The organism is Brevibacterium luteolum (genome assembly GCF_025147615.1).
Taxonomy (GTDB): domain Bacteria; phylum Actinomycetota; class Actinomycetes; order Actinomycetales; family Brevibacteriaceae; genus Brevibacterium; species Brevibacterium luteolum.
In genome coordinates, this window is sequence record NZ_JALXPM010000022.1 from 1 (window position 1) to 47,524 (window position 47,524).

Consider the following 47,524-nt stretch of genomic DNA (forward strand, 5'->3'; position numbering starts at 1 on the left):
GTCTCCTCCGCCTCGGTGGTGGCTGGCGGCTGAGATGCCCCGGCACCCGGAGCGGGCTGAGATGCGGAAGTCTCAGAGTCTGCGGCTGTGTGCAGAAGGGTCCGGAGGTCGACTCCGGTGGTTTCATCGACGACCTGCAGCACTTTGGCGAGGTTGACGCCGATGTTCTCGCTGAGCTTCCCTTCCCCATCGGAGGAGATGATCGAGAGCCTGTCGATGCTGCCGTAGGGCTCAGCCAGTCGGCCGGCCATCTCCGGAAGCACCTTGAGGATCTCAGCCAGGCGCGCGGCATCGTTGTAGGAGGCGTACGCCTCGGCGGCGGCCTCGATCGCCCGTGCCTCGGCCTCACCGCGAGCGGCCACCGCAGCGGCCTCGGCCCGACCGCGCGTCTCAGCGGCCGCAGCGTCGTTCTGCGCTTCGACCAGTGCCGCTGCCGAGGCGCGCTCGCGCCGGTAGTGATCGGCATCGGCGTCGCGTTCGGCGGCGTACTTCTTGGCATCGGCTGGCTTCTGCACCTCACCGATGAGTTCGCGCTCACGCAGCTCGTTGTTGCGGTCGGCGATCTTCTGCTTCTCATCCAGGATGCGCTGCTCCTGCTCCGCACGGGCCAGCTCCTCAGCGGCAGCCGCCTGCGCCTTCTCGGCAGCGGTCTCACGCTGGATCGCGGCCTGGCGCAGCTCGAGGTCCTTCTGGGACTCGGCCACCCGCTGGGCATCGGCGTTCGAGGCCTCGGTCGCCTTGCGGCGCGACTCCGATTCGGCGATCGCGGCGCGCTCGGCGACGAGTGCCGCCTCGGGCCGGCCGAGATCCTTGAGATAGCCGTCATCGTCTTCGATCGAGATGATCTGGAAGGTGTCGATGACCAGGCCCTGGTTGTTCATCGAATCCGCGGCATCGGCCCGCACCTGCGCGGCGAACTCGGCGCGGTCGCGCAGCACCTGCTCGACCGTCAGCGTGCCGATGACCGCGCGCAGCGTACCGGAGAGGATCTCCTGGCAGTAGTTGTCGATGGCCTTCTGCTGATCGAGGAACCGCTGGGCTGCCTTGCGGATGTCGGCAACCGATTCGCCGACTTTGATCTGGGCGACACCGCGCAGCCGGAGGAAGATGTTGTTCGACGAGTAGCCCTCGATCTCGATGCTGATCTGGCGCGAGGACAGCGAGATCGTGTGCGCGCGGTCGAACAGCGGCCTGACGATCGCGCGACCGCCGACGACGACGCGGGTGCCGCTTTCGAGGTCGACGTCCCCGCCCTTGCTGCGGGTGGGTGCGCGGCCGGTGATGACGAGCGCCTCATTGGGCGCAGCGACGCGGTAGGCGCGGCGGAACATGATGAAACCGATGATGCCGATGATGAAGACGACGGCGAGGATCGCGCCGATACCGGTCACCAGTGTGGGATCGAACATGGGGATTCTCCTGAAAGTGACAGCGCGGGGCTGCTGGCAGTGCCGAATAGGTCACTGGCAGACTATCCGAAGAATCTGAGGCGCGGCACCGTCAGCTCGCAGCGAGCCGGCACCTGCGGCTGCCGGCCCGCTGCGAAACCAGGGACAGGGTCGTCGTCCTAGGTCAGAAGGCTGCACCAGTGGCCGCAGGAACTTCCTCGGCGGCGCGAACGCGCACTGCGTCACGGGCGGCGATGAGGTTCTCCAATGCCGGACGGACCTCCTCGTACCGGCGGGTTTTGAGTCCGCAGTCAGGATTCACCCACAGGCGATGGCGCGGCACGTGGGTCAGGGCTGCCTCCAGCAGGCCAACGAGCTCATCGACCGAGGGCACCCGCGGGGAGTGGATATCGTAAACGCCTGGGCCGACGCTGCGGTCGAACTCGGCGGGGTCGAGGCTGTCGAGCAGCTCCATCCGCGAACGGGCGGCTTCGATGCTCGTGACATCGGCATCGAGGGCATCGATGGCGTCGATGACCTGCTCGAACTCCGAATAGCACAGATGCGTGTGGATCTGGGTGCCCGGCTCCACGCCGATGCTGGCCAACCGGAAGGCATCGACCGCCCAGTCCAGATAGGCGTTCCGGGCATCGGCGCGCAGCGGCAGCAGCTCACGCAGAGCCGGCTCATCGATCTGGATGATCCGGATGCCGGCGGCCTCCAGTTCGGCAACTTCGTCGGAGAGCGCCAGGCCGATCTGCTCAGCAGCAGTCGACAGCGGCACGTCATCGCGTACGAAGGACCACGACAGGATCGTCACCGGGCCGGTGAGCATTCCCTTGACCGGTGTGTCGGTCAGGCTGGCGGCAAAGGTCGACCACGGCACCGTGATCGGAGCCGGCCGGTGCACGTCGCCGAACAGGATCGGCGGGCGGGTGCAGCGGGTGCCGTAGGACTGCACCCAGCCGTGATCGGTGACCGCGAAACCGGCCAGGTGCTCGGCGAAGTACTGCACCATGTCGTTGCGCTCGGGCTCACCGTGGACGATGACATCGAAGCCGAGCTCCTCCTGCAGGCGCACCACCTCGGCGATCTCGGCCCGCATCGTCGCCTGGTACTGCACCTCGGTGATGCGCTCATCGCGCAGCGCGGCTCGGGCGCGGCGCACCTCGGGCGTCTGCGGGAACGAGCCGATCGTCGTCGTCGGCAGCACCGGCAGGCTGAGCGCCTCCTGGGCCCGCCGGCGCTCTTCGAGGCTGCCAGCGCGCACCCGACGCTCACCGATGGCAGCGGTGCGGGCACGCACCTCGGGGTTGAGTACGCGGTCGGACTCTGCGCGGGTGCGCACCGCCCGGGCCGACCGGTCGAAGACGGGCTTACGGACACCGGCCGGGTCGGCAGCACCGCTGCCGCGGGCCCCCAGTGCCGCCGCGAGCGCCTCGACCTCGGTGAGCTTCTCAGCGGCGAAGGACAGCCAGCCGGCCACATCAACCGGCAGCCGGGTCTCGGCGGCCACTGTGTAGGGGACATGCAGCAGCGAGGTCGAGGTGGAGACCGAGACGTCGCGGCCACGGTCCTGCAGCCCGGTGAGCACCTCGAGCTCGGCAGCCAGGTCGGCAGCCCAGATGTTTCGGCCGTCGACCACCCCTGCCACCAGCCGGGTGGCGCCGAAGTCCGCTGTCTGCAGGCGGGCCAGCCAACCAGGGTCCACGGCTCGGGTGGCGGGCGAGACATCGACGCCCAGCGCCTCGGGCCCGGCGGCCAGCAGGGTCTCAAGTCCTGCCCGCAGCGCACCATATGGCGCGGTGATGAGCACCTGCGGGCGCTCACCGGCTGACAGCAGACGGGCGTGCGCGTCACCGGCGCAGGCGGCCAGGTCGGCATCGCTGATCGCGTCGAGGTCGGTCACCAGGATCGGCTCATCGAGCTGCACCCACTCGACTCCGGCGGCATGGAGGGCAGCCAGAAGTTCGGCGTAGACCTCGACGAGCTCATCGAGCCGCTCCAGCGGCGCGTGCTCTGCTCCGGCCGCCGGCTTCGACAGCGCCAGCAGGGTCACCGGACCCACCAGCACCGGACGGATCCGATGCCCGGCCTGCCGCGCCTCGGCGACGAGGTCGAGGAGACGCTGCGGGCGGGCGGTGAAGGTGCGCTCATCGGCGACTTCAGGCACCAGGTAGTGGTAGTTCGTGTCGAACCACTTCGTCATCTCCAGCGGCGGACGCTCTGCGGTGCCGCGGGCCAGAGCGAAGTACTCACCCAGGGCGGTGCCGGACGGATCCTCGCCGACGATGCCGGTGGTGATGGCAGCGTCGAGGACCTGGTCGTAGGCGGAGAAGTCGCCGGGGATCGCGTAGTCGGCGGCCAGGCCGAGCTCGCGCTGCCGCTCATAGGCGGTCACTCGCAGACTGTGGGCGGCATCGGCATAAGAGGCTTCGTCGATGGTGCCGGCCCACAGTGCTTCGAGGGCGCGCTTGAGTTCGCGGCGCGGGCCGATGCGCGGCAGCCCGGTGACGGTTGCAGGCGGGAACGCACACTTCTGTGAGGCGGTCAAAGGAAGTCCTTTCGGTCGGCGATCAGCCGGGCGAGGGTGGCTGGTCGCAGGCGGGAGAGCAGTTCGGTGATGGTCGTCGGGTCGTTGAAGGTGTAGAAGTGCAGGCCCGGCACCCCGGCGGCGATGAGCTCGTCGACGAAACCGGCGGTGAGGTCCAGGCCGATGTCGTACTCCTCGGCTGGGCTGCGGGCTGCGGCCAGCGTCTGGGAGATGCGCGGCGGTGGCGTGAGCCCGGAGAGTCGACACATCCGCTGCAGGCGCGCGGTGCCGGTGATCGGCATGATCCCCGGGATGATCGGCAGGGTGACGCCGGCCAGCCGAGCACGCTCGGCAACAGCGGTGATGAGGGCGGAGTCGAAGAACAGCTGTGTGATGGCGAAGTCGGCGCCGTTGCGCTGCTTGGCGGCCAGCACGTCGATGTCCTCCGCCGGATGCCGTGACTCGGGATGCCCGCTCGGGTAGGCCGCCACCCCGATCGCCAGCCTGCCGCCGCACAGCCGGGCGACATGGCCCTGCTCGACCTCGCGCAGCAGTGCTACGAGCGCATCGGCGTGCGCGAGGTGCCCGCGCGGGGGAGCCGACTGCCCGGCTGCCAGATCCCCGCGGACGGCGAGGAATCCGCGCACCCCGGCGTCGATGAACCGCTCGATCCACTCGATCAGCTCGCTGCGCGGGGCTGCGGTGCACGTCAGGTGGGCCAGCGGCCGCAGCCGGGTGGTCGCGGCCAGCTGCTCGATGAAGGCCGCCGTCCCCGCCGACCAGCCGGTGCCCACCGCTGAGGTGACGGCGAGGTAGTCGGGGTCGTAGGAGGCCAGCAGCTCCAGCAGCGCACCGGAGCGCTGCTGCTGGGCGGCACTGCGCGGGGGCATGACTTCGAAGGACAGCGCCAAACGGGTCCCGGACGTCCCTGCGGCCACGCCGGCCTCCGGTGCGGCGGCCGGCGACCAGGCATCGAGGGGTGCTGAGGCGGAGATCGTGCTCACTGGGCTTCCGGCGAGGCAGTCAGCAGATCGGGGTGGTGGAGTGCGGCGACGTCGGGGTGGGAGCGCAGCCGAGAGGCCAGCGCGTTCTCCCCGTAGACAGCGTGCAGCGTGTCGCGCTCATCAGCGCTCACCCCGCGCGCTGATGGGGCCAGTTCAGCAGGCAGGGTCACCTCGGGCAGGCTGGCGCGCAGGGCGGGGTTGTAGAAGAACGGCACCGAGATCCGGTCCGCACCCGGTGCGGTCGGCAGCACGCGGTGGACGGTGGCGCGCAGGTAGCCGCCCGTGGCGACTTCGAGCAGCTTGCCGATGTTGACGACGAAGGTGTTCTCGATCGGTTCGACATCGGTCCACCGGTCCTCATGCAGCACCTGCAGCCCGGTGGTCCCCGGCTGCGGGTACAGCAGGGTGAGCACCCCGCCGTCGCGGTGCGCGCCGACGCCCTGGGTGATGTCCTCGGTGGCCGTGCCCGAGGCGGTGGCAGGCTCGGGTGCCGGGTAGCGGATGATCTTGATGAAGGACTCGGGGTCTTCGGCGAAGGCCGGTGCGAAGAAGTCAGCCGGCTGGCCGAGGCTCACCGCCCATTCGGACAGCAGCCGGGCTGCGACCGCACTCAGCTGGGTGTGCCAGGCGTCGGTGACGGCCCTGAGCTCCGGCAGGGCCTCCGGGTAGAGGTTCGGGCCGGTGAGCCGGTCGTAGGCGTGCAGCGGTTCGGCGACCGGTGCGCGGTGTGGGCCGATGTCGATCTGCTCGCGCCAGTCGACCAGGCCCTGGGTGCGCTCGCCGCCGGTGCGGGTGTAGCCGCGGAAGTGCGGGGAGCGGGTGTTCTCGATGGCGAGCTTGTCCTCCTCGGGCAGGGCGAAGAAGCGCTCAGCGGTCTCAAGCAGGGCGGTGAAGTCTGCGGCGGGGATGCCGTGGCCGGTGAGGTAGAAGAATCCGATCGAGTGGGTGACCTCGCGCAGCTGGCGGTGGAAGTCAGCGGCCAGCTGCGGATCGTCGGCACGCGACAGGTCGAGGATGGGCAAGCGGATCAGCGGCATGATGGCTCCTAGGTCTGTGGGAGGACTGATGCGGAACTCACGCTAGGTCCGGGCGGCGGCCGGAGCCGGTGGGGATGTCACGGCACGCCTCATAGCGTCATAAACATGCCATGCAGCGTCATGAATGCGACTTCTCGCGTCATCTGCCGACGCGCAGCCGGTCAGTCGCGCACTATGCGCTGCTCGCGAGCGGCAGCGATCGCTGCGGTGCGGTTGGAGACGCCGAGCTTGGAGTAGATGTGGTTGAGGTGAGTCTTGACGGTCGCCTCAGAGATGAACAGCACGCTGGCGATCTCCCGGTTCGATGTCCCGGTGGCCAGCAGCTGCAGGATCTCGATCTCCCGGTTCGACAGCGAGATGCCCGGGCTGCGCATCCGGTCGAAGAGCCGGGCGGCGATCTCCGGGGCCAGGGCGGTGCGCCCGGCGGCGGCTTCGGTGACGGCCTGCCGGATCTTCTCCGGGTCGGCGTCCTTGAGCATGTAGCCCGAGGCACCGGCTTCGATTGCTGCGACGATGTCGGAGTCGGAGTCGTAGGTGGTGAGGATGAGCACCGGCAGGTCCGGGCGGGACTCCTTGAGTCTGCGGGTCGCACTCACCCCGTCCATCCCGGCCATCTGCAGGTCCATGAGCACGACGTCGACCGGTTCGCCCAACGTCTCGGCCCGCTCGACGGCCTTGATGGCCTGCATGCCGTCGGAGGCCTCGGCGGCGACCTCGAACTCAGCGAAGCCGTTGAGCATGGCGATGAGACCGGTGCGCACGACCGGATGGTCATCGACGATGAGCAGGCGGATCTCAGTCATACCGTTCCCTCCAGTGGCTGGGGCGGGCGGTCCTCGACCGGGGTCAGCGGCAGGCTGACACCGACGACGGTGCCCTGGCCGGGAGCTGATTCGACGGTGACCTCCCCGCCGGCCTGGCCGATGCGCTCACGCAGCAGGCGCAGCCCGTAGCCGGAGTCGCGACCGCCCCGGTCGGCCGGGTCCGCCTGCAGCACGCGGCCGGGATCGAAACCGCGGCCGTTGTCGAAGACGTCGATGGTGACGATGTCGTCGAAGAACGCCAAGGTCACCCGTGCTGCCGAGGCGTGTGCGTGGGCGGCGACGTTCGACAGCAGCGACTGCACAGACCGCACGAGTGCCGCCTCGGTCGCGGCTGAAACCGGGACCGGGTCACCCTCGAGAGCGAACGTGCACGTCAGGTCCTGCCCGGCGGCCTGGGCGCGCTCCTGCGTGTCGGCGCACAGCTGCGGCAGGCGCTCGAGCAGCCGGGTGGTGCGCTGCTTCTGCGGGGCCTGCCCGGCAGCCAGATCGCGGACGAAGGCGCGGGCCTCGGCGAGATTCTCAGAGGCGGTGCGCTCGATGATGTCGATGTAGTCATCGGCAGCCTCGGGCTTGCCGCCGGCCTGCGCATCACGGGCGGCGCGGGAGACGAGCACGATGCTCGACAGGCCCTGGGCGAGGGTGTCGTGGATCTCCTGGGCGAGGCGTTCGCGTTCGGCCAGCTGCCCGGCCTCGTGCTGGGCGGCGGCGAGTTCGCTGCGAGTGCGGATGAGCTCTTCGACCGCGCGGCGCTGATGTTCGCTCTCGGTGTAGAGGGCCTGGTAGACCAGCGACATGATGATCGCCACCCCGGCGCCGAGCAGCGGGCCGACGATGAGCGCTGGCTGCAGCTGACCGGTGTGCGCCCACTGGATGGCACCGACCGAGCAGGCGAGTGCGAGCACGGCGAAGATCGCATGCCGGGTGCGCAGGATGTGCAGGTGCAGGAAGAACAGCGGGAAGGCCAGCCAGGTGAAGTGCTCGCTCAGCGAGACGAGGCACAGCCACTGCACGGTGACCGCGGCCAGCCACATCATCGCCATGCGCTGCGGCAGACCGGCGAGCCGGCCGTCGACGCCGACGTGCTCGCTGTGGTGCTTCTCGCGCACCGTGCCGTAGACGTAGGTCGCGGCCAGCAGGACCGAGAGCACCAGGATGATCCAGCCGATGCCGTGCAGCCCGATCTCGGTCAGCGCGCGGATGAGCCCGATGCCCATGAGGAGCGCGAACCCGACATGCAGGGTCACCCGCATGGCGCGCAGCACCAGCGGAACACGGCTGTCAGGCTCGGGCATAGTCCAACTCTAGCCGTGCCGCTGCGCTGTGAGAATCAATCGAATGGTTGAGGCGAAGTCCCACCGTTCTCCCGATGTGCGCACGCGCGGAAGGCGAGATCGTGGAGATATGTTCCTAGCATTTCGTGAGATCAAGTTCGCCAAGGGCCGCTTCGCCCTCATGGCCGCAGTCGTCGCGCTCATCAGCGTGCTGCTCATCATGCTCTCCGGGCTCACCGCCGGCCTGGCCCGCCAGTCCACCTCGGCGATCGCCGAGCTGCCGGCCTCGATGGTGGCCTTCGGCAGCGGCAGCGAGGATGAGGAGGTCGACGACCCGTCCTATACCCAGTCCCGCGTCACCACCGATCAGGTTGAGACCTGGCAGTCGACGGCTGGTGTCTCCGATGCCGAACCGCTGGGCATCGTGCAGTCCCGCCTCGAACTCGACACCTCCACCCAGGCTGCCGGCTTCGCCGCCGAACCCGGTTCGGGCATCGCCCCGGAAGCGCTGCGCGCTGAGACCATCGTGCTGAGCGAGGAGCTCGCGACCGAGCTGTCAGCCAAGACCGGTGACATCGTCACCTTCGGCGGCACCGAGCTCGAGGTCGCCGGCACGATCCCCGACCAGTGGTACTCCCACACCCCGGTCGCCTGGATCGACCTGGCGACGTGGAAGTCCATCACCCATATCTCCGACCCCGAGGTGGCAGGCACCGTCGTGCTCGCCAACGTCACCGACACCTCGGTCGCGGCAGCTGGCAGCCAAACCGCCGGCACCGACGTCGACGACGTCCGGGCTGAGGCCGACGACAGGGCCGGCACCGTGTCGATGACGCCGAAGGAGAGCTTCTCCGCGCTCGCCTCATACAGCTCGGAGAACGGCTCGCTGACCCTCATTCAGGCGTTCCTCTACGGCATCTCCGCCCTTGTCGTCGCTGCGTTCCTCAGCGTGTGGACGATCCAGCGGACTCGTGAGATCGCCGTGGTCAAGGCACTCGGCGGCTCCACCCGCTATGTGCTCGGCGACGCCCTCGGCCAGGCGCTCATCGTGCTCGGCATCGGCGTCATCGCCGGCGGCATCATCGGCATCGCAGCGGGTCTGGCTCTGTCCTCGGTCGCACCGTTCACCGTCAGCCCGGCGACCACGCTGCTGCCGATGGCAGGCGTGGTCGGCATCGGCCTCATCGCCGCCGCCTTCGCCGTCCGCCGTGTCACCCGCGTCGACCCGCTTCTCGCATTGGGAGGAAACTGATGACCACCATCCTGCAGACCACGAACACCCAGAGCACCGCCGCCGCCAGCGCTCCTGCGCTAGAGCTGGAGCGCATCACGCTGACCTACCCGGACGGCACCGGCACCGTCACCGCCCTCGATGACGTGAACCTGACCCTGACCCCGGGCACTGTCACCGCGATCGTCGGCCCGTCCGGCTCGGGCAAGTCCAGCCTGCTCGCGGTCGGCTCGACACTGGTGACCCCGACCTCCGGCGTGGTGCGCATCGACGGCACCGACGTCGGACGCCTCAAGGAGTCCGAGCGCAGCCGGCTGCGCCGCGAGAAGATCGGCATCGTCTTCCAGCAGCCGAACCTGCTGGAGTCGCTGACCGCCGTCGAGCAGCTCATCATCACCGACAAGCTGCGCGGCAAGGGCGGCGGGGATGACACCCGCAAGCGGGCTGAGGCACTGCTCGAACGCGTCGGCTTAGCCGATGCCGCCAGGCGCCGGCCCCACCAGCTCTCCGGTGGTCAGCGGCAGCGCGTCAACATCGCCCGCGCCCTCATGGGCGATCCGAACGTCCTGCTCGTCGATGAGCCGACCGCCGCTCTCGACCACGACCGCTCTGAGGCGATCATGGACCTGCTGTGCGAGGTGACGAAGGAGTTCAACGTCGCCACCGTCATCGTCACCCATGACACCGAGTTCCTGCCGAAGACCGATGCCGTTGCCACGATGCGCGACGGCCGGCTCTCCTACGCGGAGAACTCCGCCGCTGTGGCGAGCTGATCCTCCCAGCACAGCGAAGCGCCTCTGGTTCACACAGAACCAGAGGCGCTTTGCTCATCTACTACCGGTCAGGTCACCGGCGGCGTCGTGCGGCGATGACGACTGCCGCTCCGCCTCCTATCAGCAGGGCTGCGCCGAACAGCGCGCTGCCGACACCGGCACCAGTCCGCGGCAGGTAGCGTCCGTCACGATCGCGGTCACGACCGTTGTCGTCCCTGCCGTCGTCGTCGCGGCCGTTGTCGTCGCCGTTGTCATCACCTGGCGGCGTCGGTCGCGGCTCATCAGTCGGCTTGTCAGTCGCGGTGGGCTCATCGGTCGCGGTCGGATCGTCCGTTGCGGTGGGCTCATCGGTCGGGGTGGGCTCAAGGCAGCCGCGGCGTTCGAGGACCTCTTCGGGGTACTCGCCGGTGAACTTGCCGTCGATGGCGAATCCCGTGGTGTTGATGTCGGTGCCCTCGTTCGGAGTGGCTGTGGCCGTGAACATGATGTGGCTGTCAGCCGGCATCTCCGGCAGTGTCACTACCAGCTTGCCGTCAACGAGTTCGTAGGTCGGCATCTCGGTCGGCACATTGTTGAAGCGCGGGTTCTCGTTGGTGCCGGGGTCGTGGAAGAGGAAGTCGGACCCGGTTCCTCCGTAGAAGCGGTGGAACAGGTACATCTGCGGTGAGCTGCCGGCCCATTCGACACCGGTCTGCTCTTCGACGGTGGAAGGATCGTTGAAGGTCCAGTTGTCACCGGGTTCGAGGACGAGCTTCGCTCCTGCCTTGATCGGCTCAGTCGTGCCGATCGGAATGCGCCAGCGCAGGGTCTCACCGATGAAGAAGTGCTGGATTTCCGACAGGCCACGACCTCGATCCCATCGCGCCAAGCCTGATCCCGCTCGGCCAGCCAGTCCTTGAACGCCTTCTTCGACCGACCTTCGACCACGTCCAGCAGGCGTGAGGGCCCGGTGCCGTCCCGGACCGGGGTGAGGTCGATGATCACGGTGACGTACTTGTCACCGCGCCGGGTGTGCCGCCACACGTGCTCATCGACCCCGACGACCTTGACACCGTCCAGGCGGGTTGGGTCCTCGATGAGCAGACGCCGGCCCTCAGCCAGGACCGCGTCGTTGGCGGTGTTCCACGCCACGCCCAGTCCTTCGGCAACTCGGGCCATCGACAGGTGGCCGACGACGATCCCGACCAGACCCCACCGCAGGCCGGCGCGGGAGATCTTGGCCCGCGGCGGCGCCGCAGCGGTGGTGTCCTGACGCCACACGTGCGAGCACTCCTTGCAGCGGTAGCGGCGCACGGTGAGCGCCAGCGTGGTAGGGCGCCACCCGAACGGCTCGTGCGCCAACTCCCTGCTCACCGTGTCACGGGGCACGCCCTGGCAGCCGCACCGCCTGCACCAGTCGTCCGGCTCCACGACCCGGCACGCCAGCACGGACCGGTCAGGCTCGAGCAGCTGGCCGGTGACCTCCAGACCGAGGCCGTCGAGGCGGGTGAAGGTAGTCAGGTCAGGGCGCGTGAAGGTAGCGTCAGGCACGTCGAGGTCTTCCGGACGGGTTGTGTGAGAACTCCCATCATCGGAAGACCTCGACCCTCACCCCGACACCGACGCGCCGCCCCAGGTCGCACCACAGCTACACCCTCATCTGTGAAGAGCCGGTAGTAGTTGCACCCACGGAGTGACCGCACTAACATGGACATAGTCTGATACGTCCGACGCCACCATATCGGGAAGGAATCGAGACATCGACGTCGACGGTCAGCTGCTGACCATCCGCGCCCAGCGCACTGCACCCCGCACCGAGGGAGCCAAGTGGCTCGTTCAGGAGCGACCCGCGGGCACCTACCTCCGCCAGTTCAGCATCGGCGAGGGTGTCGACTCAGCCAACGTCTCCGCCTCCTACGACGACGGCGTGCTCAGCCTGGTCATCCCAGTAAGCGAAAAGGCAAAACCCCGCAAGATTCATGTCCTGAGTCAGCACTCGACTCAGGAGTAACGCCCGGCCGGAGACCCATCGACGAGCCAAAGTTAGCAAGACGACAAGCCCCACACCGACATAGAACATGCCGCGGATGAAGGACACGGAACAACCCAACTCCATGCTTCTCGTTCGCGGCACGCGCCGAAAGCAAACAAGGGCGACCTTTCCCTGATGCCGAACGGCGCAACACCCGTCCTTGCAAGACCGGAAGACGGGCATGCACCCAGCCTTCTGGTCTTAGCACGGTGGTTCATCCAGTTTTCACTGAAGGAGTACGCCCATGACCAGCCCCGAGACCCCTCGCAACAACCCTCCGGAGCAGGAGGCTAATGAGTTCTCGTTCACCAATGACCCCCGCTGGAAGCAAACGATCGCGCAGTTCTCTGACTACGCCAGTGCGCAGGCAGCGGTTGACCGTCTTTCCGACGCCGGCTTCGCTGTGGAACGAGTGACGATCGTGGGGCTCGACATTCGTGTTGTCGAGCAGGTACTCGGTCGCTTGACAGGAGGAAAGGCTGCGCTACGGGGCGCAGCCGTTGGAGCATGGTTCGGTGTTCTGCTAGGTCTGCTGTTCGGGCTGTTCGCCCCCGGATTCGGTTGGCTGGCCATCGTGATCATCTCGGTCGCCTCTGGCGCAGTTTGGGGCGCTTTGCTTTACTTCCTTGGACACCTGGCTACGGGCGGCCGACGGGACTTCGACTCACTGAAGACCCTTGAGGCCGGCCACTACGAGGTCCAAGTGGAAGCACCATACGCTGCGGAGGCCGCTCGTCTCCTCGCGGACCAGACCGCCCACCCCGGAGACTGAAAAGGCGTGAAGTGAAGCGCCCTGAGTCTGGGGTAGCCGTGTAGGCGCTGGGTGTCGTGCCAGTGCACCCATCCGAGGGTCGCGAGCCCGAGGTCCTCGACCGTCCGCCACGGTCCGGGACGGGCGGGGCCGCGGACGAGTTCGGTCTTGTAGTAGCCGTTCACGGTCTCAGCGAGGGCGTTGTCATAACTGTCGCCGACGGTCCCAATAGATGGCGTCGCGCCTATCTCGGCGAGACGTTCGCCGTAGCGAATGGACGTGAACTGGGACCCTGCGTCGCTGTGGCAGCGGAGATCGTCGTGGTGAGCGCTGCGGGACCAGCACCCCATCTCGATCGCGTCGAGGATCATCTCGGTGCGCATGTGTGACGCGCACCGCCACCCGACGATCATCCGGGAGAACGCGTCGACGACGAAGCAGACGTAAGCGACGCCCGCCCAGGCCGGGACGAACGTCAGATCTGTGACCCGGAGCCGATTCGGCGCGGTCGCAGTGAACTCCCGCTTCACCAGGTCCGGGTGCCGTGCCGCGGTCGGATCTGGCCGGGTCGTCTTCACCCGCTTCGACCTGGTCGCGCCCTCAATCCCTGCGGCGCGCATGAGCCGGCCCGTCTGATCTCGGCCGATGCCGATCCCGGCGCGACGCGCGGTCTTCCAGAGCTTTCGGACCCCGTAGACGCAGTAGTTGTCCTGCCAGAGCGGCACCAGCTCCGGGGTCAACGCAGCGTCGCTCACCGCACGAGCGGACGGGGCACGGTCGGGACTGCCGCACCGTTAGGTGACAGTTGGGGTGTTAGGCCGCGAGGCTCACGGCCGGGTCCATGATGGTCTCGTATTCGATGGGGGTCAATCGACCCAGGCGTGCCTGTCGACGGCGGCGGTGATACTTGCGTTCGATCCAGGTGACGATCGCGATCCGGAGCTCGTCGCGGGTCCGCCACCGCTTCCGGTCCAGGACGTTCTTCTGGAGCAGTGCGAAGAAGGACTCCATCGCCGCATTGTCGCCGGCGGCGCCGACCTTTCCCATTGAGCCGATGAGGTGGTGACGGTTCAGCGCGTGCACGAACTTCCGCGACCGGAACTGCGATCCTCGGTCCGAATGCACGATGCAGCCAGCGACGTCACCGCGGCGGGAAGTGGCGTTGTCCAGGGCGTTCACCGCCAGTCGCGCTTTCATTCGGTCGCTGATCGAGTAGCCGACGATCCGGCCGGAGAACACGTCCTTGATGGCGCAGAGGTAGAGCTTGCCCTCGCTGGTCCAGTGCTCGGTGTAGGGTCGGCCAGCAGCGCCCTGCCAGTCTTTGAACTGATGGGTTTCTGCTGGCCGCCCTCCGAACCGGACGTGCCCATTCCTGAGCATCCGGCTCTCCATGTGATCATGCCAAGGCGTTCGTCCATGGTGTGGGAATGCGGGTTCCTCGATACCGGTAGCGGGCCACGGTGACCTGCTGGCATCGGAAGAACTCGATTCCTTGGTCGCGGATCTGCCAGCCGGGCAGATGCCGACGTACCAGGGTGCGCATGTTCAGTTTCGGGTGTCGTTTCTTCAACCAGCCGACGATCCGCCAGAAGGCGAAGTGGTCGATGTAGCTGAAGAGGTGTTTCACGACGCCGTGTTGAAAGTATGTGCACCAACCCCGCAATGCCGGGTTTAACCGGCGTAGCAGGTCGGCGAGTGTTCGATGAGATGCCCGGCGGGTCAGCGTCCGCACCTTGTCCTTGATGGAAGCCAGGGACTTCCGTGACGGGTAGGTGTAGATCGCGGTTTTCCCGCCATGACCTCTGATTCGGCGGCGCTGGATGTGCCACCCGAGGAAGTCGAACCCGGCGTCTATGTGCGTGGCCATCGTCTTCTCGACCGACAGGCGTAAACCCATCGGCGCGAGCACTGCAGCGACTTCGTCCCAGAGCGCTTCGGCATCAGCGTGGGTGCCACGGACGAGGACAACGAAGTCGTCCGCGTAGCGGACCATCTTCATCGTCGCGCCCCCAGCGCGTTGATACTTCGTGCGCGACCATTGCGGTCCGAGCGCATCCCACTTGCGTTGGAAATGCTCGTCCACCACGGACAGGGCGATATTTGCCAGCAACGGCGACAGAATCCCGCCTTGCGGGGTACCGGTGAACGTGTTCCTGTTCACACCGTCCTCTCTGAGGACTCCCGCTTTCAGGAAACCGCGGGTCAGACGCAATACGCGTTTGTCGGTGATGCGACCGTGGACACGCTGCATGAGCGCGTCGTGGTCGATCTCGTCGAAACACGCGGTGATGTCCGCTTCAAATACCTCCACGTAGCCACGTGAGGCGTAGTAGTGGATCTCCGCGATCGCGTCCTGCGCCCGACGGTGCGGCCGAAACCCATACGAGGACGGCACAAAGTCCGCCTCGAAAATCGGTTCCAGCACCAGTTTCAGGGAGGCCTGAACGATCCGGTCCGTCATCGTCGGAATCCCCAAGCTACGGACCTTGCCGTTGCCCTTCGGGATCGACTTCTGACGCACCCGTTCCGGGACGAACTCGCCGTTCTTGACGCTCTCGCGCAGATCGGCGAGCATCCCCGACACTCGGTCCGGGGTGACGGATCGCGGCGCGATCCCATCGACTCCAGCAGTGCGGCCTCCCTTGTTTCCCGCCACCCGATTCCACGCCGCGGCGAGGAACGCGGGGTCATAGACCAGATTGAACACATCATCGAAACGACGAGCAGGATCGCCCGTCGCCCATCGGTGCAGTTTCGTCTGCATAGTCAGTACCCGCGCCCACGCCTCCGATGTGTCGGCAGGCCACGGAACATCCGCATTCACGGCTGTGCCTCCTTTTCTGCTTCTGTCACTGCGATCACACTGGACCCCTTCGCCATGTGACCGGCTTTCCCGGCCTCGGACTACTACAGGCCCTCCGCCCCACCCCGGCCCGATCAGCAGACCGTGCACTCAGCCGAGGAAATCGTCGCTGGCTGCGACGGTGCCCCGGCGGAACCGGGATGGTTCCCACGTTCACTTCCGAACCTTTCGACGGGATCGGCACCCAGTTATGCCCCAGCATCCTCGCCACGACTACGCCGCAGTCATTCACCGTGGCCTCCCGACCGGCGACATCACCCAGCCCAGGAGTTCTCCCCACCACCGAAGCGGCGAGGGTGCGCGATGCAACCCGACCCACATCCACCAGGTTGGAGTCGGTGGTCTTCAATTGAGGGGCTTTCAGCCACTGGTTCCTATCCGTATGCCTCTCCGTCTCGCTAGCCGAGCCCGCACCATCTGGCAGTACTGATACGACTCGTCGTTGTCGAGGACTGCTCCACCCGCCGCATTCACGCCAACACGGCAGATCGTCCTCCAGCTATCACACGCCTGCTGCGACAGACGCGAAGCGGTGTCCTTTCACCACCGCAAGGTCCAGAAGCGCCTCGTGGCGCTCGATGTCGGTCAGCCACAGTTCGTTGACGTCATCGGCGGAGAAGTCCCGCTTCACGAGATCATCATGGACTGGTGGCCCGGGACGCTTCCCGTTCTTGCCGCGCTTCTTCCCGAACACGGACCACCACTGGTTGTCCCGGCAGATCCTCCATGCCGTGCGCTCACACATCACCTCGCCGGCCTCTGCGGCTTCGCCGACCAGGAACCGGTACCCGTACTCGGGGTCGTCGACGTGGGCGTCCAGCAGCGCGTTGGCGCGGTATGCCTCGATCAGCTCGGCCTGGGTGACCTGCTGTTTCCGCCAGCGGTAGTAGGGCTGACGGGAGAGCTTGAGGACCCGCAGGGACACCGCGACGGGGATGCCGTCGGCGGCGATCTCGCTCACGAGCGGGTAGGACCTTTTCCCGGCAGGTTCGCCTGGCAGAGGTAGGCAGCGGCGCGGCGGAGGACCTCGTTCTCCTGCTGAAGCAGTCGGATCTGTTTGCGCGCCTCACGCAGCTCGGCCGATTCCTCCCGGCTCTTGCCGGGGCGGTTGCCGTCGTCGATGTCGGCTTGGCGAATCTACGTATGGAGCGTCATTTCGTGGACGCCGAAGTCCTTCGCGATCTGCGCGATGGTGATGCCGTCCTCGCGGGACCGGGCCACTCGCACGACGTCTTCGCGGAACTCCTGGGGGTAGGGAGCGGGCATGGTGCACATCCTTCCAGGCCGCCCTGCGGGCAAGCCCAGTGAGGTTACCCTCGATTAGTGGTGAGGTTACCCTCGATTAGTGGACACCCGAGTTAGCGGGATTTGCTGTCCTGCTGGAAGGATGTTCAGTATGTCAGATCAGAAGCGCCAGCGGCGTTCTTATACTCAGGAGTATCGGGTCGAGGTTGCGGGTCTTGTCATTGACACTGGCAGGTCTATTGCTGCGGTGGCCAGGGAAATCGGAGTCGGTGAGCAGACCCTGGGCACCTGGGTGAAAGCAGAGAAGGGCCGGCGTCGCGTCGATGGGGAGTCCACGGGCGCGTTGAACGAGGATGAGCGGGCTGAATTGGCACGGTTGAGGCGGGAGAATTTCGATCTGAAACAGGACAATGAGTTCCTGGGAAAAGCAGCCGCCTTCTTCGCGTCGAAGCCTCGAAACAAGAGAGATTCGAACTGATGGATTCGGAGAAGGCACGTTACGCGATCTGCCGGATGGCCAGACTCCTTGATGTGACGAGATCCGGGTACTACGCATGGAAGAAGCGCCGGCAGGCCGGAGCTTCGAAGCGCAGCAGAGCGCAACGTAATCTTGACGGGCAGGTCGCAGCGGTCCATGCGGAGTCTGATGGTGTCTACGGGGCACCGCGGGTGGCAGCGCAATTGGCTCGACAAGGCGTGTGCGTGGATGAGAAGACAGTCGCGGCATCGCTGCGCAGGCAGGGCCTTGAAGGGATCAGCCCGCGCAGGTTCAAGCCGGTGACGACTCTGCCGGGTGTGGCGACTCATCACATTCCGGACCTCGTGAAACGGGTCTGGGACCGAGGTGAGTTGGATGCTGTGTGGATCAGTGATATTACGTATCTTCGCACGTGGGAAGGGTTCGTGTATTTGTGTGTGATCCGCGATGGATGCTCACGCCGAGTGATCGGTTGGGCAATGGCCGATCGGCAGAATTCTGACCTCGTGGAACGGGCGTTGAGGATGGCTCATACATTAAGAGAAATGGTTCCAGATGACGTCATATTTCATGCGGACAAAGGCGCGCAGTACACGTCGGCTCAGTTGCATCAGGCATCTGTCGAACTGGGGCTTAAACAATCGGTGGGCCGGACTGGGGTGTGTTGGGATAACGCGATGTCGGAATCATTCTGGTCGTCGTTGAAAACGGAGTTCTTCGAGCGGCGAGTGTGGCCGACCCGGGCTGAAGCAATGCGGGCAGTCGCTGGCTGGATCGAAGTGGCCTAATAACCGACGGCGGTTGCACTCGGCGTTGGGAATGGTCCCGCCGGTGGAGTTCGAAAAGAAGTTCTTGGCCGAGCAGAGTGCCGGCCAGGTCGATCCTGGCGTTGGAAGAAAGCCGCGAAAGCAACAGCATTTGGGGCAGCGAGCGGAATCGGTTGGGGTGGCGGTGCAAGGGCTGTGGGAATGCGCTTTCGCTCAAAGAGTGGATTGAGTGTCCAGTTTACAAAGAATAGGGGTGCGCGCGGTACAACATTCCGATGGAAAATCAAGCGAGTGCTTGGAATTCACAGTCATCGTTTCAGGCACAAGAATGGGAAGATGTCAAAAATACCATTTCATCTACACTACCGAACTAAGCGCGCCGGTTACAAACGGCATAGGCCGTGGCAAGGGGGGTTTAGATGATCGAGGCCGGATACTTAATTCCTCCAGATGATTCAGTCAGAGGGATTGTCGTCTATGATTCTGGGTTGTGTGACGGCGTGTGCTTCTGTGACATGTTCTCGGACTGGGAAGTTGAGCTAACCAGGCGTTTTCCCAAAGTATATGTCGTTACAGAGAATGAAGGCCTGTTCTGCCTGGTTTATAATGGCAGTCGTTCTGAACCGAAGTGTGAGGCCATTTTCGATGAAGCGCTAACGGCAATTGATATATTGCGTGCGCTCAAAGTTGATCGGTCTCGGATTCTATCTCTAGGAAGAATTTTCGCCATGTCGTACAAGATGCTGTTTGATGAGCTCTACGACTAGAAGCTTAATGGGCTCTTCACAATCGAGGGTGTAGTAGGGGTTTGAATCCGCCGGCCTCGAGGAGGCTGCGGGCGATGTAGTGGGTCAGGTTCCGGAAGCCGAGGGCGATACCGCGGAGGTGTTCGAGTCGGTCGTGGGACTGCTGAAGGTTTGGTTGACTTCACGACTGGATAGATTCCAGGAGGGATAGAAGTCATGCCTAAGACCTATACCGATGAGTTCAAGCAATCAGCGCCCGGCGCCCATCACCCGCCGAGCTCGGCGCCGCTGTTGGGTTCGACGCGCACCTCATCGCCGGTGACGATCACCTCGGCACCGAGGGTGAACGGCACCTCCTCACGGAAGTCGAACTCGAACCCGGTGACGCTGTCGCGGTAGGTGCCCGACACCTCGGCGACGGCGGGACTGCGCACCAGCGAGAGCTGTGAGCCGGCGCTTTTCAGGCTCACCTGCGGATCCTCAAGCATCCGCCAGGACACGTCGCCGAGGATCTCGTTCTCCGTCTCATAGCCGAACGTGCAGCCGGTCGGCATGAGCGTGGTCGCCTTGACGCAGCCAGCCAGGTGCTTCTCGATCTGGCGCTCGACCTCGGCGCTCAGCGCCGGGGTGGGGGTCGGCTGCAGGGCCACCCCCATGTCGTCGGAGCTGCTGGTGACCACCACCTGCTTGACCTCGGAGGTGAGGTACTCGGCATTGAAGCCGATGTTGTAGCTCATGGGGAACAGCACCGGCACCGGCCCATCACCGGCCGGCACCTCGACCCCGTTGACATCGGCGGTACCGGAGCCGCTGATCTGCAGCGACAGCTGCGGCCAGGAGTCGACGGCGATCGCCCAGCGCTCGAACAGCCCCCACGTGGCAGGCCCCTGCTGGAGAGTCAGATCGGTGGTGCGGGTGGCCGAGCCGAGGTTGTAGCGCACGCGCACGCGGGCGGTGTCGCCGTCGCGTTCGCTGGCGGTGATCCGCACGTGCTCGGGAACGGCCGGGGCACCGGCGAGCACCGCATCGGTCAGCGCGTTCTGCGGGGTGCGCTCGCTGTGCGATGGGGCTGCGAGCATCCCGAGCGCGGCGGCGGCATCCCCGTCGGCCAGGGCGGCGAAATAGGCGTCGACGGCCCGGGCGGGGGAGTAGACGGTGAGGTTGAGCAGCGGCACGGCGCCTGCGGTGAGCGCGATGATGAGCAGGCCGGCGATGAGCAGCGCGCGGGCGCGCCCGACCATTCGCCTCATCGCCTGTTCCCTCCGCTCTGCGCCGCCGGCCCGGTGGCCTGGGTGCGGCTAGTCCACGTCAACAGGATAGGCGTGCATGCGGGAGGTATCGACCTCGATGTGCACCCGCGCGCCGACCCGCACGTTCGACAGCGTCTCGGCGACGGTGGCACCGAGCCCGGGGTGCAGGACACCCCACTGCGGTGACCCCTCCGTGCCCGAGGCGGTGGGCGCCTCGACATCGGAATCCGGGCTGGGCGCAGGCTGAGCGGGATCAGCCGGGGGCGTGCGGAAATCGAGCACATCGGCTGTCATCGCCAGGCCCACCTCGGTGTCAGAGGGGGAGACGACGATCTGCAGGCGAGAACCGCGATCGCGGATGCCGACGATGAGGGCTTCGAAGACGGTCTCGGCGGTGAAGACGGGATCGAACTCGTCGAAGGACATCGTCGTCGCATCGGTGGGGATGGTGACGAAGACCTTGCCGTCGAGCTCGGTGCGGGCACGCACCTGGGAGTGCCCGATGGAGAGCCAGCCGCGGCGGGCCAGCCCGGAGAAGACGTTGACCCCGGCGAACGATGCCGCCAGGTTGCTGCGCGGGCTGCGCAGCATGGAAGCCAGCTCACCTGAATCGGCGACCTGGCCCTTCTCGACGACGACCGTCGTTCCCCCGGTGGTCGCGGCGTCGAGGAGGTCATTGCTGGCCAGGATGAGCCCGAGCCCGAACTCTTCGCACACTCCGAGCAGTCTTCCTCGCACACCTGCTCGAAGGTCACCGGGCAGGCCGGCGAAGGGGTTGTCCAGGATGGGCCATTGTGCGCCGCTGACGAGCGCTGCCGCCATGTGCAGGCGCACGCGCGTGTCGGGGCCGAGATCACCCAGGCGGGTGCGGCGCAGCCGGTCATAGGAGAGCCCGAAGGCGTCCAGGGCATGATCCGGATCGACCGGTTCGGGTTCACCCTGCTGGGGTGTTCCCGAACCGGCGATCCGGCGGAGGTAGGCGGTCACGCTGAGCCTGCGTGCCCCGTCAGGCGCCGGCACCACAGCGGTGCGGGGCAGCGCAGCCACCCTCTCAAGCACATGGGAGACATCGTCCCGGTCGCCCATGACGACCAGGCGGTCCCCGCGGTCAAGCGGAGCGGAGACGAGCGGTCGCCCGGACACCTCGACTGTGTGGACAGCGAGGTGCCCGGGGTCGCGCATCGTCACAGCAGCCTGCCTTCTGAACTCTCAGCTCAGATGTCGGCAGGTCCGTTGCCGCCGGCGGTGCGGCGGCGGGTGATGACGACAGCGGCTGCGCCGATGACGAGCAGGCCTGCGCCCATCGCCAGTCCGGTCAGCTCAGCACCGGTGCGCGGCAGATCCGTGCCACCGGAGGTGTCCTTCTTCGTGTCACCGGTCGTCTCATCGCCGACCGACGAGCCGTTGGTGATGACCGTGAAGCTGCCGTGCAGCGCCTGGTCACCGTCGGCTGCGGCGTCGGACGGGTGGACGGTGACGTTGTACTGGCCGAGCACCGGGGTGGTCACCGCACGCACACGGAAGGCAGCCACACCGTTGTCATCGGCGGTGACCTCCGTGGTGTACTGCTTGACCTTGCCCTGGGCGTGGTTGACGACCATAGTGATCTTCTGGCCCGGCTCGAAGTTCTCACCGATGATCTTGACGCCGTCCTTGCCGAAATCGGCAGAGGCGATCTCCAGCGGATCGATCGTCAGCTTCGGTGCGGCCTTCTGCTCATCTGAGTCCGTCGGCTGGCCGGTGGGCACCGGCGACTTGCTCGGCGTCGTCGTCTCAGATGGGGTCTCAGAAGGCGTGGCGCTCGGGGTGTCGCTCGGGGTTGCCGACTCCGAGGGATCGCTGGTGGCAGACGGGCTGTCCGACGGGCTCGGGGTGCCTGTCGGGCTCGGCTCCTCGGTCGCGGCAGCGGTGACATCGAAGGTGGTCGTTGCGGCCTTCTCTGCACCCTCGGCCCTCACCTCGACGGTGTAGGTGCCGGGCTTGACGGCGATCTCGAGCGGAGAATCGCTGTCGCCGCTGGCCGGTGTGGCCAGGGCGTCGGCGGTGCGCGCGCCCTTGACGGTGAAGGCGAGCTTGCCGTCCTTGTCGGTGGTGACGTTCGCGTTGACCGTCTGGGGCTCTTCGCCCTGCTTGGCCGGGGCCGTGACGGTGACATTCGTCTTCAGCTCGGGCGAGAAGCCCTCGCCGGAGAATGCGACTCCGTCGGAGGCGAACTCCTTCTCGTTGACGTCGGCAGCGCCGGCCTTGAGCTCACCGATCTTGACCTCAGGTGCCGTCGGAGTATCCGACGGGGTCTGGGTTGGCGTTTCGGTGGCGGTGGGCGTCGGCGTCGGAGCCGGCGCGTCGGAATCGGAGACGACCTTGAAGGACACCTCGGTCGACTCGACCTTCGAGTCGTTGCCGACGAGCTTGAGCTTGTACTCACCGAGCGGCACCTTGGCGTCGCCAGTGGTGGTGAAGAAGTACGAGCCGTTGACTTCACCCTTGTCGTTGACGGTCAGCTTCTTCTCGGCCTTGTACTCGGTTCCGTCGGTTCCGGTGACGGTGACGCTCGCGGTCTTGTCACCGCTGAACCCGCTTCCGGAGAACTTGATGCCCTTGTCCTCGTCGGTGATGTCGGACTGCGTGACAGTCTCGGATTCGACAGTGGCTTCGGGCTTCTTCGTGTCGCCCTGCGCGGGCGGACTATCGGGCGCAGTGCTGGCGGACGCGACGGCTGGTACGGCAAACATGCCGGAAACCGCTACGGCGACTGCGGGGGCAAGAACAAGACTCTTGGAAGTCTTCACAGTTCGGCCTTTCGGTTGTGGAGGCTACGTCCACGCAGAAGGCGACGAAGTGCGTCCAGGGATGACCCTGGCATTCCCGGCTTCCTTTGGTCACAAAGGGGGAAGGCACCATCGGCGCGGGCGTAATGTCACAACCCACTGTAGAGCATCTGTCCAGCTCTCGGTGAGTTTTCTGTGAACCAGCCCGCTGGAAAGTGACGAAATCGTTGCCAAATCGCGATAGATTGGCAGGGTGACTCTGCTATCTGATCGTGACATCCGCGCCGAGATCGACGCCGGGAACGTGCGTCTGGACCCCTACGACCCGGAGATGATCCAGCCGGCGAGCATCGACGTGTGCCTCGACCGCTACTTCCGGCTCTTCGACAACCACAAGTACTCCGTCATCGATCCCTCCCAGGAGCAGCCGGAGCTCACCCGCTTCGTCGAAGTCGACCCCGAAGGCCCCTTCGTCCTGCATCCCGGGGAGTTCGTCCTCGCCTCGACGCTCGAGCTCATCTCGCTGCCGGACAATATCGCCGCCCGGCTCGAAGGCAAGTCCTCCCTCGGCCGCCTCGGCCTGCTGACCCACTCGACTGCTGGATTCATCGACCCCGGCTTCTCCGGTCACGTCACTTTGGAGCTGTCGAACGTCGCGACCCTGCCGATCACTCTGTGGCCGGGCATGAAGATCGGCCAGATGTGCTTCTTCGCCCTGTCCTCCCCAGCCGAGCACCCCTACGGCTCGGATGCCGCCCGCAAGAACCGCTACCAGGGTCAGCGCGGGCCCACCGCCTCGCGCGCGTTCATGAACTTCCATCGCGCGCCCATGACCGGCAACGGCCCAGACGACTGACACCACCGCCATGAGCGCACCAGCCACTCCCGACCCGCGCACCCCCGAAGTCCTCGCCGGTGAGCACCTGCTCATCGTCGATGCCGGGCTGGAGGCCAGCGACGTCATCGCGCTGCTGTCGAACCTCTACCCGCGGCTGCCCGAACCCGAGGCGGTGGCACCGGCGATCAGCACCGCACCTGAGGTGCTGCGCTGGCGGATGACCCGCCACTCGGCCCTCAAAGGCCCGATCTACCTGCCGGCCGAGGCCCGCACGCGGCTCGGGCTGCCCGACTGGGCCGATGTCGTCTTCGCCCTGTCCTGCCCCCGCGACCGCGAAGACGCCCCGCCTCCGGAGTGGTACTCCGATGCCGACGGCCTCGAACGCCACTTCCCCGACGGCCTGCCCGAACGCGAAGAGGGCCGGTCCCTGGCCGCGCTCATCGCACTCGCCCGCCGCCTCCACGTCGCCGTCCGGCTCGCCGACGAGAACGGGCGCACCAACCGGATCATCACCCCGGACCCCGAATCCCACATCGACATCTTCGTCTACTCGCCCTACTGGCTCGCCCCAGACGTGCTGCTGGCCCGGCTGCGCGAACTCGAACCGAGCGCCGACCTGCCTGGCCCGCTGCCCCCGGAGCAGGAGGCCCGCATCAATGAGCTCATCGACTCCGGCATCGTCGACCCCGACGAACCCGTCGTCCTCGACGGCTACGAGATCACCGTCGGCCTCGACGAGCTGGGACCGGCCGCCGGCAGCATCGCGGTGCGCGTCAGCGTCGAGACCGCTCTGCCGCGCATCGTCACCGAACACCTCGGCGAGACCGCCGTGTGCTACCACCTGACCTGGATCGACACCGATGACCGCCGCTATGACCGGCACCCAGGTGCGCGGCTGTCGAACCTGCGTCGCACCGCCGCCGTGAGGCTCGAGGAGATGGCCGCCTCCGTCATCTCCGGGACTGCCGGCATCGCAGTGGACGAAAGCGGTTTCCTCGTCACGGAGAACCAGCTGCGCGGCTGACAGGAGGATCTGACGTCGATGCTGACCAGCATCGATCCCCTCGCCGCTTTTCACCGGCACCGGCGGATATGCCAGAATAAGAGGCGTGGACCGCTGGGGGTGAGGTGACAGCATGGCAGTGATGACAGGAGCATTCTTCCTGGCTGCCGTCATCGCCCCGCTGTTCATCCGGTTCCTCGGCCGCACCGGCTTCGCCGCGCTCGCACTCGTCCCCGCCGCTGGTCTCGCCCTGTCGCTGTCGCTCGCCCCGCTCATGCTCACCGGCGCCGAGGTGTGGGTTGAGTCCTATCGCTGGATTCCGGCGCTCGACATGTCGCTGGTGTTCCGGATGGACATGCTCTCGTGGATCTTCTCCCTGCTCGTCACCGGTGTCGGGGCGCTTGTCTTCCTCTACTGCGCGCGCTACTTCGATGCCGATGAGCTCAGACTCGGCCGCTTCGCCGGGATCCTCATGGCGTTCGCCGGGATGATGTACGGGCTCATCGTCGCCGATGAGATGCTGCTGCTCTTCATCTTCTGGGAGGGCACGACGATCTTCAGCTACCTGCTCATCGGCCAGTACCACTCCCGGCAGCAGACGAGGCGTGCGGCGCTGCAGGCCCTCATCGTCACCACCGCCGGCGGGCTGTCGATGCTCATCGGGGTCATCCTCCTCGGCAACATCTTCGGCAGCGGCAAGCTCTCCTCGGCCGTCCAGCGCGGCTTCGAGGCCGGCTACCACGACGGTCTCGTCATCGCCGCGATCGTCCTCATCCTCGTCGGCGCGGTCTCGAAGTCCGCGCTTGTGCCCTTCCACTTCTGGCTGCCCGGCGCCATGGCCGCCCCCACCCCCGTCAGCGCTTACCTGCACGCCGCTGCGATGGTCAAGGCCGGCATCTACCTCGTCATGCGCTTGGCGCCGGGCTTCAGCACGATGCCCGGCTGGCATCTCATGCTGCTGAGCCTCGGCATCGCCACGATGTTCATCGGCGCCTGGCAGGCCCTCAAGCAGTACGACCTCAAGCTGCTGCTGGCCTACGGCACCGTCTCGCAGCTGGGCTTCCTCACCATCGTCTCGGCCTTCGGCAGTCGCGACCTCACCACCGCAGCGCTTGCCCTGCTGCTGGCCCACAGCCTGTTCAAGGCGGCGCTGTTCCTCATCGTCGGCATCATCGACCACCGTGCCGGCACTCGCGACCTGCGCAAGCTCTCCGGCTATGCGCGCTGCTCACCGCTGCTGTTAGCCCTCACCCTCATCTCGGCTGCCTCGATGGCCGGGCTGCCGCCGACGCTCGGCTTCGCTGCCAAGGAAGCCGTCTTCTCCACGCTGCTGGCCGACGGCTCCAAGGAAGGCGTCATCGCACTCATCGGCGTGACCGTTGGCTCGATCCTCACGGTCGCCTACTCCGCCCGCTTCGTCTGGGGTGCCTTCTCCGTCAAGCCCGGCGTAGAACCGGTCGACTCCGGATCCGACAGCCCGCTGCTCATCAGCTCCCCGGTGCTGCTGACCGCATTGACCCTGATCGGCGGCTTTGCCGCCTCGTCCGTTGACCGGCTCATCAGCCCCTGGGCCAGCCAGCTGCCGGTGACCGGCAGCGGACAGCCCTACCATCTGGCGCTGTGGCACGGGCTGGAGCCGGCACTGCTGTTCAGCCTTCTCATCATCGGCCTGGGTCTTGTGCTGTTCGCCTTCCGCACCCGGGTCAGGTCCTTCCAGGCGGCGATGCCCGATGGACTCGACTTCCACCGCGGCTACCGCTGGACCGTCAGCTGGCTTGAGTCCTTCGCTGCCGGCGTCACCGCCCGCACTCAGCGCGGTTCGATGCCGTTCTACCAGGGCGTGATCTACCTGTTCGCGATCGTCACGATCGTCATCGCCCTCATCCTCAACGACACCTGGCCCGCCGAGGTCAGCTTCACCGACTCCTGGCTCCAGCTGCTCATCGCCAGCGCCCTGATCATCGGCGCGATCGCCGCAGCGACTGCGGACAAGCGCTTCGCCGCCGTCGTCGTCGTCGGCGTCACCGGCTATGGCATGACCGTGTTCTTCGCCCACCAGGGCGCACCCGACCTGGCACTGACCCAGGCGCTCGTCGAGACCATCACGATCGTCGTCTTCGTCCTCGTGCTGCGCCGCCTGCCGGCCCGCATCGGCCGCTCAGCCGGTCGCCTCTCACCCTCACTGCGGGCGCTCATCGGCGCCGGCTTCGGCATCACCATGATGGTGGTGGCCTTCGTTGCGTTCAGCGCCCGGGCCGACGCCTCGATCGGTGACATGTTCCCGCGCCTGGCCTACGAGATCGGCCACGGAACCAACGTCGTCAACGTCACCCTCGTCGACATCCGCGCCTGGGACACCCTCGGCGAACTCTCCGTCGTCGTCGCCGCGGCCACCGGCGTCGCAAGCTTCATCTTCGTCCGCAGCCGTGAAGGCACCCTGCAGCGCATCGACGCAAACCGGCCCAGCGTCTTCTCTCGCCTCTACCGTCCCGTCGAGGACGATCTCGCTCCGGCGTGGGCGCTGGCGGATGAGAAGGAGAGCTCCGAAGAGCGCCGCAGCGCCTGGCTGCTGGCTGGACGGACCCTGTCGCCGGCCAACCGATCGATCATGCTCGAAGTCATCGTCCGGCTCATCTTCCACGCTGTTGTCGTGTTCTCCGTCTATCTGCTCTTCGCCGGACACAATCTGCCCGGCGGCGGCTTCGCCGCAGGCCTCGTCGCCGGTCTGGCGCTGGCGCTGCGCTATCTGGCCGGTGGCCGCTACGAACTGGCAGAGGCCGCTCCGGTCGACGCCGGCAAGCTGCTGGGCCTCGGCCTGGTCTTCGCCGCCGGCACAGCGGTGGGCGGGCTCCTCTGGGGCAGCACCGTCTTCGACGCGGCATGGTTCGACGTCAAGATTCCCGTCATCGGGGAGATCCACCTCGGAACCTCGCTGCTGTTCGACATCGGCGTCTACCTCATCGTCATCGGCCTCATGCTCGACATCCTCCGCAGCCTCGGCGCCGAGGTCGACCGCCACCACGAAGTCGATGAGCGGCGGCTGGCCGAATCGCTGTCCACCGAACAGGCCCGACCGGACACCCAGCAGCTGCACACGCTTCTGGGCCGGATGGACGATGTCGACGTCGACGGCGGAGCATCGGGAGGACGACTGTGAGTCCCTCGATCGTCATGCTGCTGGCTATGGGCGTCATGTACGCCTGCGGCATCTACCTCATGCTCGACCGGTCCCTGACCCGCGTGCTGCTCGGCTTCATGCTCATGGGCAATGCGACCAACGTGCTCATCATGCTCACCGCCGGCCCACCTGGGCGCCCGCCGCTGACCGACGGGCAGAACCTCTCCGCCGCCGGCATGTCCGACCCGCTGCCGCATGCACTCATCCTCACCGCCATCGTCATCACCTTTGCGATGAGTGCGTTCCTGCTCGCGATGATCTACCGCTCCTGGCGACTGGTGCGCAATGAGAACCTCGAAGACGACATCGAGGACATCCGCATCGCCTTGGCCCAGGGCCGTGACAGCGCCGAGGAAGCCGGCACCAGCGGCGAATACGACGACACCGAATTCGGTGACGAAGCCCAGTCGCCGATCCCCGGTGCCCTCGACCTCGATGAGGAGGATGAGCGCTCATGAGTCTGGCCATGCTCATCCCTCTGCCTGTCCTGCTGCCGCTCATCGGCGCCGGCATCACCCTCATGCTCGCCGGCCGCGCGCGCGCTCAGGCGGCCATCACCATCATCACGCTGCTGGCCGTGCTCGCCATCGACGTCGTCCTGCTCATCGGCGTCGACGCCCGCGCCACCCAGGCATTGGCCGTCGGCGGCTGGGAGCTGCCCTTCGGCATCGCGCTCGTCGTCGACCGGGTCTCAGCGCTCATGCTCGTCATCTCAGCGATCGTGACCTTCGGCGTCCTCCTCTACGCCGTCGGCGAAGAGATGGCCGACACCTCAAACGAGACGCCGGTCAGCGTCTTCTATCCCGCCTACCTCATTCTGTGCGCCGGTGTGGCAGCAGCGTTCGTCACCGGCGACCTGTTCAACCTCTACGTCGGCTTCGAGATGCTGCTGGCGGCCTCGTATGTGCTGCTGACCCTCGGCTCGACCGGTGAGCGGATCCGGGCGGGCGTGACCTACATCGTCATCTCGCTGGTGTCCTCGATCATCTTCCTCTCGGCCATCGGCCTCATCTTCGCCGCGACCGGCACCGTCAACATGGCCCAGCTGTCCGAGCGGATCGGCCGGCTGCCGGAAGACGTCCAGCTGATTCTGCACATCATCCTGCTGCTGGGCTTCGGCATCAAAGCCGCGGTCTTCCCGCTGGCGTTCTGGCTGCCGGACTCCTATCCGACGGCCCCCGCCCCGGTCACCGCCGTATTCGCCGGGCTGCTGACGAAGGTCGGCATCTACGCGATCATCCGCACCGAAACCGTCATCTTCGCAGAATCCGACCTGCGCGTACCGCTGCTGGTCATCGGCGGGCTGACGATGATCGTCGGCATCCTCGGTGCGATCGCCCAGTCGGAGATCAAGCGGATGCTGTCCTTCACGCTCATCTCCCACATCGGCTACATGATCTTCGGCGTCGCCATGGGCACCGTCGAAGGACTGACTGCTGCGATCTTCTACACCCTGCACCACATTCTGGTGCAGACCGCGCTGTTCCTGGCCATCGGGCTTATCGAGCAGCGCGCCGGCTCCACCTCGATCCGCAAGCTCGGCGGACTCGGTGTGCTCGCTCCCTGGATCAGCCTGCTGTTCTTCATTCCCGCTCTCAACCTCGCCGGCATCCCGCCCTTCTCCGGGTTCATTGGCAAGGTCGCGCTCTTCACCGCCGGCTTCGACACGCGCGATTGGCTCATCTTCGTGCTCATTGGCGCGGGCACGCTCACCAGCCTGCTGACCCTCTACGTCATCGGCAAGACCTGGAACTTCGGTTTCTGGCGCGACCCCGACGACGTCGAAGAGCCCACCGAGGAACTCGTCACCGAATTCAAGGAACGCCGCGCGGCCCTGGCCGACGGCCGCCGCTGGACCTCCTCCATCACCTCGGATCCGACAATGGTCTTTGCCACCACCCTCATCGTCGCCGTCAGCGTCTCGCTCACGCTCATCGCCGGCCCCCTGTGGGACGTCTCGTCCCGGGCAGCGGAGAACCTGCGCGGACCCAACACCTACATCACCTCTGTGCTCGATCTGCGAGGTGACCGATGAGTCCCCAGCGGATCCTCTCTGCAGAGCGCAAACCCACCTTGGGCCAGCGGCTTCGCTGGTTCTTCCGCCTGCCCAGTCGGGAGCACTGGCTGCTGCTCGCCGGTCTCATCGCCCTATGGGTGATGCTGTGGGACGATGTCAGCGTGCTGACGGTCGGCACCGGGCTTATCATCGCCTGGACAGTCAGCCGCATCTTCTATCTGCCGCCGGTGGAGTTCTCCGGTCGCATGAACGTCTGGTACGTCATCGTGTTCATCGCCTGGTTCACCTGGTCGATGGTCAAAGCCTCGATCGAAGTGGCGTGGCTGTCGGTGCGCCCGGCGAAGGTGCGCGCCGGCAGTCTCGTCGCCATCGACCTGCACACCCGCTCCGACCTGCTCATCACGCTCGTCGCGCTCGTCGCCGGACTCATCCCCGGTTCCTTCGCCACGGAGATCAACCGAGCCCGGTCGACGATCTACCTGCATGTGCTCAACTGCGCAAGCGATGAGGACGTCGAAGAGGCCAGAGCCCTGGCCTACCGCATCGAATACCATCTCGTGCGCGCCATCGGCTCCGCCCACGACATCGCGATCCTCAACGACTGGCGGCAGGAGAACGGACAGCGGCCGGTGCTCGAACACCTGTCGATCTCCCAGCGGAGGAGGAAGCGCCCATGACGATCGTCGCCGTCATCGCCGGTCTGCTCTTCGCAGCCGCTTTTTACATCACCGTCACCCGCATGATCAAGGGGCCTTCGATCCTCGACCGGATGATCTCCACCGACGTGCTGCTGGCCACCATGCTGTGCGGATTCGGCGGCTTCATCGTGGTCACCGGCCGCACAGACCTGCTGCCGGTCATGCTCGCGCTCGCCTCCCTCGGCTTCGCCGGCTCGGTCGCGGTGTCCCGCTACGTCAGCCGCTCGGAGTCCCGCACCCCGGTCATCGGTGAGTCCCGCGGCACCGCCAAGGCCCACGAGCGTGCGCTGTCGGAATCGAATGTTCCCGGCCGGCACCAGGTCGGTCCGCTGTTCGCCTCCGACGCCGAGGCGGTGGTCGAGCACTCCGCCGCCGAAGCCCTTGCAGACGGCGACGTCGGCGAGGACGTCGTGGAGCTGCACGATCCGGCAGTCGATGCTGACGAGTCGAACGGAGATGAGAATGATCGCTGACATCCTCTCCGGAGCCCTCCTCATCGGCAGCGCAGCGCTGTCGCTGGCCGCATCCATCGGGCTGCTGCGCTTCCCCGATCTCATGAGCCGTCTGCACGCAGGATCCAAGCCGCAGATCCTCGGGCTCATCCTGATGATGGTCGCCATCAGCATCCAGCAGTTCCACTGGGGCGTCATCACCACCCTGCTGCTCATCGTCACCCTGCAGATGGTCACCACCCCGGTCGGCACCCACATGGTCGGCCGCGCCGGCTACCGCACCAAGCACCTGCGCCGCTCGATGCTCTATCGCGATGAGCTCTCCGATGCCGTGGCGCTGGCTGAGGAGCGCGACGCAATCGAGCACGAACGCCGGCAAGACGGCTAAAGTTCGGGATAACAGCAAATCTGAGCCAAGCGAAGGATCTCCATGACTGCGCAGCCCGGTGTCGACAACCGTCCTGTTGTCGTCCTCGCCGACGACGAACCCGATGTGCTCGGTGCCGTCGCCCCGTTCCTGGAACGCTCCGGCCTGCGGGTCATCACCGCACCCGACGGCAAACTCGCCCTTGACGAGATCCGCCGGCACAAACCCGACGTCTGCGTCCTCGACGTGCTCATGCCCGGCGCTGACGGCCGCGAAGTGCTGCGCACCCTGCGCCGCGAGGAGAACTGGGTGCCGGTGCTGCTGCTCACCCAGGTCGGCGAAGCCGTCGAACGCGCCATGGCACTCGAAGAGGGTGCTGACGACTACCTGAACAAGCCCTTCGACCCGCACGAACTCGTCGCCCGCATCCGCGCGGTGCTGCGCCGCACCCGCCACGACGGCCCGCCGCTGGCCACCGCCCCGGTGCTCGTGTCGACCTTCGGGCTGCGCCTGGACCGCACCTCGCGGCGCGTGTGGCTCGGCGACCGCGAACTCGTCATCACGCCCAAGGGCGTGACACTGCTCGAATACCTCATGGTCCACCGCGACGAGCTCATCGAACGCCAGCGCCTGCTCGAGGTGCTGTGGGGCTTCGACGACGCCGTCGGCACCCGTGCGGTCGACTCCCGGGTCGCCGAGCTGCGCCGCGTCCTCGGCGAGGACGCCTCGAACCCGCGCTGGATCGGCACCGTGCAGGGCCGCGGCTACCGGTTCGTCGCCGAGGTCACCGGCGCTGAGAACGCGAGACCGTGATGAACCAGTTCCTCATCTTCGAGATCCGCATCTGGCTGCTGCTCATCCTGGTGCTGCTCCTCCTCGGCCTGCTGATCGGCGCGTTCTTCTACCTGCGCCACCTGCTGCGCAAACGCGAAGCCGCCCTGCGGGCTGAGGAGCGGGCTCGGGCCGAACACGAAGCACTGGCCAACCGCAACCGGATGCTCATCCGCCTCGACCACGAACTGAAGAACCCGCTGACGGCACTGCGCACCTCGGCGGCGACGATCCGCGAACTCGTCACCGAACCGGTTGCCTCATCCAGTGAGATCGAACCGGTCGCCCGGCAGATCGACACCTCCTCCCGCCGTGTGGCCCGCCTGCTGGCCGATCTGCGCAAGCTCGCCGACATCGAATCCCGCGAGATCCACTACCAGCGGGTGAATATGGATCAGCTCATCCACCAGGCCGTCGAAGACGCCCGCACCGCACCCGGTGCCGAGGACCGGATGATCATCGCCACCGTCGCCCGCGCCCCCTGGCGGCTGCCCGATGTGGCTGGTGAAGAGGACCTGCTGATGTCAGCGATCATGAACCTGCTCGGCAACGCCATCAAATACTCCACCGACACCGACGTCATCGAGCTGCGCGCCAATGAGCAGGTCATCAACCAGCACCGCTGGATCGTCATCGAAGTCGCCGACACCGGCATGGGCATCCCCGCAGCCGAACAGGCCACCGTCTGGGACGAGCTCAGCCGCGGCCAACAGGTCCGCGCCGTCGCCGGCTCCGGCATGGGGCTCTCGCTCGTGCGCTCGATCATCAGCCGCCACGGCGGTTCGGTCTCCCTGCTGAGCCAAGAGGGCCAGGGCACCTCGGTCCGCCTCGTGCTGCCGGTGCTCGGCGAAGCACAGCAGCCGGTCGCCCCGCAGGACTACGACGGTGCGGCAGCCGTGGCCGGCTCCCGGCCGGTCGAACCGGTCAACGCCAACAAGGCCGGCCGCGCCGACCAGTCCTTCCGCCCGCCCCGCGCCCCATCCGAGGCCGAACTCGGCCGGATGCTCGGCACCCCGCGCCGCGGATCGAAGCGCCGCCTGCAGAAGGTCGACGGCCAATGGCACGACACCGCCACCGGTGAGACGCTGGGCAACAACGGCCAGCAGCAGCCGATGCCCGGCAGCCAGCCAGGTCCCTACGGCCCGCCGCCACAGCAGGGGATGCCGCCCCAGCAGCCCGGCCGACAGCGCTCGTCGTTCGCCCCGCCGCGGCCTGCGCAGCAGCCCGTCGGATCCCAGCCGGTCGGATCCCCGCCACCGCAGACCCACGCCCCGCAGCAGCCGCAGACCGGGCAGCAGCCGCAGACCGGTCCCGGCCCGCAGCAGCATGGCTCGGGCCCGCAGCAGCACGGCTCGGGCCCGCAGCAGCACGGCTCCGGCTCACCGCAGCCGCCCGCCCACTGACACCCGCTCGCCCCACGACACTGGAGACGCCGTGAGAACACACCGCACACCTCGGGCCCGGCACCGCCGCCCCCTGCGTGCGCTCGCCGCAGCGAGCGCAGTGGCGGTGCTGCTCTCCGGCTGCGGGCTGGTGGGCATCCGCACCTCCGATGAGCCCGGCGCGCCGCTGGGCATCGCCGTCGCCCCGACCCAGGGACCCGCACCCGAACCGACCGAGACCGGCCCGCAGATCCCCGAGGGCTGGAAGATGCACCGGGCGGATTTCGCCGGCGAGTGCGCCTCCCGGCTCGAGGTCGCGCTGCCGCCGAATGCCAAACCGGTGCCGGGCTCTGAGCGCGGCAGGTACATCTTCTACACCTTCGGGTCCCCCGATGAGCAGATGACGATGCACATCACCTGCGAGGAGAGTTTCCGGCAGTCGCCGCAGGAGGAGCTGCAGTTCAAGAAGGAATACGAGTTCGACTACGGCGACACCAACGGCAAGAAGCTCGCCGACCGCGACATCCGGGTCAAGAACGGCGCCGGCTGGGCGTACAAGTCCGAACTCGGCGCCTCAGCGATCCAGTTCATCGGCACCGACGCGGAATCAGGGTACGGCTTCACCGTCCACGCCTCGCATCAGGCTGAGGGCCGGATGGAGACCGTCAGCGTCAACACCGCAGCAGGTGACGGGAATCCGGCCTCTGTTGAGACGGCTGAGAAGATCGTCCAGCACGTCTTCCTCGAACATGAACAGCTCATCATCCCCGACTGGCAGTAACCGCCTCCGAGGATGTGGGTCTGAACTTCGGCCTGAGCCTCAGTCCCGTTCGCGGATCGCCGTCAGCCCTGCCGCCAGCGCGGCCTGGTAGGTGAAGATGTCGCCGGCGAGCGAGATGACCGAATAACCGCGTTCCAATGCTGCGGCGCTCAGCTGCTCGGAGGTGGAGAAGATCCCAGCGGCCGTGCCGGTCGCCTTCGCTGCCGCGGCGACCGTGTCGAGGGCGGCGAGGAACTCCGGGTTGGTGAAGTCCCCGGGCCTGCCGAGGTTCGTCGACAAGTCCAGTGGGCCGACGAAAAGCACATCGACACCCTCGACCGCGCCGATCTCCTCGGCAGCTTCGACCGCGGCCGGGGTCTCGATCTGCGGCAAAAACATCACCGACGCATTGGCCGCCGCCTGCTTGTCCGCCGGAGCGCCGGGGGAGTAGAGGTCGTGGGCGATGCCGAAGGCGCTGCCGCGCCGGCCGGCCGGCGGGAAGTGCATCCACGCGGCGATCTCCGCGGCCTGCTCAGCCGTGTCGACATAGGGCATCATGATCCCCTCGGCCCCGGCATCGAGCGCGGTGGAGACGAGATACTGGCTGTGCCCGGCGACCCGGACGAAGGAGGCGATGTCTTCGCGGCGGGACACGGCGAGGGCCGGGCGGATCGCATCGAGTGACCAGCCGGTGTGCTCGAGATCGTAGAGCACCCAGTCCGCTCCGGCCCGAGCGCAGATCGCCCCGATGCCCGGGGTGGCGAATTCGAGGATGAAGGTTCCCAGCGCTGTCTTGCCCGAGGCGAGGCGCTCACGCACATGTGCGGTCGTCATGACCTCAGCGTATCCGCCGCGATCAGGGGAGCATATGCGTGTGCCACGATGTGAATTCTGAGCATTTCCCCCCACCGCACTCCCGGCCAACGCTGGTAGCGTTTCGCCCATGACTCTTTCCGACACTCCCGCATCCCCGGGCATCAGCATCGACGCGCTGCTCGACGCCCACCGCCTCAACGGCCTGGCCGCCAACCCCACCGGCGGTGCCGTCGCCCTCGTGCAGACGGTCCAGCAGGCTCCCGCCGCCGAGGCGGAGGAGACCGGCGAGACCGCAGGCCGCGACGACGCGGCTGGCGATCCGGCCGCCGGTGACTACCTCACCGCCCTCTACTCCGTCGATGAGGCGCCTGTGCGGCTGACATCGCCGCTCGCCTCAGCCGGAGCCGCCAGCGTCGACGATGACGGCAATGTGTGGTTCATCGCCAAGCGCGCCAACACCGCCGACGACGCAGCCGAAGACGCCAGCCTGTGGAAGCTGCCTGCCCGCGGCGAGGCCATCCAGATGGCCACCCGCCCCGGCGGCTTCTCCTCCGTGGCCGTGCGCGGTGCAACCGTGCTGGCCACCGGCCCGATCGTCCCCGGCGCTGAGGACGAGAAGACCCACGCCGAGCTGTACGGCAAGCGCAAGGCCCACAAGATCACCGGCATCCTGCACGACTCCTTCCCCATCCGCCGCTGGGACACCGACCTCGGACCCGACCGCGACGGCCTGCTCATCGCCGACCTCGGCGACATCGCCGATGACGGGACGCTTTCCTTCCGGCACGGACCGGTGCCCGCTGGCCGGATCACCGGGGTCGAACTGGCCGCCGACGGCAGGCGTGCCATTCTCGACGTGCGACATCTGGAGGCCAAGACGACCGATGTCACCGACATCTGGCTCGTCGACATCGCCTCCGGTGAGACCAGCGTGCTGCTGCGCTCAGCACACCCGACCGACTACACCGCAGAAGCGCTCAGCCCCGATAACCGGTTCGTCGTGGTGAGCGAAGAGTCCGCGTGGACCCCGGAGTCGAACCTGCAGATGCGGCCGCTGCTCGTCGAACTCGCCACCGGCACCACCCGCCGGCTGTGGCCTGAGGGCGACCAGTGGTACTCCATCACCTGGCTCGATGACACCACACTGCTGGCGACCTCGGACTACCGCGGCCGCGGAGCCGTGTGGATCGGCGGACTCGATGACGCCGAACCTCGCCTGCTGGCAGGCGGGGACGATCAGCCGTACCACTACAGCAATCTCGTCACCACGCCCGAGGGGGTGCTCGCGATCCGCTCCTCGGTCGCCGAAGCCCCGCATCTCGTGTCTATCGACACCGCGACCGGCGACGTCACGGTGCGCACCAACCCTGCCGATGACCTGAAACCTGCCGGCCGGCTCGAAGAGGTCACCACGACCGCAGCCGACGGCACCGAGATCCGCGCCTGGCTCGCCCTGCCAGCCACCGCCTCGGGAACGGCAACCACTGCCTCGGGAACGGGGGCCAGCGCACCCTACCCGCTGGCCGTGTTCGTCCACGGCGGGCCGTGGGGGTCCTGGAACTCCTGGACCTACCGCTGGAACCCGTGGCCCTTCGTCGAAGCCGGCTATGCGGTGCTCATGCCGGACCCGGCGATCTCGACCGGATACGGGCAGGCCTTCATCGACCGCGGCCAGCAGGAGCTCGGCGGCGCCCCCTTCGACGACGTCATGGCACTGACCGACGCGACGATCGCCCGCGACGACATCGACGAGACCCGGCAGGCGCTCGCCGGCGGCTCCTACGGCGGGTATCTCGCCAACTGGGTCGCAGGCCACACCCGCGACCGGTTCCGCTGCATCGTCACCCACGCCTCCCTGTGGGACGTCACCACGATGGGTGCGACGACCGACAACGGCTCATGGGCGCTGGCGATGGCCGAGCAGGCGCAGACGTACTCGCCGCACCTGTATGTGCGCGACATCGAGGTGCCGGTGCTCGTCATCCACGGCGACAAGGACTACCGGGTGCCGATCGGGCAGGGCCAGCAGCTGTGGTTCGACCTGCTGACCTTCTCCAAGACCCCGCTCGATGCCAACGGCCAGACCCAGCACCGGTTCCTGTACTACCCGAATGAGAACCACTGGATCCTCGGACGCGGCAACGCCCGCCAGTGGTACCGGGAGTTCATCGCCTTCCTCGACCAGCACGTGACCGGCGCATGAGCGCCGGACCGCAGACTGCCATGACGACCAGCCCCGCTCCCGAACCCCAGCGCACGACCCACCGCCGGCGCGCATACGCCGGCGCATGGGCGGTGCACCTGTTCACCCTCTCCGGGTTCCTGTGGGCGCTGCTGGCGATGCTCGCCCTGCTCGACGGGCGCATCGGCTGGATGTGGCTGTGGCTGGGCATCGCCGCGCTCATCGACGGTGTCGACGGGTTCCTCGCTCGCAAAGCTCGCGTCAAGGAGATCGCCCCGTGGTTCGACGGTACCGTCGTCGACATCGTCGTCGACTACCTGACGTGGACGTTCATCCCGGTGCTGTTCATGCTCATGCACCTGCCGCTGGGTCCCAAGCCGGTGGCGATCGGGCTGGCGGTGCTCATCCTCGTGTCCTCGATGTTCTGCTACGCCAATGAGAACTGGAAGTCGACCGACTACTACTTCATCGGCTTCCCGGCAGCCTGGAACGTCATCGCGGTGATGCTCTATGTGCTGGCCCTGCCGGCATCGCTCACCATCGCCGCGGTGCTCGTGTTCGTCGTGCTCACCCTCGTGCCGACGCATTACACGCACCCGTTCCGGGTCGAACGGTTCATGGCGCTCAACATCATCTCGGTGCTCGTGTGGATGGGGGCGACCGCCTGGATGGTCGCGATCTACCCTGCGCGCCCGGTGTGGCTGCTCGCAGCGTTCTGGATCTCCGGCGGCTGGTTCACCGCCACCTGCATCCTGCGCGATATCCGCGGCCGCAGCGCCCGCAGCACCGCCGAGGCCGTCGAGTAGCTAGAACCGTTCGGAGAGGCCCTTCCGCGTCGGCGCGCGGCCGCCGAGTCGCCATTTGACGATCCGGTCACGCTGCCAGCGGGAGCCCTCGAGCAGGCAGGTGAAGACGATGAGGCCTGCGACGATGAGGATGACGTAGAGCGGGTACTTATCGCCCTTGAGCCAGAAGTACACGTACGGGGCGGTGAAGGTGATGATGGCGACGATCGTGCCGAGCAGCCGGGTGATCCGCTGCCGCCCGGCGACCATCGCGATGACACCCCACGTGTACGGGATCGCGGTGACGAGGTCGATCGTCCACAGCACCCACAGCTGACCCTTGAACTGGGAGACGAACGACACCGGCAGCGCCCGCAGCGCTGAGTACACCAGCACGACGAAATAGGCGATGACCTTCGGGCTGCGGAAGAACCGGCGCGGCCAGGACCGTTCGATGATCGGGGCGGCGGTGCGGCGCAATGCCGCCAGGCTGCGGCGGGTCAGGGTCAGCGCATCGGTGCCGGTGCCGGCCGCGCGTACGAACGCCTGCTGGGCAGGTGAGCCGTCCGCCCAGGCGCGCACCCAGTTCTCGGGGTTGAGGGCGACCGGCACGCACCCGTTGTCACCGGCCCCAGCGACATGGAGGACGTTCGCTCCGAAGGCCTCCTGCAGCCGGGCGACCTGCCCGGCGTCGATCGAAGCCAGCCACAGCAGCTGGCGGCGCTGCAGTGCCTGCCGCAGGGCAGCGGCCAGCGTGGTGGCCAGCGGGTCGTCAGCGGCGATCGCCTCGGCGGTCAGCGTGCTGGCGGAGATCTCGGACAGCTGCGGGACCTCGATCGCGTTGGCTGGGGTGAGGTCGCCGAGGCGGTCGGCACCGGAGATCTCGATGAGGGTGGCGGCGTCCATCTCGAAGCGACGGCACAGCGGCAGGTCGGCTGCGCTGTAGGAGGCGATGAGCTGAAACCAGGGGGATCGGGTCACGTGTGGAATTCTCGCATGCGGCCGGTGGCGGGCCTTTCAGCAATTCTGCGGCCAGGGTCTCTCAGAGCCACCCGGCCCGCTTGAACAGCCAGAACAGGAACCCGGAGCCGGCGACCATGAGCCCGAGCGCGAACGGATAGCCGAAGATCCAGTGCAGTTCGGGCATCGTGTCGAAGTTCATGCCGTAGGTGCCGGCGACCAGTGACGGGAAGAAGAGGATGCCGGCCCAGCCGGAGATCTTCTTCATCTGCTCGTTCTGCTGGATCGACAGTTCGTTCATTCGCCGCATGTCCTCGTTCTGCGCCTCGGAGATGAGCGTGGAGTTGAAGGTGAACAGCTCGCGCAGGACGCTGCGTAGCCGTTCGACGCGCTCGTTGACGCTGTGGATGTGGTCAGCGACGTCGCGCAGGCCGCGCTGCAGTTCGGCCGGCACGGTGTGCACGACAAGCGAGTTGAATAGCGTGTCGATGACCCCTTCGAGCGGTTTGACCGCCCGGTCGAGCTCGATGAGCTCGCGGGAGAGGTGGTAGATGTCCTGCGACTGCGCCGGGGTGCCGGTGAAGATCCGCTCTTCGAGGTCATCGGTCTGGTCTTCGAGGATCGCCACGACCGGCAGGTAGTTGTCGACGATGCGGTCCATGACGCGGTAGAGCGCCGAGAACTGCGGGAACCCGGAGAACCGGGTATCGGATTCGAAGACCTCGCGGACGTTCTGCGTATCGAGCAGCGTGCCGTGCCGGATGACGATGATGAACCGGGCGCCGAGGAAGATGTGGATCTCACCGACCTTGATGTCGACCGACTGGGCCTCCGCCGGCTCGCTGGCACCGGAACCGTCGGCGCCACCGGTGTTCCTGGTGCCCCCGGCTGCGGCACCGGTCTGCGCATCGGTCAGCCCGGCCGGGGCCTGCGGCCGGTTGCGGCGGATGACCGCCGGGCGCAGCACGACGAATTCGGTGGAGCCGTAGCGTTCGTACTTCGGCCGCTGATGGGCTTCGATCGCGTCCTCGATGGCCAGCGGGTGCAGGGAGAACGCCTCGGCCAGCTCGGTGAGGTCCTCATGGGTCGGCCGGTACATGTCGATCCACAGGAACGGCCGCTCCTCATCGGATTCCTCGGCCGCGGCCAATGCCCGGGCGGCCTCGCGGATCGAGGTCATCGAGGCGACCTCGACGTGATCGGAGTAGAGGACGAAATTGTCGTCGCGCCGGTGTCCCAGATGTTCGGAGGCGAACCGGTAGGTGTAGCGCAGATCGGCCATCGTCCCTCCTTGGTGTGCGTGCTCGGTGACTATGCTTGAAGCCATGGACGCACTCATGCTCATGAACACCGCCGGCAGCGGCAACGCCCTGTCTGAGATCTCTGCACAGCTTACCGAAGTTCTCAACCGGGCACGTGTGGCTGACGGCGTGGTCGCTTATCTGCGTGCTCCCGCGCCCGAGGCGGGGGCCGGTTCGGGTGCGGATGCAGACTCCCCGGCCGGTGGCCTCGGGCAGACCGAGGATGATCTGGCGCTCAGTTCAGAGGTCGCCGATGCCTTCGACGGCATCGACGACCTGGCAGCCGGGCTGCATGACCTGGCGATCGACCGGCTCATCATCGGAGGGATCGATGTCGACCGGTCGGTCTATCACACCGCGATGGCCGGGCTAGCGTGCAACTTCGACGTCGTCGTGCTCAAAGACGGCGTCATCGCAGCCGATGGCCAGCCGGTTGACTGGGCGGACGCGGCAGCCGGCGACGGCGCGGTGCTCTCAGCTGCCGCGCAGACGTGGCTGCGGATGTGATCAGCCCTGCCGTGCCTTCAGGCGCGGGTTCTTCTTGTTGATGACATAGGTCTTGCCCTTGCGGCGCACGACCTGGGAGCCGGGCTGGTTCTTCAGGGAGCGAAGCGAATTGCGGACCTTCATGATGGTGCCTTTCTGTAGCTGATTCTTCCGTGCTGACTGTTCGGTGCTGGTGGTTCAGTGCTGGGACAGGTGGTCGGGCAGCGCCGGCTGGGAGCGCACCGCCTCAGCCAGCAGGCCCGCCCAGTCCTGGGCGTACTCGCGTGGGGCGGTGAGCGCGATGCGCGAGCACCGGTCTCCGTGGTGCGGATGCCAGTGGCACAGCGCGTCAATGACCTGCGGATCTGAGCTGTGATGGCAGGCGAGCACCGCAGACGGTGAGGAGAACGCCGGGGCGAACCACTGGCCGTCCTCCTCCATCCACACCTGTGAGCCGATCCCGCACACCCGCACGCGGGTCTCGGGCCTGGAGTCGACCCACACGGTACCGCGGATCCGGCAGGCCCCGGCGGCCGCCTCGGGCAGCAGCCGGCAGAAGCGCTCAGCATCCAGCTGTTCGTGAGCGGACACGACCCGGGTGACGAAGTGCGTACCCTCCCCGGTCAGGCCCACCCGCACGGGGCCGGCGGCGGGGGCGAACAGGAACTCGGCGGCAGGCCCGAAGGCCGGGCAGCCGAGGTGGATGAGCAGCTCCCGGGTGCGCTCACCCAGGACGTGCCGGGCGGTGAGCACGCTGGCGTGCTCGACGGCGACAGCGGCGAGTTCGGCGTGACCGGTGAGTGCACAGTCAGCCGACTCCTCCAGCCCGTCGGTCGACCACAGCAGGTCCTCGAGGCCATCGAGGCTGCCGTGCAGCACCGTCCGCCCGATGCGCACATCCTCGAGGTGGCTGGTCAGAGTTGAGCGCAAGCGGCCGATGTGCAGCCACCACGGGATGATGACCTCGAACACCTCGGTCGTGTGGGAGAGCCGCTCGAGCACCTCGACAAGCTCATGGGCGAGCGCGCACACCGTGCACGCACGCGGCTCGGTGCCCTCCGCCTCGGGACCGGAGAGCGCCGGACCCCAGTCGCGGGTGTCGACGACATACCCGCGGTGGCGCGGCAGCCGCACCCGCACCGGGGCATGCCCGGGCTGCGGCGGCAGCTGATGGTGAACGTTGACGAGCATGACCGACACAGTAGGCGCCGGGTGCTCATAAGCACTAATGGCAATAGGCTCATGCGTCCGCGCCGAGCCGGTGAGGTCAGCAGCGGCGGGACCGCGGGATGAGACGCGCCTGCCCCGCATCGGGCAGATGCGGGGCAGGCGTCGTATTGGTGCCGGGCGTCAGTCAGCTCAGCTTGCCGGCCTTCCAGTCCTCGGCGAAGTCCGGGTTGTCCTCGAGCCATTCGGCCACGGCCTCCTCGAGGTTCTCGCCGCCGTAGTTCTCATCGGAGAACATGACGTTCTCCAGGCTGGCGAGGTTCTCGTCATCGAGGACGAGGTTCTGCAGCAGCTGCGCGGCCTTCGGGTTGTCCTCGGCGAAGCCGTCACGGGCGAAGTTGTAGATCACTTCAGCTCCGCCCATGGCGCCCTCGGGGTCTTCGAGGTCGCGGACCGGGAAGGCGTCGTAGGCCCAGTGCGGGCGCCACAGGGTCACGGCGACGTTGTCACCGGCGTCGGTGGCCTTCTTCAGCTGTGCGAGCATCGCAGGCGTTGAGGAGATCTTGAAGTCGAGGTTGTCCAGACCGTAGGTCGGGATGGCCTCGTTCTCCGTCGTGGAGGTCAGGCCGGCGCCGGGCTCGATGCCGTAGAGGGTGTTGCCGTACTCGTCGCCCATGTCCTTGAGGTCGGCGATGGACTGCGCCGGGGAGTCCTCGTTGACGGCGATGGTGAGCTTAGCGTTGTTGTACCAGCAGCCGTGGACCTCCATCTTGTCGCCGAATTCCTCGATGTAGTCCTTGTGCGTCAGCGGCATCCAGCCGTCGAGGACGACGTCGATGTCGCCGTTGGCGACACCGGTGAAGCCGGGCCCGGCCTGGAAGCTCTCGATGTCGACGGAGTAGCCGTCCTCTTCGAGGACAGCCTTCGTCAGGTGGGCTGCGGCGAAGGACTCGTCCCAGCCGTCGAACGCACCGAGGGTGATGTCGGTGTTGTCGTCTGCTTCGGTGTCGGTGACGTCCTTGGCAGTGGCACCGGGGTCGCAGTTCTCCCAGTCGCGATCCGGGTCGGCCATCTCGACTTGAGGGCCGTCGCCATTGCCTGATCCGCCGTTGGATTCGGATCCGCCCCCGCATGCGGTGAGCGCGAGAACCGATGCGGCCAGGATGCCGCCGGTTTTGGTCAGAGTCGAGAGTTTCATCGGACGATACCTCTTTCCTGTGTTCTTCTGCGGATGTGTGACAGCGGTGGGCGGTCAGCCGGTGGAGGCCGCCGCAGCCCGGGTGGCTGGGCTGCGGGCACCGAGTGCGGCGGTGACGCGGTCGAGATAGATGGCGATGATGACAACGGCGAGTCCGGCTTCGACGCCGAGCGGCACATCCAGTGAGCTGATCGAGCGCATGACCTGGCCGCCCAGCCCGCCAGCGCCGGCCATACCGGCCAGCACCACCATCGACAGGGCGAGCATGATGACCTGGTTGACACCGGCCATGATCGTCGGCATCGCCAGCGGAAGCTGGACGCGGCCGAGGATGTGGCCTTCGGAGGCGCCGAAGGCGTGACCGGCCTCGACGACCTCCCGGTCGACCTGGCGGATGGCCAGTTCGGTCAGGCGTACGCCCGGCGGCATCGCGAAGATGATCGTGGCGATGGCCCCGGGAACCTGACCGACGCCGAACATGACGATGGCAGGAACCAGATAAGCCAGCGCCGGCATCGACTGCATGAAGTCGAGGATCGGCCGCACGACGGTGGAGACGACCTGCGACTTGGCTGCCAGGATGCCGATCGGAAGGGCCAGCAGCAGCGCGAAGATGACGGCGACGATGACGAGGGAGACCGTCGACATGGCCGTCTCCCACTGATCGAGTGCGGCCAGCAGGTAGAAGCCGAGGAAAGTGAAGATCGCCAGCTTCCACGACGCCGCCACCCAGGCGACTGCGGTGAAGATGATGATCATGATGAGGAAGTGCGGATACGTCAGCGCTGACTCGATGTTGTCGTACAGAGCGTCGAGCAACCATGTGACGCCGCTGATGAGCCAGCCGAACGCGTCTTCGAACCAGTCGAGGAACGCCTCCGCCCAGTCGCCAAGTGGGATGCGCGGTTTGAGAAAGTCCATGCTCAGTCCTCCTGATTCTGCTCGTCGTCGATGACTGCAGCGGCAGTCGATCCGCTCGCCGGGGATGACCCGCCGGCGGCGGCCGCGCCGGCTCCTGTCAGAGCCTCCGGCGGGGATGCCGCCGAGGTGTCGCTCGTGGCGGAGGCCATCGCATTGAGCAGCTGGATGCGCGGGATGATGCCGACCAGCCGGTTCTTGTCATCGGTCACCGCCAGCGGCGCGAGCGCCTCGGCGCTGGGGGCGAACAGGTCGGACAGCGGCGTGTCGACTGAGACGCTGAGCAGGCCCTCAGTGCGCAGCAGCCCGCTGAGGTCGCTGGTCCCTGTGCGGGCAGCAGCGACGACATCGTCATCGGTGACGATGCCGAGCAGCTGGCGGGAGCGGTCGGTGACGAACAGCGCTGAGACGTTGCGCTCCTCCATTGTGCGGGCGGCCACCCGCGGGCCGGCGGTCACCGGCACGACCGAATCGGTGGTCTTCATGACCGAACCGGCCGTGAGCACACGGGTGCGGTCGACATCCTGGATGAAGGACGCGACATAGTCATCGGCTGGGGAGGTGAGGATCTCCTCGGCTGTGCCGATCTGCACGATCCGGCCAGCGCGCATGACTGCGATCCGGTCGCCGAGGTACATCGCCTCGTTGAGGTCGTGGGTGATGAAGATGATCGTCTTGTTCAGCGACGACTGCAGCTCGACGAGCTGCTCCTGCATCTCGCGCCGGATCAGCGGGTCGAGTGCCGAGAACGCTTCGTCCATGAGGAGGATGTCTGATTCCGAGGCGAGCGCGCGGGCCAGCCCGACGCGCTGCTGCATGCCGCCGGAGAGCTGGCTGGGGTATTTGTCGCCCCACCCGTCGAGACCGACGACGTCCAGCCAATGATCGGCGCGCTCAAGGCGTTCGGTCTTGGCGACCTCCTTGATCTCGAGGGCGTAGGCGGCGTTCTCACGCACCGTGCGGTGCGGCATGAGCGCGAAGTGCTGGAAGACCATGGCGATGTTGTCCCGGCGCACGCGCCTCAGCTGGGCTGCCGACATCTGCGAGATGTCCTCGCCGGCCACGCGCACTGTTCCCGAGGTGGGTGACCACAGTCCGTTGATCATCCGGATGAGGGTGGACTTGCCGGATCCAGAGAGGCCCATCACGACGAAGCTCTCACCGCGTTCGACGGTGAAGCTGGCGTCGATGACGGCAGCGGTGCCGAGGTGGGAGAGCTCTTCGCGGTCAGCACCGGCTTCGAGGCGTTTGACGACGTCGCGCCCGCGCTTTCCGAAGACCTTGTATACGTGTGAGGCTTCGACGACTGCCACTGCGGTCGGATACCTTTCTTTCGGCAACACAGGTGTGCGGCCCAGCGCAGCTGCCGATGGAACGGAAGAGCGAACGGGCGGTGGCCGGTCCCAGGCTGGCGACCGGCATGCAGGTCCGGGCGCTGCCAGGCCACGACGACCAGTCTATGGAGCCGCGTGTCGCACAGACCCTGGCCGTGCAGGGTGCCTTTCCGATGCGCTCTCACGAATTGCTCATGAAACCCGCTCTGACCTGGGCAAACACTGAAAGAGGGAACGTTACACCATCGTTACGCCGAGGAGGGTGAACAGCGACCGTCCGGTGGGCATGCGGCGCCGTGCGCGCACTTCAGCCGTAGGCGCGGGCCCGGCGGCTGTCTCGCAGCCAAACCCGCGGGGCAGAGCTAGCACGACAAGTTGTAGAATGAGTCGGGCTCGCACGCGGTGTGCGGGCGTGTGCGATCGAGCTGAGGAGGTGGCATGAGCAGGCAGATGCGCATCTGGCGTTCCGTCGGCGCAGCATTCATCGCCACCGGCATCGCGACGCTCTTCCACCTCGGCGCCCACGGCAGCGCCTCCCTGCTGGCCGGCATCGTGTGCTTCGTGCTCACCATGTGGGTCGGTGTGCTGCTGGCCGGCCGGCGGCTCGGGATCCTTTCGCTCAGCGCGATCGTGGCGTTCGCGCAGCTGGCGCTGCACCACCTCATGACCCTGTTCAGTCACGCCCCGCTCATCATCAGGGGCCATAGTGGCCGGGTCTACCTGCAGCTGGGCACCGGCGCCGGGTCCGGCGCGCACGCCCACCATATGACCGATGCCGAGGTCTCTGCCGCCGTCGCCGACACCGCCGCAGCTGCCGGGCAGACAGCCGCACACGCCGGCGCCGGCACCTCGATGCTCATCGCCCACCTGCTTTCGGCTGTCGTCACGATCGCGATCCTCAAGTGCGGCGAAGAGTTCGTCTTCGCCCTCATCCAGGCAGCCCTCGGCCCGATTGCCACGGCCTTCACTCGCTTCGTCCCGCTCGTCATTCCCCTGCGGCTGCCAGTGCAGGTCGCTCCGGTGCTGGCTGCTGTCACACCCGCCGTGCTCGACTCCCGGTTCAGACGCGGGCCTCCTGCGGTCCTCTTCACCCGCCTGCAGGCACTCACGCCTGCCTGATCTGCACGACCGGACTCCCGCCTCGGGAGCGGTGCAGATCCTCACCCGTCTGAACCCCGTGCCCCCGGCAGGGCTCTGACAGCACCCCGCTTGCGGTGTTGCCCTGCGTGCACCAGCGTGCACGGCGCGTAAGAGCAAAGGACTCAACACAGTGAAGAAGACCATCGCATTCCGCACCGCCGCAGCCGCCTCCGCCCTCGGCCTGGCACTGACCCTGGCCGCCTGCGGCAGCAACGGCAGCAACGACGCCTCCACCGAAGCCGGCGGCACCGACGCCCAGCAGGACGAGGCGGTCACCGCCGAATCGGCACTCACGCTCGAAGACGGCTGGGTCAAGGCCGTCGACAAGGACCACGGCATGACCGCCGTGTTCGGCACCCTGAAGAACTCCTCCGACCAGGACATCCACTTCACCGGTGCCGAGTCCTCGGTCGCCGGGATGGCCGAGCTGCACGAGACCGTCGAGGACAACTCGGGCTCGACGAAGATGCAGGAGAAGGAAGGCGGCTTCGTCATCCCCGCTGGCGGTGAGTTGAAGCTGGAGCCGGGCGGCGATCACATCATGCTCATGAAGCTCAAGGAGGGCATCGAGCCCGGTGCTGAGGTCACCACGACGCTCAAGACCGACGCCGGTGACCTCGACGTCACCGTCCCGGCCAAGGAGTTCGCCGGCGCCCAGGAGGAATACGACCAGGGCGACGGCTCGGACATGGACCACGGCGACATGGACCATGGCGATCACGACGGACACGACCACGGCGATGAGGAAGACGGACACGATCACTGATCGGA

At 66.9% G+C, this 47,524-nt stretch carries 42 protein-coding genes and 4 pseudogenes; 22 read left to right on the top strand and 24 right to left on the bottom strand.

The annotated features are described in order from the left end of the window. The 6 genes from M3C25_RS07050 to M3C25_RS07075 form a co-directional block, all read right to left on the bottom strand. Positions 1-1,409, bottom strand: a 1,409-nt coding sequence (locus M3C25_RS07050) for a flotillin family protein (protein ID WP_259855476.1), incomplete at its 3' end; no start/stop codon positions are given. 163 nt (positions 1,410-1,572) lie between these two features. Next, positions 1,573-3,942 (bottom strand): 5-methyltetrahydropteroyltriglutamate--homocysteine S-methyltransferase, encoded by a 2,370-nt coding sequence (gene metE / locus M3C25_RS07055; RefSeq protein WP_259855478.1) that lies wholly within the window; start codon positions 3,940-3,942, stop codon positions 1,573-1,575. Beyond that, on the bottom strand, positions 3,939-4,925 hold the full coding sequence (locus M3C25_RS07060) for a methylenetetrahydrofolate reductase (protein WP_259855479.1): 987 nt from the start codon (positions 4,923-4,925) through the stop codon (positions 3,939-3,941). Before M3C25_RS07060 ends, metE begins: the two co-directional genes overlap by 4 nt. Continuing rightward, entirely contained in the window at positions 4,922-5,962 is a 1,041-nt protein-coding gene (locus M3C25_RS07065; protein WP_259855481.1) for an isopenicillin N synthase family dioxygenase, read from the bottom strand. The genes M3C25_RS07060 and M3C25_RS07065 overlap by 4 nt, the downstream gene beginning before the upstream one ends. A gap of 161 nt (positions 5,963-6,123) precedes the next feature. Continuing rightward, complete coding sequence (locus tag M3C25_RS07070) at positions 6,124-6,765, bottom strand: response regulator (protein ID WP_259855483.1); 642 nt, start codon at positions 6,763-6,765, stop codon at positions 6,124-6,126. Then, entirely contained in the window at positions 6,762-8,078 is a 1,317-nt protein-coding gene (locus M3C25_RS07075; protein WP_259855485.1) for a sensor histidine kinase, read from the bottom strand. Before M3C25_RS07075 ends, M3C25_RS07070 begins: the two co-directional genes overlap by 4 nt. A 109-nt stretch (positions 8,079-8,187) precedes the next feature. On the opposite strand from M3C25_RS07075, the gene M3C25_RS07080 reads away from it, so the two are divergent. Beyond that, positions 8,188-9,309, top strand: a complete 1,122-nt coding sequence (locus tag M3C25_RS07080; protein ID WP_259835599.1) for an ABC transporter permease — start codon at positions 8,188-8,190, stop codon at positions 9,307-9,309. Beyond that, positions 9,309-10,061, top strand: a complete 753-nt coding sequence (locus M3C25_RS07085) for an ABC transporter ATP-binding protein (protein WP_259855487.1) — start codon at positions 9,309-9,311, stop codon at positions 10,059-10,061. The genes M3C25_RS07080 and M3C25_RS07085 overlap by 1 nt, the downstream gene beginning before the upstream one ends. Before the next feature lie 73 nt (positions 10,062-10,134). On the opposite strand, the gene M3C25_RS07090 is transcribed toward M3C25_RS07085, so the two are convergent. Then, complete coding sequence (locus tag M3C25_RS07090) at positions 10,135-10,929, bottom strand: hypothetical protein (RefSeq protein WP_259855549.1); 795 nt, start codon at positions 10,927-10,929, stop codon at positions 10,135-10,137. Next, positions 10,902-11,591 (bottom strand): annotated as a pseudogene (locus tag M3C25_RS07095) (transposase); the annotation flags it as partial. The pseudogene M3C25_RS07095 and the gene M3C25_RS07090, both read right to left, overlap by 28 nt. A 208-nt stretch (positions 11,592-11,799) precedes the next feature. Here M3C25_RS07095 and M3C25_RS07100 point away from each other — a divergent pair. Together M3C25_RS07100 and M3C25_RS07105 are read left to right on the top strand one after the other, a co-directional pair. Continuing rightward, positions 11,800-12,051, top strand: a complete 252-nt coding sequence (locus M3C25_RS07100) for an Hsp20/alpha crystallin family protein (RefSeq protein WP_311200513.1) — start codon at positions 11,800-11,802, stop codon at positions 12,049-12,051. A gap of 265 nt (positions 12,052-12,316) precedes the next feature. Continuing rightward, a complete protein-coding gene (locus tag M3C25_RS07105) occupies positions 12,317-12,844 on the top strand; it encodes a YflT domain-containing protein (protein WP_259835593.1) in 528 nt (175 codons plus the stop codon). A gap of 32 nt (positions 12,845-12,876) precedes the next feature. Here M3C25_RS07105 and M3C25_RS07110 read toward each other — a convergent pair. From M3C25_RS07110 to M3C25_RS07130, 5 genes and pseudogenes are all read right to left on the bottom strand, one after another. After that, positions 12,877-13,599 (bottom strand): annotated as a pseudogene (locus tag M3C25_RS07110) (IS3 family transposase); the annotation flags it as partial. A 37-nt stretch (positions 13,600-13,636) separates the two neighbouring features. Then, positions 13,637-14,113: pseudogene (locus tag M3C25_RS07115) on the bottom strand (IS3 family transposase); the annotation flags it as partial. Positions 14,114-14,219: 106 nt separating this feature from the next. After that, positions 14,220-15,647: a group II intron reverse transcriptase/maturase gene (gene ltrA / locus M3C25_RS07120; protein WP_259855489.1), complete on the bottom strand. Its 1,428-nt coding sequence runs from the start codon at positions 15,645-15,647 to the stop codon at positions 14,220-14,222. A gap of 541 nt (positions 15,648-16,188) precedes the next feature. Continuing rightward, positions 16,189-16,647 (bottom strand): hypothetical protein, encoded by a 459-nt coding sequence (locus M3C25_RS07125; protein WP_259855496.1) that lies wholly within the window; start codon positions 16,645-16,647, stop codon positions 16,189-16,191. 176 nt (positions 16,648-16,823) lie between these two features. Beyond that, positions 16,824-16,952, bottom strand: a complete 129-nt coding sequence (locus tag M3C25_RS07130) for a hypothetical protein (RefSeq protein ID WP_259855497.1) — start codon at positions 16,950-16,952, stop codon at positions 16,824-16,826. Between the two features lie 130 nt (positions 16,953-17,082). Here M3C25_RS07130 and M3C25_RS07135 point away from each other — a divergent pair. Both M3C25_RS07135 and M3C25_RS07140 read left to right on the top strand, forming a co-directional pair. After that, positions 17,083-18,273, top strand: a pseudogene (locus tag M3C25_RS07135) (IS3 family transposase); the annotation flags it as partial. 322 nt (positions 18,274-18,595) lie between these two features. Next, positions 18,596-18,943, top strand: a complete 348-nt coding sequence (locus M3C25_RS07140) for a hypothetical protein (RefSeq protein ID WP_259855507.1) — start codon at positions 18,596-18,598, stop codon at positions 18,941-18,943. Positions 18,944-19,188: 245 nt separating this feature from the next. Here M3C25_RS07140 and M3C25_RS07145 read toward each other — a convergent pair whose 3' ends face one another. Genes M3C25_RS07145 through M3C25_RS07155 form a run of 3 tightly spaced genes read right to left on the bottom strand, consistent with a single transcriptional unit; the run spans position 19,189 to position 22,904 of the window. After that, positions 19,189-20,172, bottom strand: a complete 984-nt coding sequence (locus tag M3C25_RS07145; RefSeq protein WP_259855509.1) for a hypothetical protein — start codon at positions 20,170-20,172, stop codon at positions 19,189-19,191. Positions 20,173-20,220: 48 nt separating this feature from the next. Then, complete coding sequence (locus tag M3C25_RS07150; protein WP_259855511.1) at positions 20,221-21,360, bottom strand: P-loop NTPase family protein; 1,140 nt, start codon at positions 21,358-21,360, stop codon at positions 20,221-20,223. A 26-nt stretch (positions 21,361-21,386) separates the two neighbouring features. Further along, a complete protein-coding gene (locus M3C25_RS07155) occupies positions 21,387-22,904 on the bottom strand; it encodes an LPXTG cell wall anchor domain-containing protein (protein ID WP_259855513.1) in 1,518 nt (505 codons plus the stop codon). Positions 22,905-23,193: 289 nt separating this feature from the next. On the opposite strand from M3C25_RS07155, the gene dcd reads away from it, so the two are divergent. The 11 genes from dcd (at position 23,194) to M3C25_RS07210 (ending at position 34,487) form a co-directional block, all read left to right on the top strand. Beyond that, complete coding sequence (gene dcd, locus M3C25_RS07160) at positions 23,194-23,796, top strand: dCTP deaminase (RefSeq protein WP_165883951.1); 603 nt, start codon at positions 23,194-23,196, stop codon at positions 23,794-23,796. Between the two features lie 10 nt (positions 23,797-23,806). After that, a complete protein-coding gene (locus M3C25_RS07165; RefSeq protein ID WP_259855516.1) occupies positions 23,807-24,802 on the top strand; it encodes a hypothetical protein in 996 nt (331 codons plus the stop codon). Positions 24,803-24,923: 121 nt separating this feature from the next. After that, entirely contained in the window at positions 24,924-27,938 is a 3,015-nt protein-coding gene (locus tag M3C25_RS07170) for a Na+/H+ antiporter subunit A (RefSeq protein WP_259855518.1), read from the top strand. Then, entirely contained in the window at positions 27,935-28,417 is a 483-nt protein-coding gene (locus tag M3C25_RS07175; RefSeq protein ID WP_170273760.1) for a Na(+)/H(+) antiporter subunit C, read from the top strand. The genes M3C25_RS07170 and M3C25_RS07175 overlap by 4 nt, the downstream gene beginning before the upstream one ends. Continuing rightward, positions 28,414-29,994 carry a Na+/H+ antiporter subunit D gene (locus M3C25_RS07180; protein ID WP_259855520.1) on the top strand — a complete coding sequence of 527 codons (1,581 nt, stop codon included), beginning with the start codon at positions 28,414-28,416 and terminating at the stop codon, positions 29,992-29,994. Before M3C25_RS07175 ends, M3C25_RS07180 begins: the two co-directional genes overlap by 4 nt. Further along, positions 29,991-30,653, top strand: a complete 663-nt coding sequence (locus M3C25_RS07185; protein WP_170273759.1) for a Na+/H+ antiporter subunit E — start codon at positions 29,991-29,993, stop codon at positions 30,651-30,653. Before M3C25_RS07180 ends, M3C25_RS07185 begins: the two co-directional genes overlap by 4 nt. Beyond that, complete coding sequence (locus tag M3C25_RS07190) at positions 30,650-31,147, top strand: MrpF/PhaF family protein (protein ID WP_170273758.1); 498 nt, start codon at positions 30,650-30,652, stop codon at positions 31,145-31,147. Before M3C25_RS07185 ends, M3C25_RS07190 begins: the two co-directional genes overlap by 4 nt. Beyond that, complete coding sequence (gene mnhG, locus M3C25_RS07195) at positions 31,137-31,514, top strand: monovalent cation/H(+) antiporter subunit G (RefSeq protein ID WP_170273757.1); 378 nt, start codon at positions 31,137-31,139, stop codon at positions 31,512-31,514. The genes M3C25_RS07190 and mnhG overlap by 11 nt, the downstream gene beginning before the upstream one ends. A gap of 42 nt (positions 31,515-31,556) precedes the next feature. Then, positions 31,557-32,306 (top strand): response regulator transcription factor, encoded by a 750-nt coding sequence (locus tag M3C25_RS07200; RefSeq protein WP_165883944.1) that lies wholly within the window; start codon positions 31,557-31,559, stop codon positions 32,304-32,306. Beyond that, positions 32,306-33,727, top strand: coding sequence for a sensor histidine kinase (locus tag M3C25_RS07205; RefSeq protein ID WP_259855547.1), 1,422 nt, complete (start codon positions 32,306-32,308; stop codon positions 33,725-33,727). Before M3C25_RS07200 ends, M3C25_RS07205 begins: the two co-directional genes overlap by 1 nt. A 31-nt stretch (positions 33,728-33,758) precedes the next feature. Then, the gene (locus M3C25_RS07210; RefSeq protein WP_259855522.1) at positions 33,759-34,487 is read left to right on the top strand and encodes a hypothetical protein; all 729 of its coding nucleotides are present in this window, start codon (positions 33,759-33,761) and stop codon (positions 34,485-34,487) included. Positions 34,488-34,526: 39 nt separating this feature from the next. On the opposite strand, the gene M3C25_RS07215 is transcribed toward M3C25_RS07210, so the two are convergent. Further along, on the bottom strand, positions 34,527-35,300 hold the full coding sequence (locus tag M3C25_RS07215) for an HpcH/HpaI aldolase family protein (protein ID WP_259855524.1): 774 nt from the start codon (positions 35,298-35,300) through the stop codon (positions 34,527-34,529). Positions 35,301-35,409: 109 nt separating this feature from the next. Between M3C25_RS07215 and M3C25_RS07220 the strand changes: the two genes are divergently transcribed. After that, on the top strand, positions 35,410-37,485 hold the full coding sequence (locus M3C25_RS07220) for a S9 family peptidase (RefSeq protein WP_259855526.1): 2,076 nt from the start codon (positions 35,410-35,412) through the stop codon (positions 37,483-37,485). A 20-nt stretch (positions 37,486-37,505) separates the two neighbouring features. Next, the gene (locus M3C25_RS07225) at positions 37,506-38,270 is read left to right on the top strand and encodes a CDP-alcohol phosphatidyltransferase family protein (protein WP_259855528.1); all 765 of its coding nucleotides are present in this window, start codon (positions 37,506-37,508) and stop codon (positions 38,268-38,270) included. Here M3C25_RS07225 and M3C25_RS07230 read toward each other — a convergent pair whose 3' ends face one another. Then, complete coding sequence (locus M3C25_RS07230) at positions 38,271-39,230, bottom strand: cytochrome C oxidase subunit IV (RefSeq protein ID WP_259855530.1); 960 nt, start codon at positions 39,228-39,230, stop codon at positions 38,271-38,273. Between the two features lie 61 nt (positions 39,231-39,291). Continuing rightward, positions 39,292-40,491 carry a magnesium and cobalt transport protein CorA gene (locus M3C25_RS07235; RefSeq protein ID WP_259855532.1) on the bottom strand — a complete coding sequence of 400 codons (1,200 nt, stop codon included), beginning with the start codon at positions 40,489-40,491 and terminating at the stop codon, positions 39,292-39,294. 43 nt (positions 40,492-40,534) lie between these two features. Between M3C25_RS07235 and M3C25_RS07240 the strand changes: the two genes are divergently transcribed. Then, complete coding sequence (locus M3C25_RS07240; RefSeq protein WP_259855534.1) at positions 40,535-41,017, top strand: isochorismatase family protein; 483 nt, start codon at positions 40,535-40,537, stop codon at positions 41,015-41,017. On the opposite strand, the gene ykgO is transcribed toward M3C25_RS07240, so the two are convergent. The 5 genes from ykgO to M3C25_RS07265 all read right to left on the bottom strand — a co-directional run bounded on the left by ykgO (position 41,018) and on the right by M3C25_RS07265 (position 45,592). Then, a complete protein-coding gene (gene ykgO / locus M3C25_RS07245; RefSeq protein WP_102162416.1) occupies positions 41,018-41,140 on the bottom strand; it encodes a type B 50S ribosomal protein L36 in 123 nt (40 codons plus the stop codon). Positions 41,141-41,194: 54 nt separating this feature from the next. Then, positions 41,195-42,187, bottom strand: a complete 993-nt coding sequence (locus M3C25_RS07250; protein WP_259855537.1) for a CobW C-terminal domain-containing protein — start codon at positions 42,185-42,187, stop codon at positions 41,195-41,197. A gap of 163 nt (positions 42,188-42,350) precedes the next feature. Continuing rightward, positions 42,351-43,361: a glycine betaine ABC transporter substrate-binding protein gene (locus M3C25_RS07255; protein WP_217005879.1), complete on the bottom strand. Its 1,011-nt coding sequence runs from the start codon at positions 43,359-43,361 to the stop codon at positions 42,351-42,353. Between the two features lie 54 nt (positions 43,362-43,415). After that, positions 43,416-44,282, bottom strand: coding sequence for an ABC transporter permease (locus M3C25_RS07260; RefSeq protein WP_259855540.1), 867 nt, complete (start codon positions 44,280-44,282; stop codon positions 43,416-43,418). A gap of 2 nt (positions 44,283-44,284) precedes the next feature. After that, on the bottom strand, positions 44,285-45,592 hold the full coding sequence (locus tag M3C25_RS07265) for a quaternary amine ABC transporter ATP-binding protein (protein WP_259855542.1): 1,308 nt from the start codon (positions 45,590-45,592) through the stop codon (positions 44,285-44,287). A gap of 459 nt (positions 45,593-46,051) precedes the next feature. Here M3C25_RS07265 and M3C25_RS07270 point away from each other — a divergent pair, with 459 nt between their 5' ends. Both M3C25_RS07270 and M3C25_RS07275 read left to right on the top strand, forming a co-directional pair. Further along, positions 46,052-46,732 (top strand): hypothetical protein, encoded by a 681-nt coding sequence (locus M3C25_RS07270; RefSeq protein ID WP_259855543.1) that lies wholly within the window; start codon positions 46,052-46,054, stop codon positions 46,730-46,732. Positions 46,733-46,883: 151 nt separating this feature from the next. Next, entirely contained in the window at positions 46,884-47,519 is a 636-nt protein-coding gene (locus M3C25_RS07275) for a copper chaperone PCu(A)C (RefSeq protein ID WP_259855545.1), read from the top strand. Positions 47,520-47,524: the final 5 nt, after the last annotated feature.

Excerpts from the sequence above, each read along its gene's own strand:
- M3C25_RS07065 (WP_259855481.1), bottom strand. The coding sequence starts at position 5,962 with ATGCCGCTGATCCGCTTGCCCATCCTCGACCTGTCGCGTGCCGACGAT.
- M3C25_RS07070 (WP_259855483.1), bottom strand. The coding sequence starts at position 6,765 with ATGACTGAGATCCGCCTGCTCATCGTCGATGACCATCCGGTCGTGCGC.
- M3C25_RS07075 (WP_259855485.1), bottom strand. The coding sequence starts at position 8,078 with ATGCCCGAGCCTGACAGCCGTGTTCCGCTGGTGCTGCGCGCCATGCGG.
- M3C25_RS07080 (WP_259835599.1), top strand. The coding sequence starts at position 8,188 with ATGTTCCTAGCATTTCGTGAGATCAAGTTCGCCAAGGGCCGCTTCGCC.
- M3C25_RS07085 (WP_259855487.1), top strand. The coding sequence starts at position 9,309 with ATGACCACCATCCTGCAGACCACGAACACCCAGAGCACCGCCGCCGCC.
- M3C25_RS07105 (WP_259835593.1), top strand. The coding sequence starts at position 12,317 with ATGACCAGCCCCGAGACCCCTCGCAACAACCCTCCGGAGCAGGAGGCT.
- M3C25_RS07130 (WP_259855497.1), bottom strand. The coding sequence starts at position 16,952 with ATGCCCGCTCCCTACCCCCAGGAGTTCCGCGAAGACGTCGTGCGAGTG.
- M3C25_RS07140 (WP_259855507.1), top strand. The coding sequence starts at position 18,596 with ATGATCGAGGCCGGATACTTAATTCCTCCAGATGATTCAGTCAGAGGG.
- M3C25_RS07145 (WP_259855509.1), bottom strand. The coding sequence starts at position 20,172 with ATGAGGCGAATGGTCGGGCGCGCCCGCGCGCTGCTCATCGCCGGCCTG.
- M3C25_RS07155 (WP_259855513.1), bottom strand. The coding sequence starts at position 22,904 with ATGTTTGCCGTACCAGCCGTCGCGTCCGCCAGCACTGCGCCCGATAGT.
- M3C25_RS07165 (WP_259855516.1), top strand. The coding sequence starts at position 23,807 with ATGAGCGCACCAGCCACTCCCGACCCGCGCACCCCCGAAGTCCTCGCC.
- M3C25_RS07170 (WP_259855518.1), top strand. The coding sequence starts at position 24,924 with ATGACAGGAGCATTCTTCCTGGCTGCCGTCATCGCCCCGCTGTTCATC.
- M3C25_RS07180 (WP_259855520.1), top strand. The coding sequence starts at position 28,414 with ATGAGTCTGGCCATGCTCATCCCTCTGCCTGTCCTGCTGCCGCTCATC.
- M3C25_RS07185 (WP_170273759.1), top strand. The coding sequence starts at position 29,991 with ATGAGTCCCCAGCGGATCCTCTCTGCAGAGCGCAAACCCACCTTGGGC.
- M3C25_RS07190 (WP_170273758.1), top strand. The coding sequence starts at position 30,650 with ATGACGATCGTCGCCGTCATCGCCGGTCTGCTCTTCGCAGCCGCTTTT.
- mnhG (WP_170273757.1), top strand. The coding sequence starts at position 31,137 with ATGATCGCTGACATCCTCTCCGGAGCCCTCCTCATCGGCAGCGCAGCG.
- M3C25_RS07200 (WP_165883944.1), top strand. The coding sequence starts at position 31,557 with ATGACTGCGCAGCCCGGTGTCGACAACCGTCCTGTTGTCGTCCTCGCC.
- M3C25_RS07205 (WP_259855547.1), top strand. The coding sequence starts at position 32,306 with ATGAACCAGTTCCTCATCTTCGAGATCCGCATCTGGCTGCTGCTCATC.
- M3C25_RS07215 (WP_259855524.1), bottom strand. The coding sequence starts at position 35,300 with ATGACGACCGCACATGTGCGTGAGCGCCTCGCCTCGGGCAAGACAGCG.
- M3C25_RS07220 (WP_259855526.1), top strand. The coding sequence starts at position 35,410 with ATGACTCTTTCCGACACTCCCGCATCCCCGGGCATCAGCATCGACGCG.
- M3C25_RS07225 (WP_259855528.1), top strand. The coding sequence starts at position 37,506 with ATGACGACCAGCCCCGCTCCCGAACCCCAGCGCACGACCCACCGCCGG.
- M3C25_RS07235 (WP_259855532.1), bottom strand. The coding sequence starts at position 40,491 with ATGGCCGATCTGCGCTACACCTACCGGTTCGCCTCCGAACATCTGGGA.
- M3C25_RS07240 (WP_259855534.1), top strand. The coding sequence starts at position 40,535 with ATGGACGCACTCATGCTCATGAACACCGCCGGCAGCGGCAACGCCCTG.
- ykgO (WP_102162416.1), bottom strand. The coding sequence starts at position 41,140 with ATGAAGGTCCGCAATTCGCTTCGCTCCCTGAAGAACCAGCCCGGCTCC.
- M3C25_RS07250 (WP_259855537.1), bottom strand. The coding sequence starts at position 42,187 with ATGCTCGTCAACGTTCACCATCAGCTGCCGCCGCAGCCCGGGCATGCC.
- M3C25_RS07255 (WP_217005879.1), bottom strand. The coding sequence starts at position 43,361 with ATGAAACTCTCGACTCTGACCAAAACCGGCGGCATCCTGGCCGCATCG.
- M3C25_RS07260 (WP_259855540.1), bottom strand. The coding sequence starts at position 44,282 with ATGGACTTTCTCAAACCGCGCATCCCACTTGGCGACTGGGCGGAGGCG.
- M3C25_RS07270 (WP_259855543.1), top strand. The coding sequence starts at position 46,052 with ATGAGCAGGCAGATGCGCATCTGGCGTTCCGTCGGCGCAGCATTCATC.